General features: G+C 67.2%; 62 protein-coding genes, 2 tRNA genes and 3 pseudogenes (1 of these 67 only partly in view). 41 read left to right on the top strand and 26 right to left on the bottom strand.

From position 1 onward, the window contains the following. A protein-coding gene (locus tag QZX62_RS03360; RefSeq protein ID WP_294172113.1) for a YqgE/AlgH family protein crosses the window boundary here: on the bottom strand, positions 1-19 show its 5' portion. It extends 554 nt beyond the left edge of the window; the window shows 19 of its 573 coding nt (coding positions 1-19); the start codon lies at positions 17-19; its stop codon lies off the left edge, out of view. A 115-nt stretch (positions 20-134) separates the two neighbouring features. Between QZX62_RS03360 and QZX62_RS03355 the strand changes: the two genes are divergently transcribed. From QZX62_RS03355 to QZX62_RS03345, 3 genes are all read left to right on the top strand, one after another. Next, entirely contained in the window at positions 135-614 is a 480-nt protein-coding gene (locus tag QZX62_RS03355; RefSeq protein WP_294172112.1) for a peroxiredoxin, read from the top strand. Between the two features lie 104 nt (positions 615-718). Then, complete coding sequence (locus QZX62_RS03350; RefSeq protein ID WP_294172111.1) at positions 719-1,459, top strand: hypothetical protein; 741 nt, start codon at positions 719-721, stop codon at positions 1,457-1,459. Positions 1,460-1,528: 69 nt separating this feature from the next. Beyond that, complete coding sequence (locus QZX62_RS03345; RefSeq protein WP_294172110.1) at positions 1,529-2,608, top strand: SDR family oxidoreductase; 1,080 nt, start codon at positions 1,529-1,531, stop codon at positions 2,606-2,608. Positions 2,609-2,818: 210 nt separating this feature from the next. On the opposite strand, the gene QZX62_RS03340 is transcribed toward QZX62_RS03345, so the two are convergent. The 7 genes and pseudogenes from QZX62_RS03340 to QZX62_RS03310 form a co-directional block, all read right to left on the bottom strand. After that, on the bottom strand, positions 2,819-4,708 hold the full coding sequence (locus QZX62_RS03340; RefSeq protein ID WP_294172109.1) for a M2 family metallopeptidase: 1,890 nt from the start codon (positions 4,706-4,708) through the stop codon (positions 2,819-2,821). Between the two features lie 61 nt (positions 4,709-4,769). Continuing rightward, positions 4,770-5,525, bottom strand: a complete 756-nt coding sequence (locus QZX62_RS03335; protein ID WP_294172107.1) for an alpha/beta fold hydrolase — start codon at positions 5,523-5,525, stop codon at positions 4,770-4,772. Positions 5,526-5,618: 93 nt separating this feature from the next. Beyond that, positions 5,619-6,068, bottom strand: coding sequence for a GFA family protein (locus QZX62_RS03330; RefSeq protein ID WP_294172105.1), 450 nt, complete (start codon positions 6,066-6,068; stop codon positions 5,619-5,621). Continuing rightward, positions 6,068-7,096: an aspartate-semialdehyde dehydrogenase gene (locus QZX62_RS03325; protein WP_294172104.1), complete on the bottom strand. Its 1,029-nt coding sequence runs from the start codon at positions 7,094-7,096 to the stop codon at positions 6,068-6,070. The genes QZX62_RS03330 and QZX62_RS03325 overlap by 1 nt, the downstream gene beginning before the upstream one ends. Before the next feature lie 36 nt (positions 7,097-7,132). Beyond that, a tRNA-Leu gene (locus tag QZX62_RS03320) sits at positions 7,133-7,216 on the bottom strand. Positions 7,217-7,262: 46 nt separating this feature from the next. Next, positions 7,263-7,667: a DUF805 domain-containing protein gene (locus QZX62_RS03315; protein ID WP_294172117.1), complete on the bottom strand. Its 405-nt coding sequence runs from the start codon at positions 7,665-7,667 to the stop codon at positions 7,263-7,265. 151 nt (positions 7,668-7,818) lie between these two features. Further along, positions 7,819-9,326, bottom strand: a pseudogene (locus QZX62_RS03310) (YifB family Mg chelatase-like AAA ATPase). Between the two features lie 137 nt (positions 9,327-9,463). Here QZX62_RS03310 and QZX62_RS03305 point away from each other — a divergent pair. The 8 genes from QZX62_RS03305 (at position 9,464) to QZX62_RS03270 (ending at position 14,202) form a co-directional block, all read left to right on the top strand. Next, positions 9,464-9,901, top strand: coding sequence for a hypothetical protein (locus tag QZX62_RS03305; RefSeq protein ID WP_294172103.1), 438 nt, complete (start codon positions 9,464-9,466; stop codon positions 9,899-9,901). Between the two features lie 87 nt (positions 9,902-9,988). Beyond that, positions 9,989-10,123, top strand: a complete 135-nt coding sequence (gene rpmH / locus QZX62_RS03300) for a 50S ribosomal protein L34 (protein ID WP_029942004.1) — start codon at positions 9,989-9,991, stop codon at positions 10,121-10,123. Positions 10,124-10,179: 56 nt separating this feature from the next. Next, the gene (rnpA, locus tag QZX62_RS03295; protein WP_294172099.1) at positions 10,180-10,446 is read left to right on the top strand and encodes a ribonuclease P protein component; all 267 of its coding nucleotides are present in this window, start codon (positions 10,180-10,182) and stop codon (positions 10,444-10,446) included. Continuing rightward, a complete protein-coding gene (gene yidD / locus QZX62_RS03290; protein ID WP_294172097.1) occupies positions 10,443-10,655 on the top strand; it encodes a membrane protein insertion efficiency factor YidD in 213 nt (70 codons plus the stop codon). Before rnpA ends, yidD begins: the two co-directional genes overlap by 4 nt. 23 nt (positions 10,656-10,678) lie before the next feature. Beyond that, entirely contained in the window at positions 10,679-12,397 is a 1,719-nt protein-coding gene (gene yidC, locus QZX62_RS03285; protein ID WP_294172096.1) for a membrane protein insertase YidC, read from the top strand. 3 nt (positions 12,398-12,400) lie between these two features. Further along, positions 12,401-13,036, top strand: a complete 636-nt coding sequence (gene yihA / locus QZX62_RS03280) for a ribosome biogenesis GTP-binding protein YihA/YsxC (protein WP_294172095.1) — start codon at positions 12,401-12,403, stop codon at positions 13,034-13,036. 102 nt (positions 13,037-13,138) lie between these two features. Then, positions 13,139-13,810 (top strand): glutathione S-transferase family protein, encoded by a 672-nt coding sequence (locus tag QZX62_RS03275; RefSeq protein ID WP_294172093.1) that lies wholly within the window; start codon positions 13,139-13,141, stop codon positions 13,808-13,810. A gap of 35 nt (positions 13,811-13,845) precedes the next feature. Next, positions 13,846-14,202, top strand: coding sequence for a hypothetical protein (locus QZX62_RS03270; protein ID WP_294172092.1), 357 nt, complete (start codon positions 13,846-13,848; stop codon positions 14,200-14,202). A 9-nt stretch (positions 14,203-14,211) separates the two neighbouring features. On the opposite strand, the gene QZX62_RS03265 is transcribed toward QZX62_RS03270, so the two are convergent. Next, positions 14,212-14,673, bottom strand: a complete 462-nt coding sequence (locus QZX62_RS03265) for a cupin domain-containing protein (RefSeq protein WP_294172091.1) — start codon at positions 14,671-14,673, stop codon at positions 14,212-14,214. Positions 14,674-14,699: 26 nt separating this feature from the next. On the opposite strand from QZX62_RS03265, the gene dapE reads away from it, so the two are divergent. Beyond that, a complete protein-coding gene (gene dapE / locus QZX62_RS03260) occupies positions 14,700-15,830 on the top strand; it encodes a succinyl-diaminopimelate desuccinylase (RefSeq protein WP_294172090.1) in 1,131 nt (376 codons plus the stop codon). On the opposite strand, the gene QZX62_RS03255 is transcribed toward dapE, so the two are convergent. The 4 genes from QZX62_RS03255 to QZX62_RS03240 all read right to left on the bottom strand — a co-directional run bounded on the left by QZX62_RS03255 (position 15,827) and on the right by QZX62_RS03240 (position 19,948). After that, positions 15,827-17,512, bottom strand: a complete 1,686-nt coding sequence (locus QZX62_RS03255) for an EAL domain-containing protein (RefSeq protein ID WP_294172089.1) — start codon at positions 17,510-17,512, stop codon at positions 15,827-15,829. The genes dapE and QZX62_RS03255 overlap by 4 nt on opposite strands. Before the next feature lie 99 nt (positions 17,513-17,611). Then, positions 17,612-17,965 carry a Smr/MutS family protein gene (locus tag QZX62_RS11830; RefSeq protein ID WP_366926178.1) on the bottom strand — a complete coding sequence of 118 codons (354 nt, stop codon included), beginning with the start codon at positions 17,963-17,965 and terminating at the stop codon, positions 17,612-17,614. A 172-nt stretch (positions 17,966-18,137) separates the two neighbouring features. Beyond that, entirely contained in the window at positions 18,138-19,241 is a 1,104-nt protein-coding gene (locus QZX62_RS03245) for a murein transglycosylase A (RefSeq protein WP_294172087.1), read from the bottom strand. A gap of 53 nt (positions 19,242-19,294) precedes the next feature. Further along, complete coding sequence (locus QZX62_RS03240) at positions 19,295-19,948, bottom strand: Tim44/TimA family putative adaptor protein (protein ID WP_294172086.1); 654 nt, start codon at positions 19,946-19,948, stop codon at positions 19,295-19,297. Positions 19,949-20,136: 188 nt separating this feature from the next. Between QZX62_RS03240 and secB the strand changes: the two genes are divergently transcribed. From secB to QZX62_RS03210, 6 genes are all read left to right on the top strand, one after another. Then, positions 20,137-20,670, top strand: coding sequence for a protein-export chaperone SecB (secB, locus tag QZX62_RS03235; protein ID WP_294172085.1), 534 nt, complete (start codon positions 20,137-20,139; stop codon positions 20,668-20,670). A 24-nt stretch (positions 20,671-20,694) separates the two neighbouring features. Continuing rightward, positions 20,695-22,254 carry a murein biosynthesis integral membrane protein MurJ gene (gene murJ / locus QZX62_RS03230; RefSeq protein ID WP_294172083.1) on the top strand — a complete coding sequence of 520 codons (1,560 nt, stop codon included), beginning with the start codon at positions 20,695-20,697 and terminating at the stop codon, positions 22,252-22,254. Further along, a complete protein-coding gene (gene trpS / locus QZX62_RS03225) occupies positions 22,251-23,243 on the top strand; it encodes a tryptophan--tRNA ligase (protein WP_294172082.1) in 993 nt (330 codons plus the stop codon). The genes murJ and trpS overlap by 4 nt, the downstream gene beginning before the upstream one ends. Before the next feature lie 96 nt (positions 23,244-23,339). Beyond that, the gene (locus tag QZX62_RS03220; RefSeq protein WP_294172081.1) at positions 23,340-24,089 is read left to right on the top strand and encodes a DUF4136 domain-containing protein; all 750 of its coding nucleotides are present in this window, start codon (positions 23,340-23,342) and stop codon (positions 24,087-24,089) included. Between the two features lie 111 nt (positions 24,090-24,200). Beyond that, positions 24,201-24,548: a DUF393 domain-containing protein gene (locus QZX62_RS03215; protein ID WP_294172080.1), complete on the top strand. Its 348-nt coding sequence runs from the start codon at positions 24,201-24,203 to the stop codon at positions 24,546-24,548. Continuing rightward, complete coding sequence (locus tag QZX62_RS03210; protein WP_294172079.1) at positions 24,545-25,243, top strand: SDR family NAD(P)-dependent oxidoreductase; 699 nt, start codon at positions 24,545-24,547, stop codon at positions 25,241-25,243. Before QZX62_RS03215 ends, QZX62_RS03210 begins: the two co-directional genes overlap by 4 nt. Positions 25,244-25,257: 14 nt before the next feature. Here QZX62_RS03210 and QZX62_RS03205 read toward each other — a convergent pair whose 3' ends face one another. The 4 genes from QZX62_RS03205 to mutM all read right to left on the bottom strand — a co-directional run bounded on the left by QZX62_RS03205 (position 25,258) and on the right by mutM (position 29,067). Continuing rightward, entirely contained in the window at positions 25,258-26,049 is a 792-nt protein-coding gene (locus QZX62_RS03205) for an alpha/beta hydrolase (protein ID WP_294172078.1), read from the bottom strand. 55 nt (positions 26,050-26,104) lie between these two features. Then, positions 26,105-27,523, bottom strand: coding sequence for a chromosomal replication initiator protein DnaA (gene dnaA, locus QZX62_RS03200; protein WP_294172074.1), 1,419 nt, complete (start codon positions 27,521-27,523; stop codon positions 26,105-26,107). A gap of 370 nt (positions 27,524-27,893) precedes the next feature. After that, positions 27,894-28,157, bottom strand: coding sequence for a 30S ribosomal protein S20 (gene rpsT / locus QZX62_RS03195; protein WP_294172073.1), 264 nt, complete (start codon positions 28,155-28,157; stop codon positions 27,894-27,896). 103 nt (positions 28,158-28,260) lie between these two features. Continuing rightward, positions 28,261-29,067 (bottom strand): bifunctional DNA-formamidopyrimidine glycosylase/DNA-(apurinic or apyrimidinic site) lyase, encoded by an 807-nt coding sequence (mutM, locus tag QZX62_RS03190; RefSeq protein ID WP_294172072.1) that lies wholly within the window; start codon positions 29,065-29,067, stop codon positions 28,261-28,263. A 47-nt stretch (positions 29,068-29,114) separates the two neighbouring features. Here mutM and QZX62_RS03185 point away from each other — a divergent pair, with 47 nt between their 5' ends. The 3 genes from QZX62_RS03185 to QZX62_RS03175 all read left to right on the top strand — a co-directional run bounded on the left by QZX62_RS03185 (position 29,115) and on the right by QZX62_RS03175 (position 32,078). Then, positions 29,115-29,846, top strand: a complete 732-nt coding sequence (locus tag QZX62_RS03185) for a class I SAM-dependent methyltransferase (RefSeq protein WP_294172071.1) — start codon at positions 29,115-29,117, stop codon at positions 29,844-29,846. Further along, positions 29,843-31,378, top strand: a complete 1,536-nt coding sequence (ubiB, locus tag QZX62_RS03180) for a 2-polyprenylphenol 6-hydroxylase (protein WP_294172070.1) — start codon at positions 29,843-29,845, stop codon at positions 31,376-31,378. The genes QZX62_RS03185 and ubiB overlap by 4 nt, the downstream gene beginning before the upstream one ends. Before the next feature lie 76 nt (positions 31,379-31,454). Beyond that, entirely contained in the window at positions 31,455-32,078 is a 624-nt protein-coding gene (locus tag QZX62_RS03175) for a hypothetical protein (protein WP_294172068.1), read from the top strand. A 68-nt stretch (positions 32,079-32,146) separates the two neighbouring features. On the opposite strand, the gene yghU is transcribed toward QZX62_RS03175, so the two are convergent. Next, positions 32,147-33,025, bottom strand: coding sequence for a glutathione-dependent disulfide-bond oxidoreductase (gene yghU / locus QZX62_RS03170; protein WP_294172066.1), 879 nt, complete (start codon positions 33,023-33,025; stop codon positions 32,147-32,149). Positions 33,026-33,154: 129 nt separating this feature from the next. Between yghU and QZX62_RS03165 the strand changes: the two genes are divergently transcribed. The 6 genes from QZX62_RS03165 to QZX62_RS03140 all read left to right on the top strand — a co-directional run bounded on the left by QZX62_RS03165 (position 33,155) and on the right by QZX62_RS03140 (position 36,437). After that, a complete protein-coding gene (locus QZX62_RS03165; protein WP_294172065.1) occupies positions 33,155-33,355 on the top strand; it encodes a hypothetical protein in 201 nt (66 codons plus the stop codon). Positions 33,356-33,366: 11 nt separating this feature from the next. After that, a complete protein-coding gene (locus tag QZX62_RS03160; RefSeq protein WP_294172064.1) occupies positions 33,367-33,534 on the top strand; it encodes a hypothetical protein in 168 nt (55 codons plus the stop codon). Continuing rightward, on the top strand, positions 33,531-33,671 hold the full coding sequence (locus tag QZX62_RS03155; RefSeq protein ID WP_294170157.1) for a hypothetical protein: 141 nt from the start codon (positions 33,531-33,533) through the stop codon (positions 33,669-33,671). The genes QZX62_RS03160 and QZX62_RS03155 overlap by 4 nt, the downstream gene beginning before the upstream one ends. 49 nt (positions 33,672-33,720) lie before the next feature. Next, a complete protein-coding gene (locus tag QZX62_RS03150; RefSeq protein ID WP_294172063.1) occupies positions 33,721-34,977 on the top strand; it encodes a bifunctional phosphopantothenoylcysteine decarboxylase/phosphopantothenate synthase in 1,257 nt (418 codons plus the stop codon). 55 nt (positions 34,978-35,032) lie between these two features. Continuing rightward, positions 35,033-35,503, top strand: coding sequence for a dUTP diphosphatase (gene dut, locus QZX62_RS03145; protein ID WP_294172062.1), 471 nt, complete (start codon positions 35,033-35,035; stop codon positions 35,501-35,503). A 184-nt stretch (positions 35,504-35,687) separates the two neighbouring features. Then, the gene (locus QZX62_RS03140) at positions 35,688-36,437 is read left to right on the top strand and encodes a HesA/MoeB/ThiF family protein (RefSeq protein ID WP_294172061.1); all 750 of its coding nucleotides are present in this window, start codon (positions 35,688-35,690) and stop codon (positions 36,435-36,437) included. Here QZX62_RS03140 and topA read toward each other — a convergent pair. From topA to plsY, 5 genes and pseudogenes are all read right to left on the bottom strand, one after another. Then, the gene (gene topA, locus QZX62_RS03135) at positions 36,434-38,911 is read right to left on the bottom strand and encodes a type I DNA topoisomerase (protein ID WP_294172060.1); all 2,478 of its coding nucleotides are present in this window, start codon (positions 38,909-38,911) and stop codon (positions 36,434-36,436) included. The two genes, QZX62_RS03140 and topA, sit on opposite strands and share 4 nt — an antisense overlap. A gap of 50 nt (positions 38,912-38,961) precedes the next feature. Beyond that, positions 38,962-39,324: a hypothetical protein gene (locus tag QZX62_RS03130; protein ID WP_294172115.1), complete on the bottom strand. Its 363-nt coding sequence runs from the start codon at positions 39,322-39,324 to the stop codon at positions 38,962-38,964. Continuing rightward, positions 39,304-39,830: pseudogene (locus QZX62_RS03125) on the bottom strand (DNA-processing protein DprA); the annotation flags it as partial. The pseudogene QZX62_RS03125 and the gene QZX62_RS03130, both read right to left, overlap by 21 nt. Positions 39,831-39,833: 3 nt before the next feature. Beyond that, entirely contained in the window at positions 39,834-39,938 is a 105-nt protein-coding gene (locus tag QZX62_RS11825) for a hypothetical protein (protein ID WP_366926177.1), read from the bottom strand. A gap of 113 nt (positions 39,939-40,051) precedes the next feature. Further along, positions 40,052-40,651, bottom strand: coding sequence for a glycerol-3-phosphate 1-O-acyltransferase PlsY (plsY, locus tag QZX62_RS03120; protein WP_294172058.1), 600 nt, complete (start codon positions 40,649-40,651; stop codon positions 40,052-40,054). Between the two features lie 73 nt (positions 40,652-40,724). On the opposite strand from plsY, the gene murI reads away from it, so the two are divergent. The 7 genes from murI (at position 40,725) to QZX62_RS03085 (ending at position 47,672) form a co-directional block, all read left to right on the top strand. After that, positions 40,725-41,507, top strand: coding sequence for a glutamate racemase (murI, locus tag QZX62_RS03115; RefSeq protein WP_294172057.1), 783 nt, complete (start codon positions 40,725-40,727; stop codon positions 41,505-41,507). 71 nt (positions 41,508-41,578) lie between these two features. Beyond that, positions 41,579-42,793, top strand: a complete 1,215-nt coding sequence (gene hemA, locus QZX62_RS03110) for a 5-aminolevulinate synthase (RefSeq protein WP_294172055.1) — start codon at positions 41,579-41,581, stop codon at positions 42,791-42,793. 200 nt (positions 42,794-42,993) lie between these two features. Beyond that, positions 42,994-44,637, top strand: a complete 1,644-nt coding sequence (locus QZX62_RS03105; protein WP_294172053.1) for a hypothetical protein — start codon at positions 42,994-42,996, stop codon at positions 44,635-44,637. Positions 44,638-44,687: 50 nt separating this feature from the next. After that, positions 44,688-45,134 (top strand): ribose 5-phosphate isomerase B, encoded by a 447-nt coding sequence (rpiB, locus tag QZX62_RS03100; RefSeq protein WP_294172052.1) that lies wholly within the window; start codon positions 44,688-44,690, stop codon positions 45,132-45,134. Then, positions 45,134-46,438 carry a serine hydroxymethyltransferase gene (locus tag QZX62_RS03095; RefSeq protein ID WP_294172050.1) on the top strand — a complete coding sequence of 435 codons (1,305 nt, stop codon included), beginning with the start codon at positions 45,134-45,136 and terminating at the stop codon, positions 46,436-46,438. The genes rpiB and QZX62_RS03095 overlap by 1 nt, the downstream gene beginning before the upstream one ends. Further along, positions 46,438-46,938, top strand: coding sequence for a transcriptional regulator NrdR (nrdR, locus tag QZX62_RS03090; RefSeq protein WP_294172049.1), 501 nt, complete (start codon positions 46,438-46,440; stop codon positions 46,936-46,938). Before QZX62_RS03095 ends, nrdR begins: the two co-directional genes overlap by 1 nt. Beyond that, positions 46,938-47,672 carry an RNA methyltransferase gene (locus tag QZX62_RS03085; protein WP_294172047.1) on the top strand — a complete coding sequence of 245 codons (735 nt, stop codon included), beginning with the start codon at positions 46,938-46,940 and terminating at the stop codon, positions 47,670-47,672. Before nrdR ends, QZX62_RS03085 begins: the two co-directional genes overlap by 1 nt. Before the next feature lie 357 nt (positions 47,673-48,029). Here the strand turns inward: QZX62_RS03085 and QZX62_RS03080 are convergent, their stop codons facing one another. Beyond that, entirely contained in the window at positions 48,030-48,305 is a 276-nt protein-coding gene (locus QZX62_RS03080; protein WP_294172046.1) for a chorismate mutase, read from the bottom strand. A gap of 255 nt (positions 48,306-48,560) precedes the next feature. On the opposite strand from QZX62_RS03080, the gene rpsD reads away from it, so the two are divergent. The 4 genes and pseudogenes from rpsD to QZX62_RS03060 all read left to right on the top strand — a co-directional run. Beyond that, positions 48,561-49,175 carry a 30S ribosomal protein S4 gene (gene rpsD, locus QZX62_RS03075; protein ID WP_294170286.1) on the top strand — a complete coding sequence of 205 codons (615 nt, stop codon included), beginning with the start codon at positions 48,561-48,563 and terminating at the stop codon, positions 49,173-49,175. Between the two features lie 166 nt (positions 49,176-49,341). Continuing rightward, complete coding sequence (locus QZX62_RS03070; RefSeq protein WP_294172045.1) at positions 49,342-50,319, top strand: agmatine deiminase family protein; 978 nt, start codon at positions 49,342-49,344, stop codon at positions 50,317-50,319. A 7-nt stretch (positions 50,320-50,326) separates the two neighbouring features. Beyond that, positions 50,327-51,175 carry an N-carbamoylputrescine amidase gene (gene aguB / locus QZX62_RS03065; protein WP_294172044.1) on the top strand — a complete coding sequence of 283 codons (849 nt, stop codon included), beginning with the start codon at positions 50,327-50,329 and terminating at the stop codon, positions 51,173-51,175. Between the two features lie 47 nt (positions 51,176-51,222). Then, positions 51,223-51,639, top strand: a pseudogene (locus QZX62_RS03060) (nuclear transport factor 2 family protein); the annotation flags it as partial. Here the strand turns inward: QZX62_RS03060 and QZX62_RS03055 are convergent. Continuing rightward, on the bottom strand, positions 51,605-52,714 hold the full coding sequence (locus QZX62_RS03055) for an alpha/beta fold hydrolase (RefSeq protein ID WP_294172043.1): 1,110 nt from the start codon (positions 52,712-52,714) through the stop codon (positions 51,605-51,607). The pseudogene QZX62_RS03060 and the gene QZX62_RS03055 sit on opposite strands and share 35 nt — an antisense overlap. Beyond that, positions 52,714-53,403 carry a uracil-DNA glycosylase gene (locus QZX62_RS03050; RefSeq protein WP_294172042.1) on the bottom strand — a complete coding sequence of 230 codons (690 nt, stop codon included), beginning with the start codon at positions 53,401-53,403 and terminating at the stop codon, positions 52,714-52,716. The genes QZX62_RS03055 and QZX62_RS03050 overlap by 1 nt, the downstream gene beginning before the upstream one ends. Before the next feature lie 105 nt (positions 53,404-53,508). On the opposite strand from QZX62_RS03050, the gene folK reads away from it, so the two are divergent. The 3 genes from folK to QZX62_RS03035 all read left to right on the top strand — a co-directional run. Beyond that, positions 53,509-54,000: a 2-amino-4-hydroxy-6-hydroxymethyldihydropteridine diphosphokinase gene (folK, locus tag QZX62_RS03045; protein ID WP_294172041.1), complete on the top strand. Its 492-nt coding sequence runs from the start codon at positions 53,509-53,511 to the stop codon at positions 53,998-54,000. A gap of 13 nt (positions 54,001-54,013) precedes the next feature. Next, positions 54,014-54,089: transfer RNA gene (locus QZX62_RS03040), tRNA-Lys, on the top strand. A 129-nt stretch (positions 54,090-54,218) separates the two neighbouring features. After that, positions 54,219-54,417: hypothetical protein (locus QZX62_RS03035; protein WP_294172039.1), on the top strand; the 199-nt coding region annotated here is incomplete at its 3' end.

Raw genomic sequence — 54,417 nt, 5'->3', positions numbered from 1 at the left:
GATATGGCGGCTGGTCCATCCTTCCCGTCATGCGAAACTGGGACGCTTCGGGCAAGCCCCCGCCATCGCCGCCTGCCTTGTCGTGCTTCGGGCCGGCAACTATGGCCGGGCAGCACGCAGATAGGAGATCAAGCATGAGCATCCAGGTTGGCGAACGCCTGCCCGACCTTCCGCTGACCATCGCCACCGGCGAAGGGCCGCGGCCGACCACCACTACCGACTTTTTCGGCGGCCGGAAGGTCGCCCTGTTCGCGGTGCCGGGAGCGTACACGCCGACCTGCTCCGCCAAGCACCTGCCTTCGTTCGTCGAGAAGGGCGAGGAGCTCAAAGGGAAGGGCGTCCAGGAGATCGCCTGCACGAGCGTCAACGACGCCTTCGTTATGAGCGCCTGGAACCGCGACCAAGGCAGCGAGAGCATCACCATGCTGGCCGACGGCAACGGCCAGTTCGCCGAAGCGATCGGCCTCACGATGGATGGTTCCAAGTTCGGCATGGGCAAGCGATCGCAGCGCTATTCCATGATCGTCAACGATGGGGTCGTGGAGCAGCTCAACGTGGAGGCGCCGGGTGAATACCAGGTCTCGGGCGCAGACACCTTGCTGGGGCAGCTCTAGCCAGCGACCGGTCGCTGCGCCGCCTCCCTCTGGCGACAAGCGGCGCAACATTGCCGGCGGCTCGCGCGTTGGCCGCGCACATTTCGATCAATGAGGAGAATGACGTGGCCAGGTACGAAGATCGCAACCAGGATCGCAACCAGACCAACAGCCAACAGCGGAATTCCTATAGCGGGCTGAAGCTCCGCGAATCCGCCCGCTCGCGGCCCATTGCAGCCGCCGCCCTGGCGACCGCAGCTGCCGCGGCCGGCGCCTTTCTCTGGTCGCGCCGCAGCAGCAGCAGCAGCAGCAGCGGCAGCTCGGGATCGCTGATGAAGTGGGGTCAGCAGAACGACAGCAGCAGCCAGGGCTCAACGGACTTCGGTTCGAGCAGCCAGGGTTCGACCAGCCAGGACTCCTTGCTCGAGACCGCCGGCACCACGCCCAGCGCGGCCGCCGGAACGGGCGCGACTGGGACCGGCGGCACTTCGCCATCGTCCGGCGGCATCGGCGGCGCGAGCACCGGCGGCTCGGGCAGCAGCGCGGGTTCGACCCAACCGGCGAGCGGCACCAGCTCGGCCTCGACCGGCGGCACTCCGACCGGCATGGGCGGTGGCAGCAACAGCAGCAGCACCGGAAGCAGCATCGGCGGTGGCGCTGGCAGCAGCAGCCTCGGTGGCGGCGGCAGCATCGGCGGCGGCAGCAGCGGCACTTCCGGTAGTTCGAGCACCAGCAAAGGCAGCTCGAGCAAGTCGGCCAAGTCCAGCGACACGGGCAGCCAGACCTCGTCGGCCAAGGGCAATACCGGGCTGGACGAGACCAGCAAGGACCAGACCAAGACCGGCGCGATTTCCTACGGCGCGTAAGCGAGCCGGGGAGCGTTGGTAAGGGAGGGGCGCTTCGGCGCCCCTCTTCGTAAGTAGCAGGAGAGAAGAATGGCCGAGCCGCTGAAGCCCTTGTCCGAGCAGGTGATGGTGATCACCGGTGCCTCCAGCGGGATCGGCCTCGCGACCGCGCGCCGCGCCGCTGCAGAGGGCGCCAGGGTAGTGCTCGCCGCCCGGAACAGCGAAGCGCTTGACGAAGCGGTTGTAGCGATCCGCAACAAGGGCGGCCAGGCCACCGCGTTGGCGGTAGACGTCGCCGACGAAGGCGCGGCCGACCAGCTCGCCGCTAAGGCGCTGGAAGAGTTCGGATCCATCGACAGCTGGGTCAACGACGCCGCGGTCGCGCTTTATGCCCGGCTGGAGGAGGTCACGCTGCAGGAACACCGCCGCGTGTTCGACGTGGGCTACTTCGGGCTGGTGCAGGGCAGCATGGCCGCGGTGCGCCACATGAAGGAGCGCGGCGGGGCGCTGATCAACGTCGGCTCCGTCCTGTCCAATCGCGCCATCCCGCTCCAGGGACCCTATTGCGCGATGAAGGCCGCGGTGATGCAGTTCACCGACGCGCTCAGGATGGAGGTGGAGGACGAAGGCTCGCCCATGGCGGTGACGCTGATCAAGCCGGCCGGCATCGACACGCCCTATCCCGAGCACGCCCGGAACAAGATGAACAAGCCCGCTCGCCTGCCGCAGCCGCTCTACGACGTGGAGCTGGTCGCCAAGGCGATCTGCTTCGCCGCGGCGCATCGCCGGCGCGAGCTGGTAGTCGGCGGCGGCGGCGTCATGCTGACCTCCGTCGCCCCTGCCCTGTCGCGGCTGAGCGATCTCGGCATGGAGCTGCTCGGCGACGAGGTGGCGCAGACCACCACCGTGCCGCCCACGCCCGGGACCAACGACAATCTGTTCGAACCCCGCGCCGACGGCCGCACGGAAAGCAACCAGCAGCCTTTCACCCGCCAGACGTCGCTTTACTTGGAAGCGCAAATGCACCCGGTTGCGGCAACGGCCATCGTCAGCGGGGTGGCGGCAGCGATTGGCGGCGCGGCCTGGGCGCTCGGCCAGCGCGGTCGCCGTGATGTCGGGACGCGGGATGCGGAGCGGCGGTTGAAGGCGGCGCGGCTGGCGGCGGAGTAGGCACACTCTCTCCCCGCGAGAGAGGGTCGACTCGCGCGTAAGCGCATGCGGGGTGAGGCCAGTTTCGATCAGCCTCCACGCGGGCAGTCATGGGAGCAAGTCCACTAACGTCGGTCCTGTCGGCTGCGCCGCAGGCCGGCCGGCCTTGCGCGTCTCTCGGCTAAGCTGACCTTCGCTCCGCGAAGGCCTGCTTAGCGTCGGCGCTTCAGGCTACCACCCACAAGTCTTGCCCCGGTTCTGCTCCTGCAGCCACACCTGCAGCGGCGCGAAATATTCGAGCATCGGCTTGCCCGACATCTCGCGGGTGCCGGTGAACGCCTGCAACGCTTCCGGCCAGGGCTTGCTTGCGCCCAGCTCCAGCATCGCGTTCAGGCGCTGCCCGACCTCCTTGTTGCCGTAAAAGGAGCAGCGATGCAGTGGGCCCTTCCAGCCGGCCATGTCGCAGGCGGCCTTGTAGAACTGGAACTGCAGGATGCGCGCCAGGAAGTAGCGGGCGTAGGGCGTGTTGCCCGGGATGTGGTACTTGGCGCCCGGGTCGAAGTCGCTCTCGCTGCGCTGCACGGGCGGCGTGATGCCCTGATACTGCTGGCGCAGCTGGTTCCAGCCGGAATTGTACTGCATCGGTGAGATCGAGCCGTCGAACACACCCCAGCGCCACTTGTCGACCAGCAGGCCGAACGGCAGGAACGCCACCTTGTCCATGGCCTGCCTGAGCAGCAGGCCCGTGTCCTTGCTGGCATCCGGCACCTTTGACCGATCGAGCAGGCCGATCTGGACGAGGTACTCGGGCGTCACCGACAGGGCGATAAAGTCCCCGATCGCCTCGTGAAAACCGTCGTTGGCGCCGTTGAGGTACAGGTATGGCTGCTGGTTGTACGCGCGCTGGTAGTAGTTGTGCCCAAGCTCATGGTGGATGGTGACGAAGTCGTCGCCGTTGACCTTGGTGCACATCTTGATGCGCAGGTCGTCCTTGTTGTCGAGGTCCCAAGCGGACGCATGGCACACGACCTCGCGGCCTTCCGGACGGACGATCTGCGAGCGCTGGTAGAAGCTAGCGGGTAGCGGCTGGAGGCCGAGCGAGGTGTAGAAGCCCTCGCCGATACGGACCATGTCGGTCGGCGTCTTCTTCTTGGCCTTGAGCAGCTCGGTCACGTCATAGCCGACGTCGCCCGCACCCTCCGGCGCGACCACGTCGTAGATGTTGCCCCATTCCTGGGCCCACATGTTGCCGAGCAGGTCGGCGCGGATCGGCCCGGTCTCGGGCTGGATGGCGTCGCCGTACTTCGCGTTGAGCTTGGTTCGCGTATAGCAATGCAACTGGTCGTAGAGCGGCTTCACCTCCGCCCACAAGCGGTCGTACATGGCCGAGAACTCCTGCGGACTCATGTCGTAGTTCGACCGCCACATGGCACCCGCGTCCGGGTAGCCGAGCTCCTTGGCGCCGGCGTTGGCGATCTCCACCATGCGGGCGTAGTCGCCTCGCATCGGCCGCCCGACGTTGCTGTGCCAGCTGGTCCAGACCTCCTGCGTCTTGCGCGGGTCGCGCAGCGTGCCCATCGCCTCTTCGGCGTCGTCGCCGGTAATCTGCTTGCCGTTCAGCGCCGCCCGGCCCTTGCCGTAGGTGGACTGCAGCTTGGTGGTGATGGTGTTGAGCTCCGCCGCCGCGCCGGGCGTGGTCGGTGCCGCCAGCACCAGCGCGCCGCGCAAGATGTTGAGCTTGCGCGCGGTGTCGGGGTCGAGGCCCTGCACCTGCGCATAGCGCGCCGCGTCCTTGGCGTAGCGGACGCCCTTCTCCGTCCCGATCGTGCCGAAATACGCCGCCAGGGCGTCAGTATCGTCGGTGATATAGGTGGCGTTCACCCAGGCGGCGCGGCCGCCGATCACGCTGAGGTCGAACAGGTCCTTCTCGACCGCCGCGATGAACTGCCGGGCGCCTTCCGGGGTGCCAGGATAGTCACCGGCCGGCGGAGCGTCGCTGGTGCCGGGCGTGTCGTTCTGCGTCAGCGCAGCCGACGCAGGCGCGGTCGTGTCGGTCGCAGTGGTGGTCGCGCAGCCGGCAAGCGCCAGTGCAAAAAAGGATACGGAAGCTGCCAATTTCATGGACTTAGGACCTCATCGGGCATGTTGGATGGAAGCGGAGTGGAGCTTCGTCACGGAGCCGTCAAGATGCCAGGAAGCGGGCGATCGCCTCTCCCAGCTCGAGCTGCGTAACCGAGCTCATGTGCGTTCCGGGTACCCACTCCAGCCTGGCGTCCGGCAGCCCCGCGGCGAGCTCTTCCGGCGAGCCGTTGTCGCGGTCCTCGCGTCCGCACGCCACCAGGGTCGGCATTGCGAACGCCGCGAGCCAATCGGGCGAGGCGTCTTCGAAGCTTTCCAATAGGAGCCGCGCGGCTTCACGGTCGACCTTCTGGCTCTTCATAAACTGGATCGCCAACCAGTGCGGATCGCCCCGCGGCGCGGTGTCGAACATGGCGATGCACTCGAGAAAGAAGGTCTTGCGCCGTGCCCAGCCCTGCAACCCTTGCAGCCCCATGCCGGCCAGCACCGCCCGCCGCGGCCGCAGCCCCTCGCCCACCGCCTGCACCGTGGTCCGCGCGCCGAGTGAGAAGCCGCCAAGGTCGAACTCGGGCAGCGCCAGGTGCTTAAGCAGCTCACGCACATCGCGCGCCAGCACGCCCTTGCCGTAGCAGGCCGGGTCGTGCGGCTTCGCGCTCGCCCCGTGCGCGCGGAGGTCCGGCATAATCACCCGGAAGCCCTCCGCCGCAATCCGCTCGGCATGGCCGAACTTGAGCCAATTCATGTCACTGTCCGAAAACAGCCCATGCAGCAGGATGACCGCGCGGCCCTCCCCGATCTCACGCCAAGCCAATTGGACGCCGTCAGAGGCGGTCCAGCTATGGGTAGTGGCTTGAGTCATGTCGGCCTTGTACCCCCGCGAAGGCAGGGGTCCAGTTCTCTTCCACGCCGCCGCAACTAGCATTCGCCTCCTGCCTTTGCAGGAGCACGGCACCTAGCTCGGCGGCCCCGCCCCCGCCCGCTCCCAGCGCTCATTCAGCCGCTGGTATTCGTCGCTGCGGGTCTCCGGAAGGCCTTCGGTGTTCAGCCACTCCCGGTGCATGCTCTCCGCACCGAAATGGCTGGTCGGGCGGAAGCGCGAGGGGTCGTCGAACGCCGCGACCGTCAAGTCCATCTTGTCGGTGTCCTCGAGGTAGCGGAAGCCGAGCGAGGTCCCGCAAGCCGAACAGAACGGCCGCTCGGCGATCGGCGAGCTCCGGTACCAGTCGGGCTCGCCGGTCCAACGAACATTCGCCTGGGGCAGGTTGAACATCGCCAGCGACACATTGCCGCTCGCCCGCTGGCACATGCGGCAATGACAGAGGTAAGCGCCGACGGATTCTACCTCCGCCTCGAAGCGAATCCGACCGCAGGCGCAACCGCCGGCCATCCGCTGCTCAGCCATCATGCGGCCTTCTGCAGGTGCTTCCTGCCCAGCATCTCCGCGATCTGCACGGCGTTCAGCGCCGCGCCCTTGCGCAGGTTGTCGCTGACCACCCACAGGTTGAGGCCGTTCTCCACCGTCGGGTCCTCGCGGACGCGGGAGACGAAGGTGGCATAATCGCCGACGCACTCAACGGGCGTGACGTAGCCGCCGTCCTCGCGCTTATCGACCAGCATGACCCCGGGCGACTGGCGCAGGATGTCCTGGGCCTCCTTAGCGCTGATCTCGCGCTCGAACTCCACGTTCACCGCTTCCGAATGGCCGACGAATACCGGCACCCGGACGCAGGTCGCGGTGACCTTGATCTTGGGATCGAGGATTTTCTTGGTCTCGACCACCATCTTCCATTCTTCCTTGGTCGAGCCGTCGTCCAGGAAGCTGTCGATATGCGGGATAACGTTGAAGGCGATCTGCTTGCTGAACTTCTGAGGCTCGACGGAGTCGCCGACGAAGATGTTGCGCGACTGGTTGAACAGCTCGTCCATGCCCGCCTTGCCGGCGCCGGATACCGACTGGTAGGTCGCCACGACCACCCGCTTGATGGTCGCGGCATCGTGCAGCGGCTTCAAGGCCACCACCATCTGCGCGGTGGAGCAGTTGGGGTTGGCGACGATGCCCTTGCGCGGGCGGGTGGCGAGCACCTCGCCGTTCACCTCCGGCACCACCAGCGGCACATCGGGGTCCATCCGGTAGAGCGAGCTGTTATCGATCACGATGCAGCCGGCCTGGGCAGCGCGCGGGGCATGCAGCCTGCTGGTCTCCGAGCCTGCGGCGAACAGCGCCATATCCCAGCCCGCGAAGTCGAAATGCTCGAGGTTCTTGACCTTGAGCGTCTCGCCGCTGTCGCCGAAGTCGATGACGTCCCCGGTCGAGCGGGAACTGGCGAGCGCCGCCACCTCGTCCAGTGGAAACTGCCGCTCGGCCAGGATCTGCAGCATCTCGCGTCCGACATTGCCGGTCGCTCCAACGACCGCGATCCGGTAACCCATCAGTGTCTCCAGCCAGCCCGCCGTGTACGTCGGCGGTGGTGCCCCCGGTCCGACTCGAACGGACACGTCTTGCGACAATCGATTTTGAGTCGATCGCGTCTACCATTCCGCCACGGGGGCTTCCCGCGCCTGCTAGCTGCCTCGCTCTCTTACCGCAATGGTCGGGTCAGGCGAACACCCGCTCTAGATCGTCTTGGCTATACGGATCCGGCCCGTAGCTGTTGCTCCCCTGGTTTCCCGGCAGCAGCATGAAGACGAACAACGCGATGGCTGAAACGCCGAGGAGGGCCAGCATGATGATCGCCGGTACGCCAAGGCCCTCGCCCCCGTCAGCCGTGAACGCACCCGAACCAAGAGCAATTGCAACAAGGACGATAAGCAAGACTAGTGGAAGGGCTAGCCACCAGCCCGAGCGATTGGTGTCATGTAGCCGGCGAACGGTCACTGCTATGCTCGGCACAATCAGAGCCAAGGAAGCGAGGCCATTGATCGGGCCGCCCTCGCTCATGCTTGTGGCGAGACCAAACATGCCATCCAGGAGGCTCGTCACGAACCCGACAACGACGCTCAGCAGCAGCGTGAACCACCAGTACTCTGCGCGCGGCGCTCGGCGGCAAAAACGAAATATTTCTTAAGCGGCAGCACCGCCCATCCAGTCGGTGTCACTTCAAGCCCCCTTCTTGTGAGTCCCTAGACCTTACAGCTGGCTGCCGGCACTGCAATCAGTTGCGCGGTGCCTGCCTTCGATAACTCAGCGCCTCCGCGACATGAATGCGGCCGACCTGATGCGCTCCGGCCAGGTCGGCGATCGTGCGGGACACGCGCAACACACGGTGGACCCCTCGGGCGCTGAGACGCATGGCAGCCGCGGCATCCGCCAGCAGCTTGCGGCCGGGCTCGTCGGGAGTCGCCACCTCGTCGAGCAGCTCGCCATCCGCCTCGGCGTTGGTGCGGGGGCCATGACCATTATAGCGTTCGGACTGCACCCGGCGCGCTGCGGCAACCCGCTGAGCCACATCGGTGCTCCCCTCGGCAGGTGGCGGCAAGGTTAGGTCGGCCGCGCTCACCCCCTGCACTTCGACATGCAGGTCGATGCGGTCTAGCAGCGGTTCAGAGACCCGCGCCTGGTAATCGGCCGCGCAGCGCGGCGCCCGGCTACAGGCCAGCGCCGGATCACCGAGGTGCCCGCAGCGGCACGGGTTCATCGCCGCAATCAGCTGCACTCGCGCCGGGAAAGTGACGTGACTATTGGCTCGCGCGACGCTGACCGTGCCGGTCTCCAGCGGTTGTCGCAAGGAGTCGAGTACCGCCCGCTGGAACTCGGGCAGCTCGTCCAGGAATAGCACGCCGAGGTGCGCCATGCTGATCTCGCCCGGCCGCACCTTGAGCCCGCCCCCGACCAGTGCAGGCATGGAAGCGCTGTGGTGGGGCGAGCGAAACGGCCGGGTGCGGGTCATCTTGCCACCGTCGAGCTCGCCGGCCACGGAGGCGACCATCGACACCTCCAGCGCCTCGCTTGGCGTCAGCGGGGGCAGGATGCCCGGCAGGCACGCGGCCAGCAGCGACTTGCCCGCGCCCGGTGGTCCGCTCATCAGCAGGTTGTGTCCGCCGGCCGCCGCGATCTCCAGCGCACGCTTGGCCGTCTCCTGCCCCTTCACCTGCCGGAGGTCGGGGCCGCGCCCGACCACCTCCGCCTCCCCCGGCTGCGGCGTCGAGAGCAGGGCGGTGCCCTTGAGGTGCGCCAGCAGCGCCAATAGGTCGGGCGCGGCGAGCACCTCGACGCTGCCGGCCCACGCCGCCTCGGCGCCTTGCGCAGCCGGGCAGATCAGCCCCTTGCCCTCCCCGCCAGCATGCAGCGCGGCCAGCAGCACGCCCGGGCTCGGCGCGATCCGCCCGTCCAGCCCGAGCTCGCCAACTGCCACATAATGCGCCAGCGCCTCGGCATCGCATGCGCCCATGGCCGCCAGCAACCCCAGCGCGATCGGCAGGTCGAAGTGGCTGCCTTCCTGGGCAGATCGGCTGGCGAAAGGTTCACCGTGATCCGTTTGGGCGGCAGCGCCAACCCGATCGCCGACAGCGCCGCCCGCACCCGCTCGCGGCTTTCCGCGACCGCCTTGTCCGGCAGCCCGACAATGACGAACGCGGGCACGTTGGTGGAGAGCTGGACCTGGACCTCGACCGCCCGTGCCTCAAGCCCGAGGTAAGCCACCGTAGAGACCGTCGCGACCATCAGCCGCGCGCTCCATGAAGCACACAGAAAAACACGGGTCCCCCTAGCTCGGCCGGGGGTGAGTAAGCGGCGGCGGGACGGACCGCAATCGGCCCGCCGCTTGTTGGCTCCGTGTTGCCCGCCTACATCACTGCACGATGATCAATCGTGAGCAGGTGCGGGTCTTCTTTGCCTGGCGGTCCGTTCGAACGGCGCTGTTTGTGCTCGGCCTACTGATGATGGCCATAATAACTCCGATGATCGCCGTGTTTCCTGGCCCTGGCGGGATTTTTGTGTTTGGTGCCGGGCTGACACTGGTGCTCAAGAACAGCGAGTGGGCCAAGCGCAAATATGTCGCGTTCAAGCGCTGGCAGCCCAAGGCGGGGCGCTGGACCGACTGGGGCCTCCGCCGCCAGAGCACCCGCCGGCGCGAAGCGCTCGCCAAGGAAAAAGAGCGCCGGGAATCACCGCCGCCCCATTGCGTTCCGCGGATGGACGATCCCCTGCCATCGGCGGGGGTCGAAGTGGCACGAACCGACCCGAGCCCGACCGAGACTGCCCCCGCGCCGCCAATCGGCCAAGCGCTGAAACGTTGACTTGGCGACGCCCTTCGCTTAACGGCCCGCCGCAACGAGCGGCTGCCCCATGGCAGCCCTTTTTCTTTCAGTTCGAGGCAATGAGCGATGAAGCGCACCTTTCAGCCGAGCAATCTGGTCCGCAAGCGGCGGCACGGGTTCCGCAGCCGGTCGGCGACGGTCGGCGGACGCAAGGTGCTTGCAGCCCGGCGCGCCCGCGGCCGCAAGAAGCTCAGCGCCTAATCACCCTAACCAGGCGCGCGGACTTCCTCGCCGCAAACGCCGGCAAGCGCGCGCCGATGCCCGGCTTCGTCCTGCTGGTCCGCCCACGTGACGACGGCTCGCCCGACAAGCGGATCGGCTACACCGTCAGCCGGAAGGTCGGCAATGCCGTGACCCGCAACCGCATGAAGCGCCGCTTCCGCGCCCTCGCCCGCGAGCTGCTCCCGACTTACGGTCTGGCCGGCGCGGACCACGTGCTGATCGGACGGCAGAGCGGGATCGAGCGGCCTCTCGCTTCCCTGCAAGACGAGCTGGTCAAGGCGCTCCGCAAGGTCGCGCGATGATCGCCCGCGCGCTTATCCTGGTCGCCAAGGGATGGCAGAAGGGTCCGTCCCGCGTACTTCCGGACGACTGCCGATTTCAGCCAAGCTGCTCGACCTATGCGATCACCGCCTGGACGCGCTATGGCGCGCTTAAGGGCAGCTGGCTGGCTACCCGGCGCATCCTGCGCTGCCATCCCTGGGGCGGCCAGGGCTACGACCCTGTCCCCTGACCGTTTGAGGATCACGAGCTCAAGTGAACGAAACGCGTAACATGATCCTGGCGGTGGTGCTGTCCGCGCTGGTGCTGCTCGGCTGGAGCGCGCTTAGCGACCGTTTCCTGCCCACCGCCACGCCGCCCAAGACCACCGTCGAGAACGGGCAGGTCAAGCCGGTGCCGCGACCGGAGGCGGATCCCACCGCCGACTCCCCTCCGGCGCTACGCAGCCGCGCTGCCGTGCTCGGCGCCACCCCGCGGGTGCGGATCGAGACGCCTTCGCTCCGCGGCTCGCTGAACCTCCGGGGCGCACGGATCGACGACCTCATGCTGGTCCGGCACAGCCAGGATCTCCGCCGCAGTTCGCCGCCGATCCGCCTGCTGTCGCCAGCGGGAGCGCCGGGCGCCTACTTCGCCAGCTTCGGCTGGCTTGGCGAAGGTGTGCAGGCGCCAGACGCCAATACCGTGTGGCAGGCGAACTCGGACGTGCTCGCGCCCGGCCGCCCGGTGACGCTCGGCTGGACCAACCCCACGGGGCAGCGCTTCGAACTGATCGTCTCGGTCGACGGCGGCTACCTGTTCAAGGTCCGCGGCCGGGTGGCGAACGGCGGTGCCGGCCCGATCGCGATCCGGCCCTATGCCCTCGTCAGCCGTGCCCAGAAAGCTGCCGATCCCGATGCCTGGACCCACCATGTCGGACCCATCGCGTTTCTGGGCGGCGCGGCCAACTACGACGTGAACTACGGTACGCTCGACGAGGCCGGCGCTGCGGGCACCAGCTTCACCAGCAATGGCGGCTGGCTGGGCTTCACCGACAAATACTGGCTGACTGCTCTCGCTCCGGTCGGAGATGCCGGGCTGAACGCCAGCTTCCGTCGCTCCGCCACCGGCGGCTATCAGGCCGACTATGCCCGCCAGCCGACGATCGTCGCGCCCGGCCAGATGCTTGCCACCGAGACCCGCCTGTTCGCCGGCGCCAAGGAGAAGGAGCTGCTCGACGGCTATGAGGAGCAGGGCATTCCCAAGCTCTCGAAGTCGATCGACTGGGGCTGGTTCGAGTGGTTCATGCGCCCTATCTTCCAGGGGCTGCTGTGGTTGTTCCATGCGCTCGGCAACTTTGGCCTGGCGATCGTCGCACTGACCTTCATCGTCCGCCTGGTCATGTATCCGATCTTCGACCGGCAGTTCCGCGGCATGGCCGCCATGCGCGTTCTGCAGCCCAAGATGAAAGAGCTGCAGGAGCGCTACAAGGACGACCGCGAGCGGATGCAGCGTGAAACCATCGAGCTGTACAAGCGTGAGAAGGTGAATCCGGCCGCGGGCTGCCTGCCGATCTTCTTGCAGATTCCGGTGTTCTACGCGCTCTACAAGGTGCTGACTGTCAGCGTGGAGATGCGGCACCAGCCCTTCTACGGCTGGATCCGCGACCTGTCGGCGCCCGATCCGCTGACGCCGGTCAATCTGTTTGGGCTGCTGCCCTTCATACCGCCCGGGTTCCTGGCGATCGGCGTTCTGCCGATCCTGCTCGGCATCACCATGTGGCTGCAATTCAAGCTCAACCCGGCGCCGCTGGACCCGATCCAGAAGCAGGTCTTTTCGATCATGCCATGGGTGATGATGTTCGTCATGGCGCCGTTCGCGGCCGGGCTGCAGCTTTATTGGGTAGTCTCTAACATCCTTGGCATCGCCCAGCAGAAATGGCTGTACCACAAGTACGACACCGAACGGGTGACGGCGCGAGCCGCGGCGGCCGGCTAAGGCGTGGACGAGGCGGACACAGCCGAACAGGCCCGCAAACTGTTTGCGGGGGCTATCGACTTCCTGAAGTCTGCCCCCTCGCTGCAGTTCCTGCCTGAGCCCGACATTCCGGAAATCGCTTTCGCCGGCCGCTCCAACGTCGGCAAGTCCTCTCTGCTGAACGCGCTCACCAACCGCAAAAGCCTCGCGCGCACCTCAAACACGCCGGGCCGGACGCAGGAGCTCAACCTTTTCGACGTCGGCCGCCCTCCGGTGCTGCGACTGGTCGACATGCCCGGCTACGGCTTTGCCGAGGCGCCCAAGGACCTGGTCAAGCGCTGGCGCTTCCTAGTGAACGACTATCTCCGCGGCCGCCCGGTATTAAAGCGCGCGCTGGTCCTGATTGACTCTCGGCACGGCATCAAGCCGGTGGACCGGGAGGTCATGGACATGCTCGACGCGGCCGCGGTCGGCTACCACCTGGTGCTGACCAAGGCCGACAAGATCAAGCCGAGCGAGCTCGACGCCACGGTCGCCCGCACTGCGGACGAAGCGCTCAAGCGTCCTGCCGCCCATCCGCTGCTGGTGGCGACCTCCAGTGAAACCGGGAGCGGCATCGCCGAGTTACGAACGGCGGTGCTGGAGGCGGCTCTTCAATAATGCCGTCATGCCAGCGAAGGCTGGCATCCAGACGAACTGGCGTAAGGAACGAGGCGGCGTAGTCTGGACCCAGCCTTCGCTGGGGTGACGAAAAGGACAGGCATGCTCAAGCTCATCATCGGCAACCGCGCCTATTCCAGCTGGTCCATGCGCGGCTGGCTGGCGCTCAAGGCCAGCGAACTCGAGTTCGAAGAACTGGTCGTGCCGCTGTTCGACGAGGCTTGGGACAAGCGCCGCGAGGGAGGCGAGTTCGCGCCTTCGCTCGGCAAGGTGCCGGTGCTGTGGCATGGGGAGACGGTCGTCTGGGACAGCCTGGCGATCATCGAGTATTGCGTCGACCTGACCGAGCGCGCCCGCTTCTGGCCGGAGGACGATCCGGCCCGCGGTATGGCGCGCTCGATGGCGGCGGAGATGCACTCGGGCTTCGCCAACCTGCGCCGCGACCTGCCGATGAACGTCCGCAAGATCCTCGGCCCCTGTCAGCTGTCGAAGGAGGTCACGGCCGAAATCAACCGCATCCTGACCCTGTGGGCGCAGGCGCGTGCGCGCTTCGGCGGGACCGGCGACTTTCTGTTCGGCGAGTGGTGCGCGACTGACATGATGTTCGCGCCGGTAGTGACCCGTTTCGTCACCTATGCCGTGCCCGTGCCGCCCTTCGCCGCTGCCTATATGGAGGCGGTGCTCGCCCACCCGCACGTCGCCGGCTGGATCGACCAGGCGCAGGACGAGCCCTGGGTGATCGAACGCTATGAGGAGGTGGCCGCCAAGGCCTGACGGAACCCGTTGGCATAGCGGTGCTTTTCACCTTTATGCGCAGATACCTTCCCCTTTCCGCCGCCCTTGGCCTGGCTGCCTGCGCCACGCCGTCCGACCGCATCGCGGACGCCTTGGTCGGATACGGCATCGCGCCTGCTCAGGCCGAATGCGTCGGCACCCGGCTGGAACAGCGCTTGTCGATCGGCCAGCTACGCGAACTCGCCCGCCTGGCCCGCGCCTACCGAGAGAACGACCCCAATCCCGGCGCGCTTACCGTCACCGACCTCGTCCGCGTCACCGGCCAGGTAAACGACCCGCGCGTTCCGATTGAGGTCGGCCGCGCGGCCGGCCAATGCGGTTTGATCCGCGCCGGTCCATTGGGCATGCTGGAGGCGTTCACCGGTCCCTGAAGCCCGAGCCTAGACCCGATCGGCCTCATATGGCGTGCCGTCCTTGCGCGTGTAGTGGCCGTACTCGGTGAACAGCATGTCGATGTCGCTGTATCCGCCGCCTTTAGAAGTGCCCGCGCCCACCACCACGAACACAGACTCGCTTTCGCTTTCGTTGCGCAGGTGATGGCCGTTTCCGGTGCCTTTGGGAAAGGCGACGCAATCGCCCGCCCGAAGCAGCATCGCTCCCTCATCCTCGACAAGCACCGCTTCGCCCGACAGCATTACCAGGAACTCGTCCTCCCCGTCGTGCCAGTGGCGCTGCGACGACCAAGCGCCGGGCTTGAGCACAACATGGCTGGCCGCGAAGTCGGTCAGGCCGCCGGCTGGGGCGAGCCGCCGATACCAGCGCCCCTGCACTTGCTGATCGAAAGGTGGAGGGTAGCCGGTCCGGTTGACTTGCTCGATCGCGTTAAGGTCCAGTTTCGGCATCTCGTCTCCCCTGCTAGGCCGCCGCCATGCACCCTATCGAACCGGTTGACCTCGCCGCCAAGCTGATTTCCGTTCCGTCCATCACTCCCGCGCGTGGCGCGGTGTTCGACGTGCTGGAGCAGGCGCTTGCTCCGCTTGGCTTCACCGTTCACCGCTTCATACTGGGCGAGGCGCCAGACGGGCCCACCGAGAACATGGTCGCGTTCCGCTCGCTGGGCGAGGGCCCGCACTTTGCCTTCGCCGGCCACCTCGACGTGGTGCCGCCCGGCGATGGCTGGAGCGGGGACGCGTTCACCGCGCGGATCGAGGACGGACGGCTGATCGGCCGCGGCGCCAACGACATGAAGGGCGCGATCGCTGCTTTCGCCGCCGCCGCCTCACAGTTCGATCAGCGGCGTGGCACCCTGTCGTTCCTGATAACCGGGGACGAGGAGGGTTTCGCCACCTACGGCACGCCGCGAATCATCGACTGGCTGAAGCAACGCAGGATACGCCCCGACATGATCCTGATCGGCGAGCCAACCAGCGAGCAGCGGCTCGGCGACACGGTGAAGATCGGCCGTCGGGGCTCGGTCAACATGGTGGTGGAGATGCCCGGTACGCAGGGCCACGTCGCGTACCCGCACAAAGCCGATAACCCGGTCGGCAAGCTCGCCCGCATCGTCGCCGCGCTCGACTCCATGCACCTCGATGACGGCACCGATGCCTTCCCGCCATCGAACTTGGAGTTCACGGGGCTGGCAACGCCGACCCAGGCCAACAACGTCATCCCCGCCTCCGCTACAGCTCAGCTCAACATCCGCTTCAACAATCTCCAGCGCGGGGCGGAGCTGGTCGAGCGGGTGACGGGCATTGCGCGGGAGGTCGAACCGCGAGCCCAAGTGCACTCCCGCATTTCGGGCGAGGCTTTCCTGACTCCGCCCGGCGAGCTCTACGACCTCGTGGTCGGGGCGATCGAAGACGAAACCGGCATTGCCCCCGTCTTGTCGACCGGCGGCGGCACCTCGGACGGCCGCTTTCTGATCCAGCTCTGCCCAGTGGTCGATTTCGGGCTGCCTAACGCCACCATGCACAAGCTCGATGAAAGCGCGTCGGTTGCGGACATCGGGCAGCTTGCCCGCATCTACCGCCACATCGTCGAGCGAGTACTCGGCTAGGCCACCACGCGCCGGGCGCCCCGGTCGGCATTGCTGGTCCAGGCGACGTACTCGGTTTCGAACATCGGCTGGGCGAAGACGAAGCCCTGCACTGTATCGCAGCCCATCGCCCGCAGGATGTCCGCGCCGTCCACGCTTTCGACAGCTTCCGCCACCACTTCGCAGCCGACCCCCTTGATCAGATGGATGACCGCCTGCACCATCACCCGCGCCTGCTCGTTGGTGGCGATGTCCGCGATCAGCGAAGGGTCGAGCTTAACCCGGTCGATCGGCATGCTCCGCAGCCGCGCCAGGTTCGAGTAGCCGGTCCCGAAATCGTCGATGGCGACGCTTGCGCCATCCGCCCGCAGCGCCGCGATCGCCTCCAGCACCGCGCCCGAGCATTCCATTGCGGCGGTCTCGGTGAACTCGAGCTCCACCTGCGACAGCGGCACGCCCGCATCGGCGAAACTCTGCCGCATGCGGTTGAAGAAGTCGGGCCGGTCGAGCTGCCGCGGAGACACGTTAAAGGCTAGGCGGCGCGGCGGCGCCCCGGCCTCGTGCCATGACGCCAGCAGCGACGCGCATTCAGCGATGACCCAATCGCCGATCTCGGTGATCAGCCCGGTCTGCTCGGCAATCGGTATGAAGGTAGCGGGCGGCCGCATGCCGTCACGCGGGTGGTTCCAGCGCAGCAGGGCCTCGGCCCCTGTGATCTCGCCGGTGGCCAGGCTGAGCTGCGGCTGCAGAGCAAGCAGGAACTCGCCCCGCTCAACCGCGTCGGTAAGGGCCGATTCGGTCTCAATCTTGCGGCTGTGCTCGGCCGCCAGCTCGTCGCTGAACAGGCAAAGCTGACCGCCCCCGCGGCCCTTGGCACGGTACATGGCGATGTCGGCGGCCCGCATCAGCCCCTCGATGCTGCGACCGTGGCGGGGAAGCAGCGCGATGCCGACCGAAGCGCCGACATGGATGCTGTGCCCGTGCAGCTCAAAGGCTTCGCCGACCGCCGACACTACGCGCCGGGCGAGCCGTTCGGCCTCGGCGACATCGCCGACCTGCGGCAAGAACAAGGTAAATTCGTCGCCGGCCAGCCGCGCCAGCAGCGGCCGCGGCGCCTGGGGCGACGTCTCGCCGTTCACGACGACCCGCAGCCGGTTGGCCACCATGACCAGCAGTTGGTCGCCGCGCGCGTGGCCCAGGCTGTCGTTGACCGATTTGAACCGATCGAGATCGATGAACAGTAGCGCCCCAAGCTGCTCCTGCCCGTTGCCGAGCAGCAGCCGCTCCGCTTCGACCCGAAAGTAGGTCCGGTTGGGAAGCGAGGTCACCGGATCGTACATGCCCAGCGCTTGGGCGTTTTCGATCGACGAGCGCACTTCCGCGAACAGGCTGTCCACCGCCGCGGCCAGCTTGGGATGGTTGCGCTTGACGATCGCCGGCGCCGGGCTGGTGAGGTCCCCGCCTTCCACCGCCAGCAGGCGCTCGCCAAGTGCGGACAAGGCCCGCGCGCCCTCGCTGTTCGGCCGTTCGGCGGCGACAAAGCAGACCAGCACGCAGAAGAAGCCGGCAATCATAGAAGCGGCAATCTGCTGGGGAAGCTGGGTGAGCGTCAGGAAGGCGCCCAGCGAGAAGACGAACGACGCCAAGCCTGCCAGGAACGACAGGACCGCGTTGCTGATCTTCTGGGCAGTCCCGTCCTTCATCACCCGGCGCATATCCCCGGCGCGGGGCAGGGCCGCGCACTCACCGGGATTAAAGCTCCACGGTTAAGAAAGCGTTCGGGAGTGAAAGGATCTGCAGGTTCAGCGGCGCAGCACCAGGTACAGGCTCCCGCCTCCGCCGTGGCGGCGATGGGCATTGCGGACGGCCGCGATCCGCCCGGCGTGCCGCGACACGGCCAGCCAGTCGTGAATGGCCGCCCGGATGCGGCCACGCTCCACCGGCGGCTCGCCCGCGCGGTGATGCCCGGTGATCAGCAGCAAGACCCGGTCTCCCGCCGCGATCGCCTGCTCCAGCGCCCGGTCTATGGCGGTCCAGGCACCATCAAGGTCGTGGCCATGTAGGTCTAGCACCCGATCCGGCTCGACCGTTCCCGAGCGAAGCCGACGATCCCAATGACCGTCCAGCGTCGTGCCGGGCCGGACAGGTTGCGGCAACGCCGGAGCCACACGCGGAGGCGGCCCCTTGAGTTTCCGGGTTATCGGCGGTGGTATCGGGACCTCGGGCTGCGACGCTGGCGGCGGCCGAACGTCGGCACGGCGACCGACGGGTGGATCACGAGACAGCGGCTGGATGGTCACGGTCACCCGCTCCCACAGCGCCTGCTCCTCAGGGCTGAGCTGGCGCACCGGTCGCTGGCGTAACCCGGGCGCGCGCTACCGTTCCGCGCGGGAGGAGCAACAGCGCTTGGCCCTTTGCGGCCATGCCGCCAGCGATCTGCGTGGCGAGCGGACCCGCGCCCCAGAAGGTATCGAACCGGTTCGCGCCCTTGATCGCTCCGCCCGTATCCTGCGCCACCCACAGGCCGTCGGCTTCCGGCCGCTCCATGTCGAGCCACACGGGCGCACCGAGCGGCACGAACAGCGGGTCGGCGGCAACCGTCGCCTGCGGCGTGACGGGCACGTTCAACGCGCCGAGCGGCCCCGGCCCCGTCAGCTCGCGAAAGAAGATGTTGCTCAGGTTCTCGCGCATCAGCGCGCGGCCGCCGTCCGGCTGCGCGCGCATCCATGCCTTGATCGCGTCCATGCCCGCGCCGCCTTGCGGCAGCAGGCCCCGCTGGCGCAGCAGCCGGCCAACCGCGACATACTCACGGCCGTTCTGGTTGTCGTAACCCACCCGCATCACCGACCCGTCCGGCAGCCGCAGCCGGCCCGAGCCCTGAATTTCCAGAAAGAACAGCTCCACCGGGTCGGCCGCCCAGGCGAGCTCCAGGCCCTTGCCGGCCAGCGCCCCGCGCTGGATCTCGCCGCGGGTATGGTATAGGACGCAGGCGCCCGTTCCGTCGTAGCGGCCGCGGCCGGTCTGCCCGTCGGCCCGCGTGCAGCGGACGAGATCGGGCGGCGTGCGATAGATGGGCGTGGCGTAGCCGGGCCCGGACACGCGGGAGCCGGCAATCTCCGGCTCGTAATAGCCAGTGGCGAAAGCGGCCTCGGCACCTACCCGCACCCACTCGAAGCGGTTGGCGAAAAAGGCGGTGGCGCTGCCCGGCGCGAGCGTCGCGGCTTCGGCGCAGAGCGGCTGCCAGTCGCCGGGCCGGGTCAGTCCGCTGCCGTCCGTACGCCGCGTCAGCACCGGGCAGCTTAGCTTGAAAGCAGTTAGCGCTGCCTCCGCCTTAGTCGGATCGAACTGGCGCGGCGCCGCCAAAGTCACGCCGGCCTCAATCGCGCTCCTGGGCTTAGCGGGCTCGGCTACGGGAGCGCTCGGCTTGGTCACGCAGGAGGATAGAAGCATCGCCCCCGAAAGGGCGAGCAGGCCGGACCAAAGCCTCACTCTTCTTCGTCGGTCTCGATGAGGATCCAGTTTGGATCGCGGCTGGCGAGGTCGCGGCGGAAGGTCCAGCGGTCGCGGGTCTGTACTGCGTCGCTCAGCGAGCCCGCGATCACCTCGCCGTCCGCGTTGCGCGTCACCGCCGCAATGTCGGCCTCGAAGCGCACGGCGACCGTCGCCACCGAGCGCTCGAGTGAAGCCTCGGTGATGGTCGCCTGCTCGATCGCCACCAAGCGGTTGTCGAGCCTGTGACCGGCGGTCTGGCGCTCGGCCATTGCCCGGTCGAACGCAGCATAGATCTCCGGATCAACGAAACCGCGGACCTCGTCCAGCCGACCGGCCCAGAACGCTTCCAGGATCATCCGGTATGCCGCCTGGGCGCCCTCCAGAAAGCGCGCCACGTCGAACGTCGGATCGGCCGCGAGGATGGAGCGGACCCCCGGACCGGCCGTGGGCAAATAAGCGTTGTCTTGAACCTCGGTAGCCCCGGCCGGCGCCAGCGGGGACGCCGCGGTGCGCGGCTGCAGCCGCGCGTCCGGCTCGGCCGGCTTAAGGATCGGCTGCTGCTCATGACCAGTCCGCTCGCCCAGCACGCTATACAGCCGCAGACCGACGAACAAGGCCACAAGGGCGAGGATGATGATGGAGACCAACGCTTGTCCTGTTCTTGATCGTTCAACGCCTAACATAGGCTCACGGATGCACGGCTCCAAGCCCTCACATCGCCCAGCAACGCACCCCGGCGCGCCATTGCGCCGCTTGGACCCGGCTGCTAGGCGCCCTGCCGCGTGCGTGCAGGCGCTTCAACCCTCCATCTAGAACTCCAAAAGGTTTCGCAACCATGGCCGAGCAGGACCTCACTACCCCGACCAACGGCGAAGGCGGCCAGCCCGCTCTGCCCGGCGCCGACGCGCCCCAAGTTGCGGCCCTGGCCCAGTATGTAAAGGACTTGTCGGTCGAGAACCCGTCGGCGCCGGCCGTCTACCAGTGGAGCGAGCAGCCGCAGCTGGACGTGCAGTTCAACATCAACGTCAACAAGGTCGCGGACGAGGTCCATGAGGTGATCCTCAAGATCGACGCTTCCGCCCGCTCGGCCAGCGGCGTCCATTTCGTCATCGACCTCAGTTACGGCGGCATCTTCGCGCTGCGCAACCTGCCCGAAGAGGCGATCCCGCCCTTCCTGCTGGTGGAAGCGCCGCGCCTGCTGTTCCCCTTTGCCCGGCAGGTGATCGCGGCCGCCACCTCCGACGCCGGCTTCCCGCCGCTGATGCTCGACCCCATCGACTTCGCCGGTATCTACATGGCGCAGGCTCAAGCCGCGCAGGGCGGCGGCGACCTAGGCGGGGAAGCTGGCGGGGCGCCGACCGTCCAGTAAGCATCGGCCGGCGGGGGAAACGGGGTGAACCTACTCAAAGCCACCGGCACCATCGGCGGGCTGACCATGGTCAGCCGCGTGCTGGGCTTCGCGCGCGACATGATCGCGGCTCGGCTCCTTGGCGCGAGCCATGCCAACGATGCCTTCAACCTGGCTTTTCTGTTACCGAACATCTTCCGCCGGCTGTTCGCGGAAGGGGCGTTCTCAGCTGGCTTCGTTCCGCTGTTCAGTCGCCGCCTGGCCAGCGGCGGGATGGAGGAAGCCCAGCGCTTCTCCAACGAGATCCTGGCCGTTTTCATGCCCGCGCTCCTGCTGGTCACAGCCGTGTTCGTGATCTTCATGCCCGGCGTGCTGCTGCTGGTTGTTCCGGAATATGCGAGCACGCCCGGCAAGCTCCCCCTGGCGACCGAGCTGTCGCGCTGGACCTTTCCTTATCTGCTGTTCATCAGCCTCGTCGCCCTGCTCTCGGGCGTGCTCAACAGCCTTACCCGCTTCGCGGTGGCAGCCTTCACCCCGGCCCTGCTCAACCTTGCGCTGATCGTCGCGCTGCTGCTTGCCCCCGAACAGAACAACAGCCAAACCGTCCGCTTCATGGCGGTCGCGGTCCTGGTCGGCGGTCTTGCCCAGTTCGCATTCTGCTGGTTCGCGGTCCGCCGGGCTGGGGTCAAGCTGCGCTTCGGCCGTCCCCGCCTCACCCCTGCCGTGCGCGAGCTGGTGATCCTTATCCTTCCGGCGACCGCCGCTGCCGGCCTGTATCAGCTCAGTCAGCTGTTCTACGCTTATTTCTCTTCCCGCCTGGGTGAAGGCGCGCTCACCATGTTGAGCTATGCGGACCGCCTCAACCAGCTGCCGCTGTCGATCATCGGCACCGCACTGGGCGTCGCCATTCTCCCCGCCATCAGCCAGGCCATCGCCCGCAACGAAGAGGCGGCAGCCGCGGACGTCCAGGCCCGTGCCTTCGACCTGTCGATGCTGCTCACCCTGCCGGCTACGCTGGCGTTGATGGTCGCCGCTTTTCCGATCATCGGCGCCCTGTACCGCGGCGGCGAATATTCGCTTGAAGCCGCGCAGACGACCGCCAACATCCTTGCCATATTGGTGACCGGCCTGCCCGCCTATGTGCTGGTAAAGGTACTCACCCCTGCCTTCTACGCCCGCAAGGACGTGAAGACGCCAGTGTACATTGCCATGTCGATCCTGGCGCTCAGCATTCCGGCGAACTTCCTGCTGATTCCGCTGATCGGCATCTACAGCCTAGCGACCGTCACTTCGGCGGGTGCGTGGATCAACTTCGTACTGCTGTTCGCCATTCTTTATCACCGCGGCCACTTCCGCATGCCGGCGTGGCTGGTCAACCGCGTGGCCCGGCAGCTGCTTGCGGCGCTGGCCATGGCCGCTGCGCTGTTCGGCCTGCGCACCCTCCTTGCCGACTGGTTTCTCGGCAACGTCCTCGAGCGGGCGATCGGCCTGGCCCTGCTGGTCGGCATCGGGGGGCTCACCTATTTCGGCGTGGCCTTTCTGATCGGCGGCGTCGACCGGGAAGCGATCGCCTCGCTGCGCCGCCGCCGGGCACTCGCCGAATGAGGGTCGTGTCGGGCATCCAGCCGACCGGCAACCTCCACCTCGGCAACCTGCTCGGCGCCATTCTCCGCTGGGTGGAGATGCAGGACCGGGCCGAGTGCCTGTTTTTCCTGGCCGACCTCCATGCGCTGACGGTGGACGTCGAGCCCGCCCAGCTCCGCGCCAACGTCCGGGAGATGGCGGCGGCGCTGATCGCCAGCGGCATCGATCCCGCCCGCTCGACCCTGTTCGCCCAAAGCGCGGTCCCCGCTCATTCGGAGCTTGCTTGGCTGCTGCAGTGCGTGGCCCGGGTCGGCTGGCTCAACCGGATGACCCAGTTCAAGGAGAAGTCGGGCAAGAACCGCGAAGGCGCCAGCGTCGGCCTCTACAGCTACCCGGTGCTGCAGGCCGCCGATATCCTTCTCTACCGTCCCACGCACGTGCCGGTCGGCGAGGACCAGAAGCAGCACATCGAGCTCGCTCGCGACATCGCGATCAAGTTCAACACCGACTACGATACCGAGCTGCTGGTTCCGCCCGAGCCCTATATTGGCGGCGGCACCTCGGCGCGCGTCATGTCCCTGCGTGACGGCAGCGCCAAGATGAGCAAGTCCGATCCGTCCGACATGAGCCGGATCAACCTGTCGGACCCTGACGACCTCATCAGCAGCAAGATCCGCAAGGCTCGGACCGACCCGGAGCCGCTGCCCGACGATCCCGCATTGCTCGACCGCAGGCCGGAGGCCCGCAACCTTGTCGGAATCATGGCCGCGGTCACCGGCGAAAGCATCGAGGGGGTGCTCGGGCGCTTCGCCGGCCAGGGCTTCGGTACGTTCAAGCCGGCTCTGGCAGACGCGATCATCGCCCTGCTGACGCCAATCCGGCGACGGTTCGCGGAGCTGTGCGCCGATCCGGCAACCCTCGATGGCCAGCTCGTCGCTGGGGCAGAACGGGCCCGCGCCTTGGGCGCGCCCACCCTCCGCGCCGCACAGGAGGCGATGGGGCTGCTCTGAGCGGCTTGCCGCATCTCCAGCTCACTTCATCGACGGTTCAGCAGGAATAGCGTGAAAAGCACACACATAACGCGTCTTCTCCTGACTCGAGGTTTTATGTTCAGCAACATTCGGAAGCTGACCGCCGCAGCGATGCTGGGCGCGGCAGCAGTGGCGGTTAGCGGTTGTGCCGCGACCCTGCCGACCAAGGTTACCCGCTACCAGGCCCTTCCCGCAGCCCAGGGCCAAACCTTCTACGTCGTTCCGGGCACCGGCCTGGCGCAGAGCGGCGGTCTTGAATTCCAGCGCTTCGCCGGCTTGGTCGCGCAGCAAATGGCAGCGCGCGGCTACCGTCCGGCCGCCAGCCCGCAGGCGGCGGATTTCGTCGTTCAGCTCGGCTATTCGGTCGATGACGGCCGAGAAGTGGTTACGGAAGATCCCTTCTCCCGCGGATATGGCGGCGGGTTCGGCAGCCGCTATGGCGGGTTCGGCAGCCACTATGGTGGGTTCGGCTACGGCGGGTTCGGCTACGATCCCTTCTGGGGCGTGTACCGCGGCCGGCCTTATTACAGCCGCTTCGGCTACTCCGGCTATCGTTCGCCTTACTACTACGGGTGGGACGATCCCTTCTGGTACGGCGGTGGCCGTGGTATCCGCAGCTACACCGAGTATCGCAGCGAGCTCGAACTCGACATCCGCGACCGGCGCACCAACCAGCCGCTCTTCGACGGCCGGGCCCAGGCCCGCTCGCAGACCGACGAGCTCGGCACGCTGGTCCCGAACCTGGTGGAAGCCATGTTCACCGGCTTCCCCGGCCGTAGCGGCGAGACGGTGAAGATTACGGTGCCCGCCAAGCGCCGGGGCTAAGCTCACCGGCTGAAGTCGTGAAGGCCCGTCCGGAGCAGATCCAGGCGGGCCTTTTAATTTGAGTTGCCGCTTGCAACTAGCCAAGCGGAGCATGACCCCTACATTGGCGCGGTGCACAAGGTCACGGTCTGGTTCGATGGCGCTTGCCCGCTCTGCCTGCGGGAGATCGCGATCATGCGACGGCTCGACCGCAGGCGCCGCATCCACTTCATCGATGTCGCTGATCCCGCCAGCAGCTGCCCGATCGACCGGGCTTCGCTCCTGGCGCGCTTCCATGCTGCCCAAGATGGGCAGCTGTACAGCGGCGCAGCAGCCTTCGCGGCGATGTGGCGGGCCATTCCGATGCTTCGGCCACTGGGTCTCGCGGCCAGGAACAGGATGGTACTCGGCATCCTCGAGCGGATGTACGGCCGCTTTCTGCGGGTGCGTCCCCGGCTGCAGCGGCTGCTCACGCGATGACCTGGGCCCGGGCGGTCGTAGTCGGATCGTCAGGCGGGATCGGGGGAGCGTTGGCGGACGCCCTGGCCAGGGACGGCGCCGAGGTGATCAGCCTGGCTCGAAGCGCTGCTTTTCCGGCCGATCGGATCGACCTCCTCGACGAGGACAGCATTGCCGCCGCTGCCGCGCGGATCGGCGCTGGCGGACCCGTCGACCTGGTGCTTGTCGCATCCGGCGTCCTCCACGGGGACGGGCGCGGGCCGGAGCGGAGCTCGCGCGAGCTGTCCGCCGATGCCCTCACACGAGCGTTCGCGGTTAACGCCACTGGCCCGGCGCTGGTGGCCAAGCACTTCCTTCCTTTGCTTCCGCGCAGGGGCCGCGCCACCTTCGCCGCCCTATCCGCGCGGGTCGGCAGCATCAGCGATAACCAGCTCGGCGGCTGGTACGGCTATCGCGCCTCCAAGGCCGCGCTCAACATGCTGCTCCGCACGCTTGCGCTGGAACTGGTCAGGACCCGGCCCGACGCGCTGTGCGTCGGCCTGCACCCTGGGACGGTCGACACCGGCCTGAGCAAGCCCTTTCAGCGCGGCGTTGCGCCGGACAAGCTGTTCGAACCGCGCTATGCAGCGGAGCAACTGCTGTCCGTGTTGGCTGCGCTCGGGCCCGAGGACAATGGCGGCTGCTTCGCGTGGGACGGAGAGCGCGTCCCGGCCTGATCGGGCGGGCTTTTCTATGCTCCCGGCCTGCCTGTCGCGCCAAGGATCGCGGCCGTGGTTGCTTCCGGCTCGTCTAACATCGGAAAGTGTCCGCTGTGGTCGAACCAGACCAGCTTCGAGCCGGGAAACGCCTGCTGGGCCCGCAATGCTTGCGCCGGGAAGCACAGACGATCTTGGCGGCCCCAACCGATTGTGACCGGTCCTGATCCCTCCGCCGCAGGTCCGGTCTGAGCGGGGCCATGAGTCAGGTCCTTGACCAGAGAGTCGAAGGTCGGTGTGGCGGCGAAGCTGTCCAACTCGGCTGCAACCAGCGCTCCGTTCAACGCCCACGGCCTCGCCGACAGCTGCGCTAGGAGCGCGCTCCGGCTCAGCGGGCTGCGGGCGAGCGTCGGCAGCAATGGACGCAGCTGGCGAAGGAGTAGGACCGAAGCGGTCAGCGAGGTGTTGACATAGCCGCGCTCCCAGCCCTGCCAGAAGCCGCCGGGATCGAGCGCCACGGTTGCACCGGCGCGCCCTTGCCGAGCCATCTCCAGGACAAGGCGACCCCCGAGCGAGCTGCCGACCATGTCGACGCCGGTGAGCTTTTCCGCCTCCAGCCATTCGGCCAAGCTTCGCGCCAGACCCGCAAAGGTGCCGCTATCCGGCTCAGCCGCACTTTCGCCGTGACCGGGGAGATCGAGCACGATCACCTCGCGGTGCGCGGCCAGTCCAAGGCGGACCATGCTCCACGCCCGGTGAGTGCTGCCGAGACCGTGAACGAGAAGGAGGGGCTTGCCGCTGCCTGTACGTGCGTGCTGGATCGTCATGAGCCGACAACGACCGGAACGACAAACTGAGCCCCGCGTGGATAGGCGCTGGCGTTCAGCCCTCCAGCTGACGCGTGAGCAACCGGATCGCGGCGTCGATCTCGGGATCGCTCGCGCGCAGCTTCTCAATCTGGCGGACGGCGTGGATCACCGTCGTATGGTCGCGCCCGCCGAAGCGGCGGCCGATGTCGGGCAGCGACTTGGGGGTGAGCTGCTTGGACAGGTACATCGCGACTTGGCGCGGGCGCGCGACCTCTCGAGCACGGCGGGCGCTGGTCATCTCCGCCTTGCGGATGCGGTAGTGCTCGGCGACTTGGGTCTGGATCTCATCGATGGAGATGCGCCGCTGGTTTGCGCGCAGCACATTGGCCAGCACTTCTTCGACGAACGGCACGTCGATGGGCCGCCCGGTCATCATTGCATAGGCGGCGATGCGGTTGAGCGCCCCCTCCAACTCGCGGATGGACGCGGTCAGCCGCTTGGCCAGGAAGTCGACGACGTTGCCCGGCATCTGCACCGTCGGCAGCAGCGCCAGCTTGGCGAGGATGATGTTGTAGCGGAGCTCCAGGTCGGCCTGGTTGATGTCTGCCACCAGCCCCCAGCTCAATCGCGACAGGATGCGCGGGGCGATCCCGTCCAGGTCCTGCGGCGCGCGGTCGGAGGTGATCACCAGCCGCCGGCCAGCGGTGATGATCTCGTTCATGGTATGGAAGAATTCTTCCTGGGTCGACTCCTTGCCCGCGATAAACTGGACGTCGTCAATCAGCAGGAGGTCGGCCGAGCGCAGCCGCCCCTTGAAGCCGATGGTGTCGTTCTCGCGAATGGCACGCACGAACTCCACCATGAACTTCTCGGCCGACATAGAGACGACCAGGGCGTCCGGGTGCTTCTCCAGAAAGCGCTGGCCGATGGCGTGGAGCAGGTGAGTCTTGCCGCGGCCGGTGCTGCCGTGAATGAAGAGCGGGTTGAAGGTGACGTTGTCGGCCTCCGCCAGCGTCCGCGCGGCGGTGGCGGCGACCTCGTTGGCCTTGCCGACCACAAAGGTGGCAAAGCTGTAACGCGGGTCGAACGCCGGGCGCGGGTGCTTGGCCGCGGTGCTGGCCCGGGCGGCGGGCGCGGGTTCATCGTCCAGGATCAGCAGCGGAGCCGGCTTGGGTCCACCGTCGCACGCGATCACCCGGACGTCGCGCACCACCGGCAGGGTCGTCTTCCACGCCAGCTGCAGCCGCTCGCCAAAATGGGAGCGGACCCAGTCGGCCATGAACTGGCTTGGCATCAGCAGTTCGAGCGAGCCGGTCTCCGGATCGAAGTTGCCGAGCTCCGCCGGCTTCAGCCAACCGTCGAAAGTGCGCGCGCCGCAATCGCGTCGAAGGCCGCCGCGGATCGTCTCCCAGGCTGCAACGAGCGGACTGGCGAGCCCCTGAGGAGTGCCATGTTCCTCGTCCGAAACCAAACACGCCTGCCGCTCTGCCACCCTTCCGAGCCTCCTCTACCCCGTCGCGCGAAGGGCAAAGCGGCTCCGTTACGCCCGACCCGAGTCGCGGCGTCCTGCCTCTTGCCCTGCGTGCGTCCCCCCAGTGGAATCACTGCCGGAGCGGGCGGTTCTGCTAGCCTCGCCGCCCCCCGGCAAGCCTCCAAATTTCACAGGATTGAAATAAAGCGGCTTGACAGCCCGTTCCCGAGAGAAGGCGTTATTAACCTCTGAAAACCGCCCTTTTCGCTACGCTGCAAGCGAGCCGTACAGCGCGAATCGCGGGAAAAGCTGGCTTTTCGCGTAGGGCATGCAAAAAGGCCGCCGGAACGCTCCGGCGGCCTTGCTGGGAATAGGCGTGGTCGGTGCCGGTTCAGCCCAAGGAAGCGACCCGTTTGGTCAGCCGGGAGAACTTCCGCGACGCCGTGTTCTTGTGGATGACTCCGCGCGCAACCCCGCGGGCGAGCTCCGGCTGTGCCTTCTTCAGCGCCTCGGCCGCTACCGTCTTGTCCCCGGCCAACAGAGCGTTCTCCACCGCCTTGATGAAGGTCCGGATGCGGCCCACGCGCGCGCCGTTGACCTCGGTGCGGCGGGCGTTGCGACGGATGCGCTTCTTGGCTTGCGGCGTGTTCGCCATGCGACTTCGGTTCCCTATGCTTTCAGACGAAAAGCGGCGCGAAGCCATGGGCTCGCACCGGCGTGGCGGTCCCATAGGGAAGCAGCGGGTTCGGGTCAACCGCCTAGCGCTGGCACCCCGGACAGTACCAGGTCGAGCGCCCACCTTGCGCGAACCGCCTGACGGCGCCTCCGCAGCCACATGGCGCCCCTTCCCGATCGTACACGGCGAAACTCTTGGAGAAGTAGCCAAGGGCACCGTCCGGCTGGGCATAGTCGCGCAGGGTCGAGCCGCCCGCTTCGATTGCCTCGGCCAACACCGCCTTGATCGCCGGCACCAGCCGCCGCAGGCGCTCGAGCGACACCGTTCCGCCCGCCCGCTTGGGGTTGATGCCGGCCCGGAACAGCGCCTCGCACACGTAGATGTTGCCCAGCCCCGCGACGATCCGCTGGTCGAGCAGCAACAGCTTGATGGCCGCCTCCCGCCCCGCCAGCCGCCGCTTCAACTCCTCTGGCGTCAGATCGAACGGCTCCGGCCCGAGCGGCGCAAAGCCACTCCACCGGTCCACCTCACCGGTTCGCAGGAGGTCCACCGACCCGAACCGCCGCGGATCGTTCAGCGCGAGGGTGCGGCCCTCGTCGGTCTCGATCAGCAGGTGGTCGTGCTTGTCGAGCTCGGACGGATCGATCCGCCAACGCCCCGACATGCCGAGGTGAAATACCAGCGTGTCGTCCCGGTCTGTATGGACCAGCCCGTATTTGGCTCGCCGCCCCAGCCCGGTGACTGTTGCGCCAATCAGCCGCTGCCCGAGATCCTCGGGCAAGGCGCGCCGGAGGTCGGGCCGGCGAGCCTCGACCCCCGTCAGCCGACGGCCATCAAGCACGGTGCGGAGCCCGCGGACGGTTGTTTCGACTTCCGGAAGCTCGGGCACTCGCGATCATATGGCGCGCCCCGCCCTTCCCCGCTAGAGCCGCCCGCATGCCCGACCAGGTGAACTTCGGCGACGAGCTCGTCACGCCCGAGGAGAAGACCCGCCGCGTGGGCGCCGTCTTCACCTCCGTGGCCCGCCGCTACGACCTGATGAACGACCTCATGTCGGGCGGCATGCACCGGTTGTGGAAAGACCGCTTCGTCACCCGGGCAAAGCCGCAGCGGCACGAGCAGATCCTCGACATGGCCGGCGGCACCGGCGACATCGCCTTCCGCATGGCGGAGCGGGGCGCGCGGGTGACGGTGGCGGACATCAACCCCGACATGCTGGAAGTGGGCGAAGAACGCGCCGCCAAACACGGGATCGAGGGGCTAAGCTGGTCGGTCCAGAATGCCGAGACCCTCACCTTTCCCGACCGCAGCTTCGACGCCTACACCATCGCCTTCGGCATCCGGAACGTCACCGACATACCGGCCGCCCTCAAGGAAGCGCACCGCGTGCTCCGCTACGGCGGGCGCATCTTCGTGCTGGAGTTCTCGACCACCGAATGGCCGGGCTTCGGCGAGGCTTACGAACTCTATTCCGACAAGGTGATCCCTCGGATCGGCAAGGCCGTCGCCGGTGACGAGGAAAGCTATCGCTACTTGGTCGAGTCAATCCGCCGCTTCCCCAAGCCCGAACAGTTCCGCGGCATGCTTGCCGAGGCTAGCTTCGTCCGCACTCATGTCGAGACGCTGATGGGCGGCCTGGTTTGCATTTGGAGCGGTTGGCGCGTTTGACCACCGCCGTCACCCACCTTTGGCGCCTGCTGAAATGGGGCCGCACGCTCGCGCGGCATGGCGCGCTTGGCGGTATCGAGCGCGACCCGCTGACCCCGCCGGGCGTGCGGCGCCTCGTCAAGCTCGCCCGCTTCGGCACCCGCCAGCCCGCCGAGCCTGACTACGCCCATGCGCTGCAGGCGATCGGCCCTGCTGCGATCAAACTCGGCCAGGCGCTCGCCACCCGCCCCGACCTGGTCGGGGAGAAAGCCGCGCACAACCTGCTGCGCCTCCAGGACTCGCTCCCGCCCGCGCCTTTCCCGCTGATCCGACACGCGATCGAGCAGGCGCTCGAAGCCCCGCTTGAACGGCTCTTCGCCGAGTTCGACGAGGTGGCGATCGGTGCGGCCTCCATCGCCCAGGTGCACCGCGCGGTCACCACCGAGGGCCGGCAGGTCGCGGTGAAGGTGCTCCGTCCCGGCATCGAGGATGAGTTCACCCGCGCGCTGGAAACCTACGAGTGGGCCGCGGCCCAGGCCGAGAAGTTCGGCGGCGAGTTCCAGCGCCTGCGCCCGCAGTCGGTCATCGCCCAGTTTCGCCAGTGGACCCGGCGCGAGCTCGATCTCAACCGCGAGGCCGCCTCCGCCTCCGAACTCAAGCAGAACATGGTCGCCGAGCCCGGTTTCTACGTGCCCGAGATCGATTGGCGGCGCAGCGCCCGGCGGGTGATGACGCTGGAATGGCTCGACGGGATCAAGCTCAGCAAGCGCGACCAGCTCATCGCCGCCGGCCACGACCTTACCCAGCTCGCCGCTACCCTGGTCCGCGCTTTTCTCCGCCAGGCGGTGATCGACGGCTTCTTCCATGCCGACCTTCACCAGGGCAATCTATTCGCCCTGCCCGACGGCCGCATCGCCGCCATCGACTTCGGCATCATGGGCCGGGTCGACCGCCGCGCGCGGCGCTGGTTGGCGGAGATCCTCTACGGACTGATCACCGGTAATTACGAGCGGGTGGCCGAGATTCACTTCGAGGCGCAGTACGTCCCCGCCCACCACAACATCGCCGAATTCACCACTGCCCTGCGCGCGGTTGGCGAGCCGATCCGCGGCCTGGCGGTCAAGGAGATCAGCGTCGGGCGGATGCTGGAAGGCCTGTTCACCATCACCCGCGATTTCGAGATGCCGACCCAGCCGCACCTGCTGCTGCTGCAGAAGACCATGGTGATGGAGGAAGGCGTCGCCACCTTTCTCGATCCCGAGATCAACATGTGGGAGACCGCCGAGCCGTTCCTGCGCGAATGGATCCGCGACGAGCTCGGGCCCGAGGCCTATGCCGCCGACCGGCTCATTCACTGGGTGCGGACCTTCAAGAAGCTCCCCGACCTGGTCGACCGCATCGACCACTACTTCCCCGCGCCGGGCGCCGCGCCGCCACCCTTGCCTCAGGCCCAGGTCGAGGTCGTCGGCCTTCCCGGGCTCCGCTTCAAGGATGTGGCGCTCGCGGCGCTCGGCGCTGCGGGCGGTGCGCTTGCGGTGTTCCTGCTGAGCTGATCGTTAAGCCACCGTTCAACGGGTGGAACCATACTGGTGACAGTCGGGGGCGGCTTGTGTCTGGAGAGGTACGCCCATGTTTTCTCCCCGCGTTCGCGCTGCCGCACTGGCGGCGTTTGGCTCCATCGCCCTGACGGGCTGCGCCACTTACTACGATCCTTATGGCGGTGGCTACGGCGGTGGCGTGTCCGTCGGCTATGGCAATCCTTATTACGGCGACCCGTACTATGGTTCGCGCTACGGCTACGGCTACGGCCAGCCCGGCTATGGCTATGGCTATGGCCAGCCGCGTCATGGGTACGGTTATGGCTACGGCCAGCCTTACTCCGGCTGGTACAACAACTATTATTACCCGGGCTCCGGCGTCTACGTCTACGACCGAAACCGTCGCGCCTACCGGATGAGCAATGCCCAGCGTCGCTATTGGGAGCGCCAACGCGACCTGCGCCAGGATCGCCGCGAAGTGCGGGACAACCGCCGCGGCTACCGCGTCGAGCGCCGCGACGATCGCCGCGCGTTTGAGGACCGGCGCCAGTCGGTTCGCGAGAGGGTGCGGCAGGGCGTAATCAATCGCGAGCAAGCCCGCCAGGAGCGCCAACAGAATCGCCGCGAGTACCGGCAAGATCGGCGGCAGGACCGCCGCGAACTCCGGCGTGAGAACCGTCGAGACCGCCGCGATGGCCGCCGCGGCGACGATTGATTGATTGAGTAACCTGAGCGGGTGTGAAGGGGTGCGGAGCGGACGGGAGCCGCTCCGCACCTGCTTGTTCATGCCGCCGCTTCGGTCTCCTCCGACACGGCATGCGCGTGGAAGTCGCCAGCGTCGTGCCGCTCGCGCAGCTGCTCTTCCTCAGGGCCGTAGGTGCGGTTCACGCGCCAGCCCCGCTGCACTGCGGGCCGTTCGGCCAGCTGGTCCGCCCACCGCTTCACATGAACATACTCGTGGGCCGAGAGGAACGTCGCGGCATCGTCGTAGATGCGGCCACGCACCACCGACCCGTACCAGGGCCAGATCGCCATGTCGGCAATCGTATACTCCGGCCCGGCCACATACTCGCTCTCGGCCAGCCGGCGGTTGAGCACGTCCAGCTGGCGCTTGGCCTCCATCGCATAGCGGTTGATCGCATATTCGATCTTCACCGGCGCGTAGGCATAGAAGTGCCCGAACCCGCCGCCCAGGAACGGCGCGGAGCCCATCTGCCACATCAGCCAGCTCAGCGTCTCCGCCCGCTCCTTGCCGGCGGCCGGCAGGAAGGCGCCGAACTTCTCCGCCAGGTACAAGAGAATGGCTCCGCTTTCGAACACGTTGACGGGCTCAGGCCCTGAACGGTCGACAAGTGCCGGGATCTTGCTGTTGGGATTTACCGCGACAAAGCCGCTGCCGAACTGGTCGCCTTCCATTATGCTGATCAGCCAGGCGTCGTACTCAGCGCCACCGTGCCCCGCCGCGAGCAGTTCCTCCAGCAGGATCGTGACCTTCTGCCCATTAGGCGTGCCCTGGCTGTAGAGCTGCAAGGGATGCTTGCCGACCGGCAGCTCCTTGTTGTGAGTCGGCCCGGCAACCGGGCGATTGATGCCCGCGAAGCGGCCGCCATTCTCGCCCACCCAAGTCCAGACTTTGGGGGGCGTGTAGTCGGTGTCGGCCATGGCTGTTCTCCTTTCGCCCAAGCTGGGGAAGCTCATCTCCGCTTTCCAGCGGCGCCGGCGAACGTTTCGACGGAGTATCCTTTGTTTCCGAGTACGGGCTCGGGCGTTCGGCAATCAGGAGGCAAGACCATGAGCAGCAGCAAGCACGACAAGGGGCCAAGCCCCTTTACCGACGACCTCGAGCGCAATCCCGGGATCGGCCAGTCCAAGGGCGGCACCACCGCCGACGACCTGGACGGCGACAACACCATCGACGGAGATGTCGAGAACGACGCCGACCCGCGCACGAACGCTGTCCGCGAGGACCAGCTCGGCCACACCAACAGCTAAAAGGACCACACATGCGCACCAACAGCGGCGCCGGCGAGGCGAAGAACAACAATCATGACCCGATCCTGCGCGACCGCGAGGGCAAGAAGGGTCCGGCGCAGAAGAGCGCACTGCTCGACATCCAGGAAGACCAGGCCGGGGCCAAGCCGCGGTCCGACAGCCGGGGAGCGGCCAAATGACCGACCACAAGAAGAAGGGCGACTTCGACCAAGCCCGCAAGCACGACGTCGGCGGGAACAAGAAGGCGCACGACAAGGGCGAAAGCAACAGCCGCACTGGCGACAAGCAGAACAGCGGTCACGGCGGGCACAAGTAGCTTGGCCAGTCTCGACCCGGACGGGCCTAGCGGCTAGGCCCGTCCGGCTATGGCTCGGGTGCTGCTCATCGTCGGCGGAGGGATTGCCGCCTTCAAGGCGGCCGAGCTTATCCGGCTGCTGCGCCGCAACGGCCACCAGGTCACGCCGGTCCTGACCGCGGGCGGTGCGCACTTCGTTACGCCTATGACCTTGGCGGCGCTCGCTGAGAGCCCGGTTTATACGTCCCTGTGGGATCTCAAGGACGAGACGGAGATGGGGCACATTCAGCTGTCCCGGGCGGCCGACCTCGTCCTGGTCTGCCCGGCCACCGCCGATCTCCTCGCCAAGATGGGGGCCGGCATCGCCGACGACCTCGCGACCACCCTGCTACTGGCCACTGACAAGCCGGTTGCGGTTGCCCCGGCGATGAACGTTCGCATGTGGCTCCACCCGGCGACGCAGGCCAATGTGGCGACGCTCCACCAGCGCGGCGTGCAGATGATCGAGCCGGTTAAGGGCGAAATGGCATGCGGCGAGTATGGACCCGGCCGGCTGCCGGAGCCGGCGGAGATCATAGCGCAACTCAGCCTTGTGAACCCCGGCTCTGAGCCTGTCGAAGAGCCGTCCTTGCCCTCCGAGGCGGTGCTCCAGAAAGGCAGCCGCCCGACAAGCTCAAGGCCGACGACGTCGCTGGCGGGCAAACACCTTCTCGTCACCGCCGGCCCCACCCACGAGCCGATCGACCCCGTCCGCGTGATCGCCAACCGCTCGTCGGGCAAGCAGGGCTTCGCGGTCGCCGTGGCCGCTGCCCAGGCCGGCGCGCGCGTTACCCTCATCGCCGGTCCGGTCAGCCTGCCCACCCCCTGCGGCGTCGCCCGCATCGATGTGGAAACCGCCGAACAGATGCAGGCCGCAGTCGAGGCCGCCCTGCCCTGCGATGCCGCAATCCTGGTCGCCGCGGTCGCCGACTGGAAAGTCGCGCCCTCTACAACCAAGCTCAAGAAGGGCGATGGTCCGCCGACGCTGGAGTTCTCACCAAATCCTGACATTCTGGCCACGCTCGCGCGGCATCCGCTCCGCCCGCAGCTGCTGGTCGGCTTCGCGGCGGAGACCGACGACCTGCTGGCCAACGCCGCCGCCAAGCGCGAGCGCAAGGGCGTCGACTGGATCGTCGCCAATGAGGTCTCCGGCGACGTGATGGGCGGGAGCCACAACCATGTCCACCTGATAACCGCGGACGGCGCCGAGAACTGGGACAGCATGCCCAAGGAGGACGTCGCGCGGCAGCTGATCGCCCGCATCGCACAGGAACTCGTTCGAGTATGATCCGCGCGCCCGGATCGCCCGCCTGCCCCCCGGTCGAAATGATGAAGGAGAATAAGTGCAGACTTCAAGCATCGAACTCAAGGTACTTGATGAGCGTCTAAACTCGTGGGGCCTGCCGAGATACCAGACTGCTATGTCTGCTGGCATCGACCTACATGCGTGCATTCCAGAGCCGCTGAGGATCGAGCCGCAAGCTCCTGCGGTGCTCGTTCCATCAGGGATCGCCGTCCTGATGAACAACCCGTTCATGGTTGGGTTCGTTTTAGCCCGCTCTGGGCTCGGGCATAAGAAGGGTCTCATCCTTGGTCAGTCGGTCGGCACGATAGACGCCGACTATGCGAACGAGATCTTCATTAGCGCTTGGCTGCGCACCACTCCAGGGTCTGAGCCGCTGACGATCCAACCTGGAGACCGTATCGCGCAACTTGTATTTGTTCCCATTCTGCGGCCAAGCTTCGAGGTAGTTACGGAATTCTCAGCGGAAACCGAGCGAGGGTTAGGTGGTTTTGGCTCAACTGGTATCTAGCTCAGCACTTCAGCTTCGAGCGCCTCTTTCCGCCTTCACTTGGAAAGCTCGCAAGCGATGACTGATCCGTTGAGGCACCCTTCCCGACATATATGTATTGCGAGCTCAAGGTGATCGTGATCAATCACGGCGCCGAGCCCTTCCCCATTTGCCGCGGCGAGCGCGGGTTTGAGTCCACAGGGCGGTGAGCCTCACCGACGAAGAACTCACCCGCTACAGTCGCCAGCTCGTCCTCCCGCAGATCGGCGGGCAAGGGCAGCAGCGACTCAAGGCAGCCAGCGTCTGCGTGGTGGGCGCGGGCGGCATCGGCTGCGCAGTTATTCCGGCGCTGGCGGGCGCGGGCATCGGCCGCCTGACGATCATCGACGGCGATGCGGTCGACCTCTCCAACCTCCATCGCCAGCCGCTGTACCGCTCGCGGGAGATCGGCGAACCCAAGGCCGCGCTGGCCGCGCAGTTCGTCCGCCGCTTCAACCCGTTCGTGGAGCTCCGTCCGGTCGAGCAGCGCGTCGAGCCGGGCAAAGCGGATGCGCTGCTGTCCGGCCACGACCTGATCCTGGACGGAACCGACAACTTCGCCACGCGCCTACTCGTCAGTGATACCGCCATTCACCTCGGCATCCCACTCCTGTCCGCCGCGGCGGCGCAGTTCCAGGGCCAGGTAGCCCTATGGCGCGGGCGACCGTGCTATCGCTGCTTCGTCGGGGAGGCATTCGACGCCGACGACTGCGACAACTGCGCGGAGCTCGGCGTGCTCGGCGCGCTCACCGGCACGGTCGGCAACTTCGCAGCCCTACTTGCCATCCGTGTGCTGGCGGGCGCCGGGGACGACCCTGCGGGCAAGCTCCACCTATTCGACGGACTCAGGGGCGAGTGGCGAACCATCCGGCTCCCGGCTGATCCACGATGCAAGGCGTGCGGCAGCGAGTCTTAGGCTTTCTTCTTCCGGGCCGGCGCCTTCTTGCCCTTGCCCTTAGCAGGCCCCTGCGCCGCCTTGGCATCGATCAGCGGCACCGCCTCCTCCAGCGTCACAGCCTTCGGATCGGCGCTTTTGGGCAGGGTGGCATGGGTGGTGCCGTCGGTCACGTAGGGCCCGAAGCGCCCCTCCATGACTTTCAGCTCCTTGCCCGTTTCCGGATGCGCGCCGAGCACCGCCAGCGGCTCCCGCGCCCCACCCCGCTGCCGCCCGCCGTTGTTTGCCGCATCCGCCAGCTTGGCGACCGCCGCGTTCATGCCGGTCTCGAACACCTCCGCGGTGCTCGTCAGCCGGGCGTACTTGCCCTGGTGCTGCAGGTAAGGGCCGTAACGGCCGATGCTCGCCACGATCGGCTCGCCCGTCTCCGGGTGGTTGCCGATCGGTCGCGGCAAGGTCAGCAGCTTCTCCGCCATGGTAAGATCCAGATCGCCTAGCGGCACATCCTTGGGGATCGAGGCTCGTTTGTCGCCCTGTTCGACGTACGGGCCGAACCGGCCCGACTTGAGCACGATGCCGTTGCCCAGTTCCTGCGGTCCGTCGTTGGCCGCTTCCTCGGCCCCGCCCTGCCCGAACTTCCGCGTGTACTTGCAATCGGGATAGTTGGAGCAGGCGACGAACGCGCCGAACTTGCCGCCGCGCAGCGCTAGCCGTCCGTTGCCGCAGTTCGGGCACAGCCGCGGGTCGCTGCCGTCGTCCTTGTCGGGGAAGAGGAAGGGCGACAGGAACTCGTCTAGCGCGGCGGTCACCTCCGAGGGCTTCTGCTCCATGACCTCGCCCGCCTTGGGCTTAAAGTCGCGCCAGAACGCCTCGAGCAGCTTTTGCCAGTCGAGCCGACCGCCCGACACATCGTCGAGCTCTTCTTCGAGCTCGGCGGTGTAGTCGTAGCTGACGTACTTGGGGAAGAAGCGCTCCAGGAAGGCGGTCACCAGCCGGCCGCTCTCCTCGGGGATGAAGCGGTTCTTCTCCAGCCGGACATACTCGCGGTCCTTGAGCGTCTGCAGCGTCGCTGCGTAAGTCGATGGCCGGCCGATGCCGAGCTCTTCCAGCCGCTTGACCAGGCTCGCCTCCGAGTAGCGCGGTGGCGGCTGGGTGAAGCTCTGCACCGCGTCGACGCCGAGCTTGGCCGGCGCGTCGCCGCGGGTGAGGTGGGGCATGCGCGCGCCCTCCTCATCCTCCGCCTTCTCGTCGCGGCCCTCCTCATAGAGCGCGAGGTAGCCGGGGAAGAGCACCACCTGTCCGGTCGCCCGCAGCGTCGCCCGGCCCGCCCCGTCCGTCAGCTCGACGGTGGTCCGCTCCAACCGCGCCGAAGCCATCTGGCTGGCGAGCGCGCGGTTGTAGACCAGCTCGTACAGCCGCGCATGGTCACCGCTCGCCGCCCTCGCCTTGGAGAAGTCGGTCGGCCGGATCGCTTCATGCGCTTCCTGCGCGTTCTTGGCCTTGGTCGCATAATGCCGCGGCTTGTCCGGCAGATAGCCGGCGTCGTAGCGGCTGGCGACCGCCTTGCGCGCGGCCGAGATCGCCTCGTCGGCCATCTGTACGCCGTCCGTCCGCATGTACGTGATCAGCCCGTCTTCATAGAGCTGCTGCGCCACCCGCATGGTGTGGCTGGCGGCAAAGCCCAGCTTGCGCGCGGCCTCCTGTTGCAGGGTCGAGGTGGTAAACGGCGGCGGCGGGTTCTTGCCAAGCGGCTTGGTCTCGACCGACGGCACGGTGAAGCGCCCGGCTTCTACCGCAGCCCTCGCCGTGTCCGCCGCGCCCTTGTCACCGATGCTCAGCCGGTCGATCTTCTGGCCGTCGAGCCCGACTAGCCGCGCAACGAAGCGCTGGCCGTCCTGCTCGAACTGCGCGCTGACCGTCCAATATTCCTGAGGTTTGAAGACCTCGATCTCGCGCTCTCGACCAACGATCAGCCGCAACGCCACCGACTGCACCCGCCCGGCCGACTTGGCGCCTGGCAGCTTGCGCCACAGGATCGGCGATAGAGTGAAGCCGACCAGATAGTCGAGCGCCCGTCGCGCGCGGTAGGCGTCGATGAGATCCTCGTCGAGCTGCCGCGGCCGGGCCATGGCTTCGGTCACCGCCGACTTGGTGATGGCGTTGAACGTCACCCGTTCGACCTGTTTAGGCAGGACCTTGCGTTTCCGCAGCACTTCCTGGACGTGCCAGCTGATCGCCTCCCCTTCCCGGTCCGGGTCGGTCGCCAGGATCAGTGCATCGGCCGTCTTGGCCTCGTCCGAGATCGCCTTCAGCTGCTTGGCCTTGTCCGGATAGGTTTCCCACTCCATCGCAAAACCCTGGTCGGGATCGACCGACCCGTCCTTGGGCGGCAGGTCGCGAACATGGCCATAGCTCGCCAGCACGCGGTGCCCGGCGCCCAGATATTTCTCGATGGTCTTCGCCTTGGCCGGCGACTCAACAACTACAAGCTTCACGATTGCCCCTCACGCATGCGTACGAGGGTGGGGATGGGCGGCGGCCGCCGTCAAGCGGGCTGAAGACTGACCTTGCCGCCGGCGTGCCGATCGATGCGGCCGGCGAGGTCGAGTTCGAGCAGCACCAGCTGCGCCGCACCGGCGGGTAGGCCCGACAGGCGGACGATCTCGTCGACCGGCGAGGGCGTGGGGCCGAGTAGCTCTTCGACCCGGCGGCGCTCAGAATCGCCCGGCTCGGTTGCAAGCTCCGGCGTGGCATGGGCGAATGGCGCTCGGGGCGAAGCTACACCGCCGCCGATCGGCCGGATGACCTCCAGCACGTCCGCGGCGTTCTGGACCAGCGTAGCGCCTTCGCGGATCAGCCCGTTGCAGCCCTGCGCCCGCGGATCGAGCGGGGAGCCGGGGACCGCCATCACCCCCCGCCCCATCTCGCCCGCCAGCCGCGCAGTGATCAGCGAGCCCGAGCGCGGCGCGGCCTCGACCACCACCGTGCCGGCGGAGAGGCCCGCGATGATCCGGTTGCGGTAAGGGAAGTGCCGCGCCCGCGGCTCGGTTCCCGGCGGCATCTCGGCGACCACCAGCCCGCGCTTGAACAAGCCCGCTGCCGTGGCTCGTTCTCGGGCGGGTAGAAGACGTCGATGCCGCCGGCGATCACGCCCACGGTACCGCTGTCGATCGCCCCACCATGCGCCGCCGAGTCGATGCCTCGCGCCAGGCCGGAGACCACCACCGCATCCTCGCGCCCCAGGTCGTAGGCGAGCTGGCGGGCGAAACGGCACGCTGCAGCGCTGGCATTGCGGGCGCCGACGATCGCCACCAACGGCCGGTCCAGCAACCGCGTATCGCCCGCGACGATCAGCAGCGGCGGCGCATCGTCGAGCTCGGCCAGCGCCCGCGGGTAGAGGCCTTGGCCGAGCACCAGCTAGCGCGCGCCGAGCCGCTCCACCTTGTCGACCTCGCGCCGGGCCTGGTCCTCGGAGAACAGCACGGGCGCTCGTCCCCGCCCACGGGCGGCGAGGTCCGGCACCGCGGCCAGCGCCGCTTCCGGACTGCCGAAGCGGGCGAGCAGCTAGCGAAAGGTGACGGGCCCGATGCTCTGACTGCGGATCAGCCGGATGCGGGCAAGCAGACCGCCTTCGTTCACTCCCTGGCGGCTCCTACGCGCGGCTCCGTGCCGGTGCGCAGCCGGGCGATGTTCGCCTTGTGCTTCCAGATGATGAGCAGGGCAAAGGCGGCCAGCAACGGTAGCAAGTCGGTGCGCCCGAGCACCGCTGCGCTGAGCGGGGCGCTCGCCGCGGCCGCGATGCCAGCCACCGAGCTGATGCGCAGGAGCAGAAGGGCAGCGATCCACACGGCCGCATAGATTGCACCCGCTGGCCAGAAGAGCGGGAGCAGCACACCCAGAAAGGTGGCAACGCCCTTCCCGCCCCGCATCCGCAGCCACACCGGGTAGAGGTGCCCGATCAGCGCTCCGGCGGCGGCGAAGTTTTCCATTCCGGGCAGCCAGCGCTGCGCGATCAGCACCGCCGCCGTCCCCTTGAGCGCGTCTAGCAGGAGCGTCACGGCCGCCAGCCCCTTGGATCCGGTCCGGAGCACGTTGGTGGCGCCGATGTTGCCGGAACCGACCGCGCGCAGGTCGCCCTTGCCCGCCAGCCGGGTCAGCAGCAGGCCGAACGGGATTGCGCCAAGGAAATAACCGATTGCCAACGCGATCAGCGCCGGCTGGGAGAGCGGGGACATGGCGCGGGGTGGTAGCAGATGGGTCAAGCGAGGCAATGTTGCTTCACGTGCCGGCAGCGGCCACAGCAATGTGGTGAACGCCGCCGCTCCCCTGCTGTTCTTCGATTCCGGTGTCGGCGGCCTGTCGGTGCTGGAGCCGACCCGGGTGCTGCTGCCGCAGGCGTCGATCGTCTATGTCGCGGACAGCGCGGCCTTCCCCTACGGCACCCGGACCGAGGGGGAGATCGCGGCCCGAGTGCCGGCGCTGCTCGGGCGTCTGGTCGAGCGCTACCATCCGCGCCTGGTGGTGATCGCCTGCAACACGGCGTCGACCATCGCACTGGAGCATGTCCGGGCGGCGCTGGAGATCCCGGTGGTGGGAACCGTTCCCGCGATCAAGCCGGCCGCCGAACTCTCCCGGAGCCGCGTCATCGGCGTGCTCGGCACGGAGGCAACCGTCCGGCAACCCTATGTCGACGACCTCGCCGCCCGGTTCGCGGCAGACTGCACCGTCATCCGTCACGGCTCGGCCGAGCTGGTGGCGCTGGCGGAGGACCGGCTGGCGGGCCGGCCGGTGTCCGGCGCGGCAGTGGCGGCCGCGGTCGAGCCGCTGGCGGCACGCGCCGACCTCGACGTGGTGGTGCTTGCCTGCACCCACTTCCCGCTGCTGGCGGCTGAGCTGGCCGCAGCCATGCCCAATGCGCGCCAGGTCGACGGCGGCGCCGGGATCGCGCGCCGGATCGCCTTCCTGACGCGGGGCCAACCCTGGTCCGACGACGCTCACGCCGACGTCGCCGTGTTCACCGGCGGCGCCCCGTCCGCTGGCCTCGTAACGGCCTTGTCGCACCACGGCCTGGAACGGGTGACGAGCCTGTGAAGAAATGCGAGTCGTTTGCAATGGCATTCGCGGGCCGCAATCGCTAAATGCGCCGCGAGCACGGGACTTCCTTGGATTACAACCGCATCTTCCAGGCAGCGATTGACAGGCTGCACAACGAGGGACGCTACCGCGTCTTCATCGATATCCTGCGTGAGCGCGGGCGGTACCCGAATGCCAAGTGCTTCGCCGGGCATAACGGTCCCAAGCCGATCACCGTGTGGTGCTCCAACGACTATCTCGGCATGGGCCAGCACCCGGCGGTGATCGCGGCCATGGAAGAAGCGCTGCACGATGTCGGCGCTGGGTCGGGCGGAACGCGCAACATCGGCGGCAACACCCACTACCATGTCCAGCTGGAGGGCGAACTCGCCGACCTCCACGGCAAGGAAGCGGCGCTGCTGTTCACCAGCGGCTACGTCTCGAACGAAGCTGCGCTGTCGACGCTGGGCAAGCTACTCCCGGGCTGCGTGATCTTCTCCGACGAGCTCAACCATGCGTCGATGATCGCCGGCATCCGGACCAGCGGCTGCGAGAAGCGGGTGTTCCGGCACAACGATCTCGAGCACCTTGAGGAGCTGCTGGCGGCCGAGGACGCCGACACCCCGAAGCTGATCGCGTTCGAGAGCGTCTACTCGATGGATGGCGACGTCGCCCCGATCGCCGCGATATGCGACCTCGCCGATCGCTACGGCGCGCTGACCTACCTCGACGAGGTGCATGCGGTCGGCATGTATGGCGAGCGCGGCGGCGGCATCTCGGAACGGGACGCAGTGGCCGGTCGGGTCACCATCATCGAAGGCACGCTCGGCAAGGCGTTCGGCGTGATGGGCGGTTACGTCGCGGCCGACCGCAACATAGTCGACTGCATCCGCAGCTACGCGCCGGGCTTCATCTTCACGACGTCGCTGTCCCCCGTGCTGGTCGCCGGCGCCCTTGCCTCCGTCCGCCACCTCAAGGCCTCGAACGAGGAGCGCCGGGCGCAGCAGGCCGCCGCCGCGATGCTCAAGGCCAAGTTCGCCGACGCCCGCCTGCCCGTGATGGACAGCTCCACCCACATCGTTCCGCTGCTGGTCGGCTGCCCGCTCAAGGCCAAGCGCATCAGCGACATCCTGCTCGCCGAGTACGGGCTCTACGTGCAGCCGATCAACTACCCCACCGTCCCCCGCGGCACCGAGCGCCTGCGCTTCACCCCGGGACCGTGGCACGACGAGGCCATGCAGGACGAGCTGACCGGCGCGCTGGTCGAGGTCTGGGACCGGCTGGAGCTCAAGGTGGCCGCCTGAGGTTCACATTCGGCACCTGCCAAAAGCGGTAAAGGGTGGTAAACAGCCTTCAGCGTAAGTTGAAGGGGGCCTTCTTGAGCGCATCCGTCACGGCATTGTTCAAGCCGCCAACCCGCCTCCGGCCGATCCCGGATAGCCCGGCGCGCTTGCTTCGGCCCCTCTGGATCTTGTGCTTCGGCCTAGCCGTGCTGACTGTCGTAGTGAGCACGATGTATGCGGTCCGCGCGAGCTACGCGATGGCACCGGTGATCACGGAGCACGGGCTGGAGACTCATGTAACGCCGGATGGCGAACTGTTCGTCAGAACGCTTCCCACGGCCGCGGCCCGACCTGCCGTGACCGTTGGCTCCAAGGTCCTTGCTTTCAACGGAAGACCTGTCTCGGGCGATCTCGTGGTCGACGATCTCGCCGATCTCCTCGGCAAATCGAAGAAGACCCAGCCGATCCTTACCCTTCGGCAGCCCGATGGGCGCCAAGTCCTTGTGTCGCTCCGACCGACCAAAGTCGAACGATCCGCTGCGGATGAGCAGAACCGCAACCTGCGGATCTGGACGCGGCTCGGGGCCGCGCTGCTGGCCTGCACGGCACTGCTGGCCTGCAGCCTGCTGCTTGCGCTGCGGCGGCCCAACGATCCGGTCGCCATGTTGCTGGCATTCGCGTTCGTCGGAATGGCCGCGTCGATCGACCCTGCCCTGCAGTTCTGGCTATGGACAAACAAGGCGCTCATGGTCGACCTGCTGGGCGGCATCTTCTTCTACCTGCTGCTGGTCGCACTTGCAGCGTTCCCCGACGGCGTCTTCGTTCCTCGCCTGCTGCGCTGGCTCATCCCGCTTGGGGTACCCTTGGCGGTTTTCGTCTCGGTGCCAGGCATCGATGAGGACCTGCAAGGCATCGTCGGGATCAGTCTCCTGCTGGCAGTATTGCTCAGCCAGATCGTCCGGTTCCGCAGGCAGGGTGCCGGGATCGCCCGCCAGCAGATCAAGTGGGCAGGCTTCGGCTTCGCTTCGGGCCTCTTGCTGATCTTCGCGGCCATGATCATGGCCGCTGCGATGGGTGACGATCCCAGCACCTACACGCCGTTCCGGAGCCTGTTGATCCTGGTGCTGTTCAGCACCGGCATGGCGGTCAAGGCCATCGGGCTGCTGGTCGCCCTGGTCCGCTTCCGGCTTTGGGAAGCGGACACGGTAATCACGCGCTCCGCGGCCTATGCCGTTGTGACGCTGATCGTCGGAGTGGTTTGGGCAGCCAGCTCCGACCTAGTTAAGCTCGTTATCACCGAAGTAATCGGGCGCGACAGCGAAGCCGGGGCGACGACTGTTGGCGCGATAATCGCCGCCGGCATCTTCGCGCCGACACAATCCGCGGTACTCGGCTGGACCCGCAAGCGGTTCGGCGGACCCATGGACCGGATCGAAGGCGCGGCGCAGAGGCTCAAGAGCTGGGGGCTGACCGAAACTCCGGCGGAGGTCGCCACCCGCGCGCTCAGCATCATCGAGGAAGCGGTTCATCCCGCGCAGGCGGCCGTGCTTCTCAACCTACCTGAAGGAACCGAGCTGGTGGCCGCCCGCAACGTCGAGTCCAAGGACGACCGCAGGCTATTGGAGCGGCTGACCCTTGCCGACGAGGCTGGGCCTGTGGGCGAGCTCCGTCTCGGTCGCCGCTCGGACGGCAACCGCTACAACCGCCAGGAGCTTGAGGCCGTTCGCCAGCTTGTCCCCCATCTGGCCGATGCCTTGCGGGTCGCCCGCGGTCGCCACTCGCGCGAAGCCATGCTCCAGCACCAGATCGAGTCCATGGCTGCCCGGCTTGCGCAACTGGAAGGCGGCACGCCCAAGCCAGCATGACCACCCATGCGGCTCTGGCGGAACCGGGCCGCTTGGACTAGGGCATTGCCATGCGCATCGCCCTTGCCGCCGACCATGCCGGGTTCGCCCTGAAGGACGAGCTTGTTCGCTGGTTGCGCGAGGACGGGCATGAGGTGAGCGACTTCGGCACCAATGGGCCGGACAGCGTCGACTATCCCCAGTTCGGCAGCCGCCTGGCCGAGGCGGTCGCTGCTGGCGCGGCGGACCGCGGCATCGCGGTGTGCGGCTCGGGCATCGGCATCTCCATCGCCGTCAACCGCAATCCGGCCTGCCGTTGCGCTCGGGTGGACGATCCCTTGTCAGCAGCTCTTGCCCGCGAGCACAACGATGCCAATGTCATCGCCATCGGGGCGAGGCTCGTCGGCGGCGACATGGCGCGGGCCATCGTTGCGGCCTTTCTCGGCACCGATTTCGCCGGCGGGCGCCACCAGCGCCGAGTCGATATGCTTTCACTTGACCTGCAGGACAGCGACTGATGGCCACCGTTGCCAAGCTCCACGACGCCCAGCCCGATGGCTTCTTCACCCGCACGCTCGCCGATGCCGATCCGGCGATCGCGGACGCAATCGGCTCCGAGCTCACCCGCGAGCAAACGCAGATCGAGCTGATCGCGTCGGAGAACATCGTTTCGCGCGCCGTGCTGGAGGCGCAGGGCTCCGTCCTCACCAACAAATATGCGGAAGGCTATCCCGGCCGCCGCTACTACCAGGGCTGTGGCCCGTCGGACGCGGTGGAGCAGCTGGCCATCGACCGGGCCAAGCAGCTGTTCGGGTGCCGCTTCGCCAACGTCCAGCCTCATTCGGGCGCCCAGGCCAACGGCGCCGTCATGCTGGCGCTGGCCAAGCCGGGCGACACCATCCTGGGCATGAGCCTGGCCGCCGGCGGGCACCTCACCCACGGCGCGCCGCCCGCCCAGTCGGGCAAGTGGTTCAACGCGGTGCAATACGGTGTCCGCCCCGACGATCACCTGGTCGACTTCGACGAAGTCGAGCGGCTCGCTGCGGAGCACAAGCCTCGCATCCTGATCGCCGGCGGCTCGGCCTACCCGCGCCACCTCGACTTCGCCCGCTTTCGCGCGATCGCCGACAGCGTCGGCGCGACCTTCATGGTCGACATGGCGCATTTCGCCGGCCTGGTCGCGGCGGGCGAGCACCCCTCGCCCTTCGGGCACGCCCATGTGGTCACCACCACCACCCACAAGACGCTGCGGGGGCCACGCGGAGGCATGGTGCTGACCGACGACGAGGCGATCGCCAAGAAGATCAACTCGGCGGTCTTCCCTGGCCTTCAGGGCGGTCCGCTGATGCACGTCATCGCGGCCAAGGCCGTGGCCTTCGGCGAAGCGCTGCGGCCCGACTTCAAGCTCTACTCCAAGGCGGTGGTTGCCAACGCCCGGACGCTCGCCAACCGTCTCGGGGAGCGCGGTGCCGACCTGGTCGCGGGCGGCACCGACACGCACTTGGCGCTGGTCGATCTCCGTCCACTGGGGCTGACCGGCCGTGACGCCGACGAAAGCCTCGAGCGCGCGGGCATCACCTGCAACAAGAACGGCGTTCCATTTGACCCGCTGCCGCCCATGAAGACCAGCGGCATCCGCGTCGGCTCCCCCGCCGGCACTACGCGCGGCTTCGGCGAAGCGGAGTTCCGCGACATCGCCGACATGGTGGCCGACGTGCTGGACGGCCTGAAGGCGAATGGCTTGGAGGGCAACGCGGAGATCGAGCGCCAGGTCAACGGCCGGGTCCGTGAGCTGTGCGCGCGCTTCCCCATCTATAGCTGATGCGCTGCCCCTTTTGCGCCCATGAGGACAGCCAGGTGAAGGACAGCCGCTCGTCGGAGGACGGGGCGGCGATCCGGCGGCGGCGCCAATGCGAAGGCTGCGGCGCCCGTTTCACCACCTTTGAGCGCGTTCAGTTGCGCGACCTTGTGGTCGTCAAGAAGGACGGCAAGCGCGAGGCCTTCGACCGCCGCAAGCTGGAACGCGCCGTTGCCCTCGCCTGCCGCAAGCGCGATATCGCGCCTGACCGGATCGAGCGACTGGTCAGCGGCATCCAGCGCCAGCTCGAAACCCGCGGCGACGAGGTCCGCACGGAGGCGATCGGCGAGGCGGTGATGGCCGGCCTCAAGGCCCTGGACCATGTCGCCTACATTCGCTTCGCCAGCATCTACAAGGACTTCAGCGAGGCAAGCGACTTCGCGGAGATCGCGGGCGAGGTCGGGGAAGCAGGCGAACAGCTCGTGTCCGCGCCGCCGCCTGATCGCTCCGACAAGCTGCTCTGATGGAGCCGCCGCCTCCCGTCATCGTCCTCGTGCGTCCCCAGCTCGGCCAGAACATCGGCAAGGCGGCGCGGGCCATGCTGAACTTCGGCCTGACCGAACTCAGGCTGGTCGCGCCCCGCGATGGCTGGCCCAACCCAGAGGCGGGACCGGCTGCGAGCGGGGCGGATATCGTCCTTGAACGGGCGCAGCTGTTCGACACGGTGGCGGAGGCGGTAGCGGATTGCAGCCTGGTCCTCGCGTCCACCGTCCGCCGCCGCGAGCTGGTCATTCCGGTTGTCGGGCCGGAAGAGATGGCGGTGCGCATCGGCAGCAACCCGGGGCGGTCGGCGATCTTGTTCGGGCCCGAGCGCTCGGGCCTGGCAACCGAGGAAGCGGCGCAGGCCCATGCGATCGTTACCGTACCCATCAATCCGGAGTTTGGTTCCGTGAACCTAGCGCAGGCGGTAATTCTCCTTGCCTACGAATGGTCGCGGTCGCAAAGGTTGGCTCAGCCCACAGCGCGAGAAGCGGAGCCGCCTGCGGCTCACGGCGAAGTCGACGGCCTGATCGGGCAACTCGAAGGGGCCCTGAACTCGGCCGGCTACTTCCATCCGCCCGAGCGAACGCAGGCGACGCGGAACACCATCCGGACGATCTTCACCAAGACCGGTTGGTCCAGTCGGGAGATCAAGGCGGTACGCGGGATACTGCGCGCCTTGTCGTCGCCCCGAATTCGGCCGGATGGTTGCGAGTAGCTGAGGTTCGATAGAGCGCCGTACGGTTCGGCAAACGGCCGCTAGCATGTTGCTATTTCACGGCCTCAGGATAAGCTTTCCAGGCAAACTTGGAAGGTCCGCGACATGCTCTTTGTCTCATTGCTGTTTGCCGCCCAGTCCGTGCAGGGACAAGCAACTGCAGCGGCCAAGCCATCCGCCTCGCCTGACAAGGTAGTTTGCAAGCGTGATGCTGACGTTGATACACGCATTGCACGCCGAGTATGTCGAACGCAGGCCGAATGGGACGAAATAGCCAGGGAGACGCGGGCCGACCTGCAGAGCTCACGGAACGATCGTCAGGTCGCTCCAAATTGAGACCTTCGCGGGAAGGTTCAACTAGCGCCGGCTAGCGCGGTCGAACACGCCAAGTTCATAGGCGATCGAAGTTTCGATCAGATCTTCATACAGGCGCGCTGCCAATTTGTGGTCAATCCCGGCCTCTCGCGCGGAGGCATCCACGTTGGCGAGCACGTCGGCCTTGCGTTTTTCGTCGCGCACCGCGCTCCGCTCCGGTTTGATCCGCGCCGCAGCGTCCATGTAGCCGAAGCGACGGGCGATCAGGGCGACGATGCGGCGATCGACCTCATCCACCCCTGCGCGAACCTCGATCATGGTGGTGCAATCGGCAGGGTCCCGGACGTCCGTCATGCCTCGTCTCTGCCCGCCCGACCTTGACCTTCGCAAGTGCGAAAGCTATCGGCGCGTCATCGCAATTGACCCCGCACCCTCGGTGAAGCGGTGGTCCTGCCCGGTCTCCCGATCGACGTAGCGCGGCTCCGAGGACGCAAAGCTCTTCCCGAAAAGTGGGAACCGGTTTTCGGACAAGAAGAGCGACAACAGAGACTCGAACGCAATTGGAGTTAACAGATGTCGAAGCGCACCAGCGCCAAGTATAAGCTCGACCGCCGCATGGGCGAGAACGTCTTCGGTCGTCCGAAGAGCCCGGTCAACCGCCGCGAGTACGGCCCCGGACAGCACGGCCAGCGCCGCAAGAGCAAGATGTCCGACTTCGGCATCCAGCTCCGTGCCAAGCAGAAGCTCAAGGGCTACTATGGCGACGTTACCGAGAAGCAGTTCAAGAAGACCTTCTTCGAGGCCAGCCGGATGAAGGGCGACGCTTCGCAGAACCTCATCGGCCTGCTCGAGCGGCGGCTGGACATGATCGTCTACCGCGCCAAGTTCGCCCCGACGATCTGGGCTGCGCGCCAGCTGGTCAGCCACGGCCACGTCCGCGTGAACGGGGTCAAGTGCAACATCGCCTCGCGGCGGGTGAACGTCGGCGAGGTGATCGAGCTCGGCCCCAAGGCGCAGGAAATGGCGCTGGTGATGGAAGCGCAGAGCCTCGCTGAGCGCGACATCCCCGAGTACGTCGTTGCCGACGGCACGGCCAAGGTAACCTTCAATCGCGTGCCCACGCTAGACGAGGTGCCCTACCCTGTCCGGATGGAACCGAACCTGGTTGTCGAGTTCTACAGCCGGTAAGCGGCAACCGCACCGCTGGAGTATGGAGGGGCGGCTTCGTGAGAGGTCGCCCTTTCTCGTGTCGCAGTAGCCCGACGCTTGTAGTTGGGCTGTCACTCTCCTGATGCCACAAGGGAAAAACAGTGCTTCGACATACTCGGCACATGCGGGGCTTTGGGGCTCAGCGATGATCGTTCGACTTCCCCCGCCCGAGTGGGCGCCGCACCAGGCGATGTGGATCGGCTTCCCGAGCGATCCCGAACTCTGGCTGGACGATCTCGGGCCGGCCCAAGCCGAAGTGGCGGAGCTCGCCCGGGCGTTGCACGCGAACGGTCGTGGCGAAGAGATCCGGCTGGTGGCGGCGAACGAGAGCGCGGCGGAGGTCGCCAGCCAGCTCGCGCCGTTCGCCAGCGTGCTGCCAGAGCCGTTCGGGGACGTCTGGCTGCGCGACACCGGACCGATCGTCACGGGCTCGCGCGCCGAGCGGTGGGCCCAGGGCTTCGGCTTCAACGGCTGGGGCGGCAAGTACGACCTGCCCGGCGACGACAGCATCGGCGAGCGACTCGCCACTACCGCCGAGCTGCCCTATGCCAAGGCCGGCTGGGTGCTTGAAGGCGGCGCGATCGAGGGCGACGGAACGGGCACGGTGCTCACCACCGAGCAGTGCCTGCTCAATCCCAACCGCAATCCCGATCTCGGACGCCAGGAGATCGGGGAACTGCTCGCCCGCGACCTTGGCTTTGAGCGGGTCGTCTGGCTCGGCGACGGATTGCTCAACGACCATACGGACGGCCACGTCGACAATCTCGCCCGCTTCGTTGCGCCCGGACGTGTCGCGTTGCCGGTGGCCGGGGCTGATGATCCTAATGCCGCCGTGTACGCCGATGCCGCGGCGCGGCTGCGGGCGGCCGGGCTTGAGGTCGTGCCCCTGCCCTCCCCCGGCCGGGTCGAGCGCGGGGGCGAGATCATCCCGGCAAGCTATATGAACTTCCTGATTGGCAACGCCGCCGTGGTCGTGCCGATCTACGGTGCAACGAACGACGAGGCGGCCGTCCGCGTGGTGCAGCAGCTCTTCCCCGACCGGCTGGCAATCGGCCTGAGCGCCGACCATATCCTCACCGGCGGGGGCAGCTTCCACTGCATCAGCCAGCAAATCCCGGCCTGAGGACGCCATGACCAAGATCACCGTCGCTGCCCTGCAGCTCGCGTTTAGCGAGGACACGGCGGCCAACATCCGCAACGTGTCCGACTTGGTTCGCGAGGCGGCTGGCAAAGGCGCCGACGTGGTGCTGCCGCCCGAGCTGTTCGAAGGTCCCTATTTTTGCCGGGTGGAGGACGAAGGCCTGTTCGCGACCGCCAAGCCCACGGCCGAGCACCTGTCCGTGCTCGCAATGCAGCAGCTCGCGGCCGAGCTGAACATCTGGATCCCGACCAGCTTCTTCGAGGCGGACGGGCCGCACCATTACAACTCGCTGGCGATGGTCGGTCCGGACGGCAAGGTCGCAGGCGTTTACCGCAAGAGCCACATCCCCGACGGCCCGGGGTATGAGGAGAAGTTCTACTTCCGCCCGGGCAACACCGGCTTCAAGGTGTGGAAGGCGGCACAGACCACGCTGGGCGTCGGCGTCTGCTGGGACCAATGGTACCCGGAGACCGCTCGCGCAATGATGTTGATGGGCGCGGAGATCCTCTTCTACCCGACCGCGATCGGCTCCGAGCCGCACGATCCCGACCTCGACACCTCGCGGCTGTGGCGCCGCGCGATGGTCGGCCATGCGGTCAGCAACGTTGTTCCGGTGGTAGCGGCCAATCGCATCGGCACCGAGTGCGGCCAGCGCTTCTATGGGCACAGCTTCATCTGCGACGAACGCGGCGACATGGCTGCGGAGTTCGGCGCGGATGAGACGGGCGTGCTGGTGGCGGAGCTCGACATCGCCCAGGCCCGCCGCCACCGCGCCGCCTTCGGCTTCTTCCGCGACCGGAGGCCGGAGCTGTATGGGCGGCTCGTGGAAGACGTTTGATGCGGACCGCCGCTGCGCTCCTTGCTGCCATGGCACTGACCGCTTCCATGCCGGCCGGCGCGCAACCGCAGCAAACCGTGGCTGCCGAGGAGGCAGAGAAGCAGGCGATCCGGCAGGTGATCGCGCGCATGCAGGCGGCGTGGAACCGCGGCGACTTTCGGGGCTACATGGAAGGGTTCGCCAATCCGGACGTGATCTTCGTATCCAAGGGCCGGTTTCAGCGTGACTGGCAGGGCACGCTCGACCACTACGTCCGCGACTATGGCGGCTCGCCAGAGCGCCGCGGGCAACTCCGCTTCTTTGACATCCGGGTCGAGATGCTGGCTCCGGACGCGGCGCAACTGATCAGCCGCTACCGGCTCGACCGGCCGGAGGACCCGCAGGACGGCGTCAACACCCGGCTGATGCGCAAGCGCGGCGGTCGCTGGGTCATCTGGCTGAACCACGTCTCCTCGGCGGAGCCGCCGCGCGAGAAGACTCGGTCCGTCGGAGCAGGTCGGCGAGTTCGTTCTTCCAGAACCTCGCCCAGGTATGGGTCGAGTGTCCTCGCGTCTCGTCAGTCGCCTTGATCAGCACGTAACGCGCGTTCGGCAGCCGCGCTGCCGCCTTCTCGGCGATGCCATAATCCGAAGGATTAATGAAATCGTCGCTGCTGTTCACCCAAGTGGTGGGCACGCGGATGCGCTCCAGCGCGCCCGAAGGATCATAGTCGTAGGAAGCGGCGAGCTGGTAGATGAGGTCGTTGGCGTCGCGCGTCGGAATGTCCTTCGCAATCCGCTCGGCGATGTAGGCGTCGGCCGCTTCCGGAGTAGCGTAGGCTTTCTGCAGGTAGAGCGGCGCGAAGCCCGCGACCTGCAGCAGGCTGACCGCGGTGCGCAGTCCCTGGACGGGCTGGGTGCGGTACTCCCCGCCTTGCCAGGCCGGGTCGGCCTTGATCCCGTCGATCGCTGCACGACGCCACATGCGGTTGTGCCCGGCGATCCGCACCGGCAGACAGGCCATCGGCATCATCGCCCGAAGCCGCTCAGGGTAGCGCGCACCCCAGACGAAGCCGTGCATGCAGCCCATGGAGGTGCCCATTAGCAGGCGCAGCCGACCGACGCCCAGGCGATCAAGCAGCCCACGCTGCGCCTCGACCATGTCGGCATAGTTGTACGACGGGAAGCGCATCCTCGGCCCGTCGCTCGGCTTGGCGGAGCCGTCATGGCCGATGTTGTCGGGCAGAATCAAATAATAGCGGCGCAGGTCCAGCGGCTGGCCGGGGCCGAACAGCTCGTCCGCGAATTGCGGCTGGAGGAACTGCTTGCCGCTTCCGCCCGTGCCGTGAAGCACCATGACGGCGTTAGCGATCCGCCCGATCCGGTCGCGCCGCGGCGTGCCAAGCGTCAGGTGGCGAAGCTTCAGCTCTGGCAGGACCTTGCCGTCGTTGAACCGGAAGTTGCGGAGGATGACGGTGCCTTCCTTCGCCTGTCCCGTGTAGTCCGCCGCGAGAACGGGCGCCGCAAGAAACAGGGCGAAGAAGGCGCAAAGCAGTCGCATCAGGCAAACTCCTCAGGCCGCCGACCAGCCACAGCCAGCGCCCGCTCGAACACGCGTTCGAACATCGGGGCGTCGAGCTTGCCCGTGTTCTGGTTGTAGCGCGAGCTATGATAGCTCGACAGCAGCACGCGGCCGTCCGGCGCGACAACCTCAGCCGCGTGCCCGAACTTGGCGGCGCTCGGCTTCATCCCCAGCGCACGCACCGCGGCGACGTGCGCGATCTGGCCCAGCGCGACCAGCACCCGCACCGTCGGCAGCTCGGTCAACGCGGCCTCGAAGTAAGTTCGGCAGGTGGCGATCTCGCTCGGCTCCGGCTTGTTGGCGGGCGGCAGGCACTTGACCGAGTTCAGGATCACGGCGCCTTTGAGCTGCAGGCTGTCAGCGGGATCGGCGCGGTATTCCCCTTCGGCCAGCCCGTACTTCAGCAAAGTCGCGTAAAGCAGCTCGCCCGCATAGTCGCCGGTGAACGGCCGGCCGGTGCGATTTGCGCCATGCTTGCCAGGCGCAAGGCCCACTACCGCGAGCCACGCCTGTGGATCCCCCCATGCCGGCACCGGAGCATTCCACCAGCCTGGATGTTCGGCGCGGCATTCCTCGCGAAATCGTACCAGGCGCGGGCACAAAGGGCAGTCGCGCGGCGCTTCGGCTTGAGGGACCGGGGACAGGGTGGCGGGCGCGCAGCAAAGCATCGGCCACTCATACCCGCAGCCCTGCGCTTGTCGAAGAGCTGCCTTTCCCCTTACCGCCCTGACGGGGGAGAACCGTCCTTCGCCAAGCTCAGGACTGCGGGATTCTTGACCGAACAGGCCCATATCTATGCCATTGCGATCGGCTCCAACCGCCCGCACGGGCGGCACGGGCGGCCGGCTGAGGTCGTGCAGGCCGCCATTGCCGAGCTCGACCGGCGCTTCGGCCTGTTCGCCGCCTCCCCCATGATGCTCAACCCGGCAAGCGGTGGAGCCGGGCGCGACTTCGCCAACGCGGCCGCGGTGATCGAGACGGAGCTGGAGCCGGCGGCGCTCCTCGCTGAGCTGAAGCAGCTCGAGGGGGAGTTCGGCCGCCGCCCCGGCCGCCGCTGGGCAGCACGGGTGCTCGATCTTGACGTCCTCTTGTGGAGCGGCGGGCACTTCCGCTCCCGCCATCTCACGATCCCTCATCCCCGCCTGCCCGACCGGCGGTTCGTGCTGCAGCCACTGCTGGCGATCGCACCCAGCTGGCGAGTGGCCGGCACGCAAACGCCGCGCCATCTCGCTCATCGCCTTGCCCGCTGCCGCCCGCGGAGCTAGGGCGAGCGGCAGTGGGCCGTTAGCTCAGTCGGTAGAGCAGCTGACTTTTAATCAGCGGGTCGCTGGTTCGAACCCAGCACGGCTCACCACCTTTTCAAATACTTAGACCTACCGACACTTACTGCGAAGTTCCTTAAGGTAACGGACTAGGTAACAGATAGTGGTTTGCAGGGCTTGTTCACTAGGGTTGCTGTTGTACCCAGCCGGAGAAGCGACCCATGAACGACAACGACGAAGCCAAGCAGGACGCGCTCTTCCGATCGAGAGGGGCGGTACGAAGACGGCTGCGTGTGGCGTGCAGCAACGAGGGTCGGGAGGCCTGGTGCCGGAACTTGTGCCCTGCGGATGAAGTGGCTGTGGTGATGAGCCAGTGGCTGAAGTCAGCCGGCTACCAGGAGCGAGATCCCTGTACGCCGA

It is taken from the genome of uncultured Sphingomonas sp. (genome assembly GCF_902806265.1).
GTDB lineage: Bacteria > Pseudomonadota > Alphaproteobacteria > Sphingomonadales > Sphingomonadaceae > Sphingomicrobium.
The sequence above is the reverse complement of the archived record's forward strand: the minus strand, read 5'-3'. Positions and strand labels throughout refer to the sequence as shown.

Excerpts from the sequence above, each read along its gene's own strand:
- QZX62_RS03270 (WP_294172092.1), top strand. The coding sequence starts at position 13,846 with ATGCGCAGATACCTTCCCCTTTCCGCCGCCCTTGGCCTGGCTGCCTGC.
- QZX62_RS03265 (WP_294172091.1), bottom strand. The coding sequence starts at position 14,673 with ATGCCGAAACTGGACCTTAACGCGATCGAGCAAGTCAACCGGACCGGC.
- QZX62_RS03325 (WP_294172104.1), bottom strand. The coding sequence starts at position 7,096 with ATGGGTTACCGGATCGCGGTCGTTGGAGCGACCGGCAATGTCGGACGC.
- dapE (WP_294172090.1), top strand. The coding sequence starts at position 14,700 with ATGCACCCTATCGAACCGGTTGACCTCGCCGCCAAGCTGATTTCCGTT.
- QZX62_RS03165 (WP_294172065.1), top strand. The coding sequence starts at position 33,155 with ATGAGCAGCAGCAAGCACGACAAGGGGCCAAGCCCCTTTACCGACGAC.
- QZX62_RS03080 (WP_294172046.1), bottom strand. The coding sequence starts at position 48,305 with ATGATCGAGGTTCGCGCAGGGGTGGATGAGGTCGATCGCCGCATCGTC.
- QZX62_RS03255 (WP_294172089.1), bottom strand. The coding sequence starts at position 17,512 with ATGAAGGACGGGACTGCCCAGAAGATCAGCAACGCGGTCCTGTCGTTC.
- QZX62_RS03355 (WP_294172112.1), top strand. The coding sequence starts at position 135 with ATGAGCATCCAGGTTGGCGAACGCCTGCCCGACCTTCCGCTGACCATC.
- plsY (WP_294172058.1), bottom strand. The coding sequence starts at position 40,651 with ATGTCCCCGCTCTCCCAGCCGGCGCTGATCGCGTTGGCAATCGGTTAT.
- QZX62_RS03205 (WP_294172078.1), bottom strand. The coding sequence starts at position 26,049 with ATGACGATCCAGCACGCACGTACAGGCAGCGGCAAGCCCCTCCTTCTC.
- rnpA (WP_294172099.1), top strand. The coding sequence starts at position 10,180 with ATGCCCGGCTTCGTCCTGCTGGTCCGCCCACGTGACGACGGCTCGCCC.
- yghU (WP_294172066.1), bottom strand. The coding sequence starts at position 33,025 with ATGGCCGACACCGACTACACGCCCCCCAAAGTCTGGACTTGGGTGGGC.
- rpiB (WP_294172052.1), top strand. The coding sequence starts at position 44,688 with ATGCGCATCGCCCTTGCCGCCGACCATGCCGGGTTCGCCCTGAAGGAC.
- rpmH (WP_029942004.1), top strand. The coding sequence starts at position 9,989 with ATGAAGCGCACCTTTCAGCCGAGCAATCTGGTCCGCAAGCGGCGGCAC.
- QZX62_RS03130 (WP_294172115.1), bottom strand. The coding sequence starts at position 39,324 with ATGGCGGTCCCCGGCTCCCCGCTCGATCCGCGGGCGCAGGGCTGCAAC.
- secB (WP_294172085.1), top strand. The coding sequence starts at position 20,137 with ATGGCCGAGCAGGACCTCACTACCCCGACCAACGGCGAAGGCGGCCAG.
- nrdR (WP_294172049.1), top strand. The coding sequence starts at position 46,438 with ATGCGCTGCCCCTTTTGCGCCCATGAGGACAGCCAGGTGAAGGACAGC.
- QZX62_RS03185 (WP_294172071.1), top strand. The coding sequence starts at position 29,115 with ATGCCCGACCAGGTGAACTTCGGCGACGAGCTCGTCACGCCCGAGGAG.
- QZX62_RS03305 (WP_294172103.1), top strand. The coding sequence starts at position 9,464 with ATGATCAATCGTGAGCAGGTGCGGGTCTTCTTTGCCTGGCGGTCCGTT.
- QZX62_RS03220 (WP_294172081.1), top strand. The coding sequence starts at position 23,340 with ATGTTCAGCAACATTCGGAAGCTGACCGCCGCAGCGATGCTGGGCGCG.
- rpsD (WP_294170286.1), top strand. The coding sequence starts at position 48,561 with ATGTCGAAGCGCACCAGCGCCAAGTATAAGCTCGACCGCCGCATGGGC.
- QZX62_RS03160 (WP_294172064.1), top strand. The coding sequence starts at position 33,367 with ATGCGCACCAACAGCGGCGCCGGCGAGGCGAAGAACAACAATCATGAC.
- QZX62_RS03210 (WP_294172079.1), top strand. The coding sequence starts at position 24,545 with ATGACCTGGGCCCGGGCGGTCGTAGTCGGATCGTCAGGCGGGATCGGG.
- QZX62_RS03070 (WP_294172045.1), top strand. The coding sequence starts at position 49,342 with ATGATCGTTCGACTTCCCCCGCCCGAGTGGGCGCCGCACCAGGCGATG.
- QZX62_RS03175 (WP_294172068.1), top strand. The coding sequence starts at position 31,455 with ATGTTTTCTCCCCGCGTTCGCGCTGCCGCACTGGCGGCGTTTGGCTCC.
- rpsT (WP_294172073.1), bottom strand. The coding sequence starts at position 28,157 with ATGGCGAACACGCCGCAAGCCAAGAAGCGCATCCGTCGCAACGCCCGC.
- QZX62_RS03085 (WP_294172047.1), top strand. The coding sequence starts at position 46,938 with ATGGAGCCGCCGCCTCCCGTCATCGTCCTCGTGCGTCCCCAGCTCGGC.
- QZX62_RS03330 (WP_294172105.1), bottom strand. The coding sequence starts at position 6,068 with ATGGCTGAGCAGCGGATGGCCGGCGGTTGCGCCTGCGGTCGGATTCGC.
- QZX62_RS03150 (WP_294172063.1), top strand. The coding sequence starts at position 33,721 with ATGGCTCGGGTGCTGCTCATCGTCGGCGGAGGGATTGCCGCCTTCAAG.
- trpS (WP_294172082.1), top strand. The coding sequence starts at position 22,251 with ATGAGGGTCGTGTCGGGCATCCAGCCGACCGGCAACCTCCACCTCGGC.
- QZX62_RS03335 (WP_294172107.1), bottom strand. The coding sequence starts at position 5,525 with ATGACTCAAGCCACTACCCATAGCTGGACCGCCTCTGACGGCGTCCAA.
- QZX62_RS03345 (WP_294172110.1), top strand. The coding sequence starts at position 1,529 with ATGGCCGAGCCGCTGAAGCCCTTGTCCGAGCAGGTGATGGTGATCACC.
- QZX62_RS03050 (WP_294172042.1), bottom strand. The coding sequence starts at position 53,403 with ATGCTTTGCTGCGCGCCCGCCACCCTGTCCCCGGTCCCTCAAGCCGAA.
- aguB (WP_294172044.1), top strand. The coding sequence starts at position 50,327 with ATGACCAAGATCACCGTCGCTGCCCTGCAGCTCGCGTTTAGCGAGGAC.
- QZX62_RS03275 (WP_294172093.1), top strand. The coding sequence starts at position 13,139 with ATGCTCAAGCTCATCATCGGCAACCGCGCCTATTCCAGCTGGTCCATG.
- yidD (WP_294172097.1), top strand. The coding sequence starts at position 10,443 with ATGATCGCCCGCGCGCTTATCCTGGTCGCCAAGGGATGGCAGAAGGGT.
- QZX62_RS03055 (WP_294172043.1), bottom strand. The coding sequence starts at position 52,714 with ATGCGACTGCTTTGCGCCTTCTTCGCCCTGTTTCTTGCGGCGCCCGTT.
- QZX62_RS03095 (WP_294172050.1), top strand. The coding sequence starts at position 45,134 with ATGGCCACCGTTGCCAAGCTCCACGACGCCCAGCCCGATGGCTTCTTC.
- QZX62_RS03340 (WP_294172109.1), bottom strand. The coding sequence starts at position 4,708 with ATGAAATTGGCAGCTTCCGTATCCTTTTTTGCACTGGCGCTTGCCGGC.
- QZX62_RS03155 (WP_294170157.1), top strand. The coding sequence starts at position 33,531 with ATGACCGACCACAAGAAGAAGGGCGACTTCGACCAAGCCCGCAAGCAC.